The 56,880-nt window shown below is 68.4% G+C and carries 50 protein-coding genes and 2 pseudogenes (3 of these 52 cut by a window edge); 28 read left to right on the top strand and 24 right to left on the bottom strand.

Annotated features, from left to right (window positions below):
* Nucleotides 1-23: the 3' portion of a GNAT family N-acetyltransferase gene (locus tag WS92_RS23325; RefSeq protein ID WP_015600531.1), read on the top strand. The gene continues 481 nt to the left of window position 1, outside the view; the window shows 23 of its 504 coding nt (coding positions 482-504); its start codon lies off the left edge, out of view; the stop codon is at nt 21-23.
* Here the strand turns inward: WS92_RS23325 and WS92_RS23320 are convergent.
* The 3 genes in view from WS92_RS23320 to WS92_RS23310 are tightly spaced (at most 26 nt apart) and all read right to left on the bottom strand, a layout consistent with a single transcriptional unit that may run on beyond the window.
* Nucleotides 1-859, bottom strand: the 5' portion of a protein-coding gene (locus WS92_RS23320; protein WP_006025826.1) for a cytochrome c oxidase assembly protein. 62 nt of this gene lie to the left of the window's left edge; the window shows 859 of its 921 coding nt (coding positions 1-859); its start codon is at nt 857-859; the stop codon falls past the left edge of the window. The two genes, WS92_RS23325 and WS92_RS23320, sit on opposite strands and share 85 nt — an antisense overlap.
* A gap of 10 nt (nt 860-869) precedes the next feature.
* The gene (locus WS92_RS23315; protein WP_059933961.1) at nt 870-1,316 is read right to left on the bottom strand and encodes a copper chaperone PCu(A)C; all 447 of its coding nucleotides are present in this window, start codon (nt 1,314-1,316) and stop codon (nt 870-872) included.
* 26 nt (nt 1,317-1,342) lie between these two features.
* Nucleotides 1,343-2,002, bottom strand: coding sequence for an SCO family protein (locus WS92_RS23310; protein WP_059934125.1), 660 nt, complete (start codon nt 2,000-2,002; stop codon nt 1,343-1,345).
* Nucleotides 2,003-2,421: 419 nt separating this feature from the next.
* On the opposite strand from WS92_RS23310, the gene otsB reads away from it, so the two are divergent.
* Both otsB and otsA read left to right on the top strand, forming a co-directional pair.
* A complete protein-coding gene (gene otsB, locus WS92_RS23305) occupies nt 2,422-3,231 on the top strand; it encodes a trehalose-phosphatase (RefSeq protein ID WP_082743903.1) in 810 nt (269 codons plus the stop codon).
* Nucleotides 3,228-4,604, top strand: coding sequence for an alpha,alpha-trehalose-phosphate synthase (UDP-forming) (otsA, locus tag WS92_RS23300; protein WP_006025830.1), 1,377 nt, complete (start codon nt 3,228-3,230; stop codon nt 4,602-4,604). The genes otsB and otsA overlap by 4 nt, the downstream gene beginning before the upstream one ends.
* Nucleotides 4,605-4,651: 47 nt before the next feature.
* On the opposite strand, the gene WS92_RS23295 is transcribed toward otsA, so the two are convergent.
* A complete protein-coding gene (locus WS92_RS23295; protein ID WP_015602293.1) occupies nt 4,652-6,517 on the bottom strand; it encodes an ABC transporter ATP-binding protein in 1,866 nt (621 codons plus the stop codon).
* Nucleotides 6,518-7,075: 558 nt separating this feature from the next.
* Between WS92_RS23295 and WS92_RS23290 the strand changes: the two genes are divergently transcribed.
* From WS92_RS23290 to WS92_RS23280, 3 genes are all read left to right on the top strand, one after another.
* Nucleotides 7,076-8,140, top strand: coding sequence for a glycosyltransferase family 4 protein (locus tag WS92_RS23290; RefSeq protein ID WP_009913136.1), 1,065 nt, complete (start codon nt 7,076-7,078; stop codon nt 8,138-8,140).
* A 296-nt stretch (nt 8,141-8,436) separates the two neighbouring features.
* Nucleotides 8,437-9,339, top strand: coding sequence for a hypothetical protein (locus WS92_RS23285; RefSeq protein WP_015600968.1), 903 nt, complete (start codon nt 8,437-8,439; stop codon nt 9,337-9,339).
* A gap of 55 nt (nt 9,340-9,394) precedes the next feature.
* Nucleotides 9,395-9,856: a DUF2214 family protein gene (locus WS92_RS23280; protein WP_006025834.1), complete on the top strand. Its 462-nt coding sequence runs from the start codon at nt 9,395-9,397 to the stop codon at nt 9,854-9,856.
* 33 nt (nt 9,857-9,889) lie between these two features.
* Here WS92_RS23280 and WS92_RS23275 read toward each other — a convergent pair whose 3' ends face one another.
* The 4 genes from WS92_RS23275 to pdxY all read right to left on the bottom strand — a co-directional run bounded on the left by WS92_RS23275 (nt 9,890) and on the right by pdxY (nt 16,353).
* The gene (locus WS92_RS23275) at nt 9,890-11,062 is read right to left on the bottom strand and encodes an NAD(P)/FAD-dependent oxidoreductase (protein ID WP_059933958.1); all 1,173 of its coding nucleotides are present in this window, start codon (nt 11,060-11,062) and stop codon (nt 9,890-9,892) included.
* A 98-nt stretch (nt 11,063-11,160) separates the two neighbouring features.
* Nucleotides 11,161-12,309: a branched-chain amino acid ABC transporter substrate-binding protein gene (locus tag WS92_RS23270; RefSeq protein ID WP_059933955.1), complete on the bottom strand. Its 1,149-nt coding sequence runs from the start codon at nt 12,307-12,309 to the stop codon at nt 11,161-11,163.
* A 615-nt stretch (nt 12,310-12,924) separates the two neighbouring features.
* Nucleotides 12,925-15,027, bottom strand: a complete 2,103-nt coding sequence (locus WS92_RS23265; RefSeq protein WP_015600326.1) for a phosphocholine-specific phospholipase C — start codon at nt 15,025-15,027, stop codon at nt 12,925-12,927.
* 462 nt (nt 15,028-15,489) lie between these two features.
* Nucleotides 15,490-16,353, bottom strand: coding sequence for a pyridoxal kinase PdxY (pdxY, locus tag WS92_RS23260; RefSeq protein ID WP_006025838.1), 864 nt, complete (start codon nt 16,351-16,353; stop codon nt 15,490-15,492).
* A 207-nt stretch (nt 16,354-16,560) separates the two neighbouring features.
* On the opposite strand from pdxY, the gene WS92_RS23255 reads away from it, so the two are divergent.
* Complete coding sequence (locus WS92_RS23255) at nt 16,561-17,697, top strand: alpha/beta fold hydrolase (protein ID WP_059933953.1); 1,137 nt, start codon at nt 16,561-16,563, stop codon at nt 17,695-17,697.
* Nucleotides 17,698-17,798: 101 nt separating this feature from the next.
* Here the strand turns inward: WS92_RS23255 and WS92_RS23250 are convergent, their stop codons facing one another.
* The gene (locus tag WS92_RS23250; protein ID WP_059933950.1) at nt 17,799-18,809 is read right to left on the bottom strand and encodes an LLM class flavin-dependent oxidoreductase; all 1,011 of its coding nucleotides are present in this window, start codon (nt 18,807-18,809) and stop codon (nt 17,799-17,801) included.
* Between the two features lie 676 nt (nt 18,810-19,485).
* On the opposite strand from WS92_RS23250, the gene hpnI reads away from it, so the two are divergent.
* The 15 genes and pseudogenes from hpnI (at nt 19,486) to astE (ending at nt 36,473) form a co-directional block, all read left to right on the top strand.
* Entirely contained in the window at nt 19,486-20,664 is a 1,179-nt protein-coding gene (hpnI, locus tag WS92_RS23245; RefSeq protein WP_006025841.1) for a bacteriohopanetetrol glucosamine biosynthesis glycosyltransferase HpnI, read from the top strand.
* 113 nt (nt 20,665-20,777) lie between these two features.
* Nucleotides 20,778-22,199, top strand: a complete 1,422-nt coding sequence (gene hpnJ, locus WS92_RS23240; protein ID WP_015600896.1) for a hopanoid biosynthesis associated radical SAM protein HpnJ — start codon at nt 20,778-20,780, stop codon at nt 22,197-22,199.
* 3 nt (nt 22,200-22,202) lie between these two features.
* A pseudogene (gene hpnK / locus WS92_RS23235) lies at nt 22,203-23,092 on the top strand (hopanoid biosynthesis-associated protein HpnK).
* Nucleotides 23,089-24,135 carry a lysylphosphatidylglycerol synthase domain-containing protein gene (locus WS92_RS23230; RefSeq protein ID WP_006025844.1) on the top strand — a complete coding sequence of 349 codons (1,047 nt, stop codon included), beginning with the start codon at nt 23,089-23,091 and terminating at the stop codon, nt 24,133-24,135. The pseudogene hpnK and the gene WS92_RS23230 overlap by 4 nt, the downstream one beginning before the upstream one ends.
* Nucleotides 24,136-24,409: 274 nt before the next feature.
* Nucleotides 24,410-25,000, top strand: coding sequence for a hypothetical protein (locus WS92_RS23225; RefSeq protein ID WP_006025845.1), 591 nt, complete (start codon nt 24,410-24,412; stop codon nt 24,998-25,000).
* A 278-nt stretch (nt 25,001-25,278) separates the two neighbouring features.
* Entirely contained in the window at nt 25,279-25,968 is a 690-nt protein-coding gene (gene hisQ / locus WS92_RS23220; RefSeq protein WP_059933946.1) for an ABC transporter permease, read from the top strand.
* Nucleotides 25,965-26,678, top strand: coding sequence for an ABC transporter permease (locus WS92_RS23215; protein WP_015600859.1), 714 nt, complete (start codon nt 25,965-25,967; stop codon nt 26,676-26,678). The genes hisQ and WS92_RS23215 overlap by 4 nt, the downstream gene beginning before the upstream one ends.
* 21 nt (nt 26,679-26,699) lie before the next feature.
* Nucleotides 26,700-27,494 (top strand): ABC transporter ATP-binding protein, encoded by a 795-nt coding sequence (locus tag WS92_RS23210; RefSeq protein WP_059933943.1) that lies wholly within the window; start codon nt 26,700-26,702, stop codon nt 27,492-27,494.
* 27 nt (nt 27,495-27,521) lie between these two features.
* Nucleotides 27,522-28,559, top strand: coding sequence for a GlxA family transcriptional regulator (locus WS92_RS23205; protein WP_009913099.1), 1,038 nt, complete (start codon nt 27,522-27,524; stop codon nt 28,557-28,559).
* Nucleotides 28,560-29,210: 651 nt separating this feature from the next.
* Nucleotides 29,211-30,446, top strand: coding sequence for an aspartate aminotransferase family protein (locus WS92_RS23200; RefSeq protein ID WP_006025851.1), 1,236 nt, complete (start codon nt 29,211-29,213; stop codon nt 30,444-30,446).
* A gap of 55 nt (nt 30,447-30,501) precedes the next feature.
* Complete coding sequence (aruF, locus tag WS92_RS23195; RefSeq protein ID WP_006025852.1) at nt 30,502-31,572, top strand: arginine/ornithine succinyltransferase subunit alpha; 1,071 nt, start codon at nt 30,502-30,504, stop codon at nt 31,570-31,572.
* A complete protein-coding gene (gene astA / locus WS92_RS23190) occupies nt 31,569-32,618 on the top strand; it encodes an arginine N-succinyltransferase (protein ID WP_059933939.1) in 1,050 nt (349 codons plus the stop codon). Before aruF ends, astA begins: the two co-directional genes overlap by 4 nt.
* 4 nt (nt 32,619-32,622) lie before the next feature.
* Nucleotides 32,623-34,086, top strand: coding sequence for a succinylglutamate-semialdehyde dehydrogenase (astD, locus tag WS92_RS23185; protein WP_059933936.1), 1,464 nt, complete (start codon nt 32,623-32,625; stop codon nt 34,084-34,086).
* 13 nt (nt 34,087-34,099) lie between these two features.
* Nucleotides 34,100-35,440, top strand: coding sequence for an N-succinylarginine dihydrolase (astB, locus tag WS92_RS23180; protein ID WP_015602093.1), 1,341 nt, complete (start codon nt 34,100-34,102; stop codon nt 35,438-35,440).
* On the top strand, nt 35,424-36,473 hold the full coding sequence (gene astE / locus WS92_RS23175) for a succinylglutamate desuccinylase (RefSeq protein WP_015600221.1): 1,050 nt from the start codon (nt 35,424-35,426) through the stop codon (nt 36,471-36,473). The genes astB and astE overlap by 17 nt, the downstream gene beginning before the upstream one ends.
* Before the next feature lie 51 nt (nt 36,474-36,524).
* Here astE and WS92_RS23170 read toward each other — a convergent pair whose 3' ends face one another.
* Nucleotides 36,525-37,136 carry a glutathione binding-like protein gene (locus WS92_RS23170; RefSeq protein WP_015600175.1) on the bottom strand — a complete coding sequence of 204 codons (612 nt, stop codon included), beginning with the start codon at nt 37,134-37,136 and terminating at the stop codon, nt 36,525-36,527.
* Nucleotides 37,137-37,256: 120 nt separating this feature from the next.
* On the opposite strand from WS92_RS23170, the gene WS92_RS23165 reads away from it, so the two are divergent.
* Both WS92_RS23165 and WS92_RS23155 read left to right on the top strand, forming a co-directional pair.
* The gene (locus WS92_RS23165; RefSeq protein ID WP_015602333.1) at nt 37,257-38,165 is read left to right on the top strand and encodes a LysR family transcriptional regulator; all 909 of its coding nucleotides are present in this window, start codon (nt 37,257-37,259) and stop codon (nt 38,163-38,165) included.
* 265 nt (nt 38,166-38,430) lie between these two features.
* Nucleotides 38,431-39,225 carry an ABC transporter substrate-binding protein gene (locus WS92_RS23155; RefSeq protein ID WP_015601439.1) on the top strand — a complete coding sequence of 265 codons (795 nt, stop codon included), beginning with the start codon at nt 38,431-38,433 and terminating at the stop codon, nt 39,223-39,225.
* Nucleotides 39,226-39,404: 179 nt separating this feature from the next.
* Here WS92_RS23155 and WS92_RS23150 read toward each other — a convergent pair whose 3' ends face one another.
* The 6 genes from WS92_RS23150 to WS92_RS37270 all read right to left on the bottom strand — a co-directional run bounded on the left by WS92_RS23150 (nt 39,405) and on the right by WS92_RS37270 (nt 44,736).
* A complete protein-coding gene (locus WS92_RS23150) occupies nt 39,405-40,568 on the bottom strand; it encodes a fatty acid desaturase (RefSeq protein WP_231755982.1) in 1,164 nt (387 codons plus the stop codon).
* A 189-nt stretch (nt 40,569-40,757) separates the two neighbouring features.
* A complete protein-coding gene (gene cyoD, locus WS92_RS23145; protein ID WP_006025861.1) occupies nt 40,758-41,090 on the bottom strand; it encodes a cytochrome o ubiquinol oxidase subunit IV in 333 nt (110 codons plus the stop codon).
* The gene (gene cyoC / locus WS92_RS23140; RefSeq protein ID WP_059933927.1) at nt 41,091-41,696 is read right to left on the bottom strand and encodes a cytochrome o ubiquinol oxidase subunit III; all 606 of its coding nucleotides are present in this window, start codon (nt 41,694-41,696) and stop codon (nt 41,091-41,093) included.
* A complete protein-coding gene (gene cyoB / locus WS92_RS23135; protein ID WP_059933924.1) occupies nt 41,696-43,708 on the bottom strand; it encodes a cytochrome o ubiquinol oxidase subunit I in 2,013 nt (670 codons plus the stop codon). The genes cyoC and cyoB overlap by 1 nt, the downstream gene beginning before the upstream one ends.
* Before the next feature lie 3 nt (nt 43,709-43,711).
* Entirely contained in the window at nt 43,712-44,602 is an 891-nt protein-coding gene (cyoA, locus tag WS92_RS23130; RefSeq protein ID WP_015600109.1) for a ubiquinol oxidase subunit II, read from the bottom strand.
* Nucleotides 44,587-44,736: a ubiquinol oxidase gene (locus WS92_RS37270; protein ID WP_308411141.1), complete on the bottom strand. Its 150-nt coding sequence runs from the start codon at nt 44,734-44,736 to the stop codon at nt 44,587-44,589. The genes cyoA and WS92_RS37270 overlap by 16 nt, the downstream gene beginning before the upstream one ends.
* A 253-nt stretch (nt 44,737-44,989) precedes the next feature.
* Here WS92_RS37270 and WS92_RS23125 point away from each other — a divergent pair, with 253 nt between their 5' ends.
* Nucleotides 44,990-45,427, top strand: coding sequence for a bacteriohemerythrin (locus WS92_RS23125; RefSeq protein WP_059934121.1), 438 nt, complete (start codon nt 44,990-44,992; stop codon nt 45,425-45,427).
* Between the two features lie 119 nt (nt 45,428-45,546).
* Here WS92_RS23125 and WS92_RS23120 read toward each other — a convergent pair whose 3' ends face one another.
* A complete protein-coding gene (locus WS92_RS23120; protein ID WP_059933922.1) occupies nt 45,547-46,032 on the bottom strand; it encodes an RrF2 family transcriptional regulator in 486 nt (161 codons plus the stop codon).
* A gap of 91 nt (nt 46,033-46,123) precedes the next feature.
* Between WS92_RS23120 and WS92_RS33060 the strand changes: the two are divergent.
* Nucleotides 46,124-46,368, top strand: a pseudogene (locus WS92_RS33060) (hypothetical protein).
* Between the two features lie 49 nt (nt 46,369-46,417).
* Here the strand turns inward: WS92_RS33060 and sufT are convergent.
* From sufT to WS92_RS23080, 7 genes are all read right to left on the bottom strand, one after another.
* Complete coding sequence (gene sufT, locus WS92_RS23110; RefSeq protein ID WP_059933915.1) at nt 46,418-46,966, bottom strand: putative Fe-S cluster assembly protein SufT; 549 nt, start codon at nt 46,964-46,966, stop codon at nt 46,418-46,420.
* Nucleotides 46,963-47,454, bottom strand: coding sequence for a Fe-S cluster assembly sulfur transfer protein SufU (gene sufU / locus WS92_RS23105; RefSeq protein WP_059933912.1), 492 nt, complete (start codon nt 47,452-47,454; stop codon nt 46,963-46,965). Before sufU ends, sufT begins: the two co-directional genes overlap by 4 nt.
* On the bottom strand, nt 47,451-48,689 hold the full coding sequence (locus WS92_RS23100) for an aminotransferase class V-fold PLP-dependent enzyme (RefSeq protein WP_059933909.1): 1,239 nt from the start codon (nt 48,687-48,689) through the stop codon (nt 47,451-47,453). The genes sufU and WS92_RS23100 overlap by 4 nt, the downstream gene beginning before the upstream one ends.
* On the bottom strand, nt 48,682-49,920 hold the full coding sequence (locus WS92_RS23095; protein WP_059933906.1) for a SufD family Fe-S cluster assembly protein: 1,239 nt from the start codon (nt 49,918-49,920) through the stop codon (nt 48,682-48,684). Before WS92_RS23095 ends, WS92_RS23100 begins: the two co-directional genes overlap by 8 nt.
* Before the next feature lie 4 nt (nt 49,921-49,924).
* Nucleotides 49,925-50,704, bottom strand: a complete 780-nt coding sequence (gene sufC / locus WS92_RS23090) for a Fe-S cluster assembly ATPase SufC (RefSeq protein WP_059934119.1) — start codon at nt 50,702-50,704, stop codon at nt 49,925-49,927.
* A 30-nt stretch (nt 50,705-50,734) separates the two neighbouring features.
* Complete coding sequence (gene sufB / locus WS92_RS23085) at nt 50,735-52,189, bottom strand: Fe-S cluster assembly protein SufB (RefSeq protein WP_059933903.1); 1,455 nt, start codon at nt 52,187-52,189, stop codon at nt 50,735-50,737.
* Nucleotides 52,190-52,545: 356 nt separating this feature from the next.
* Nucleotides 52,546-53,742, bottom strand: a complete 1,197-nt coding sequence (locus tag WS92_RS23080; protein ID WP_059933900.1) for an NnrS family protein — start codon at nt 53,740-53,742, stop codon at nt 52,546-52,548.
* A 436-nt stretch (nt 53,743-54,178) separates the two neighbouring features.
* Between WS92_RS23080 and WS92_RS23075 the strand changes: the two genes are divergently transcribed.
* Nucleotides 54,179-56,101: a methyl-accepting chemotaxis protein gene (locus tag WS92_RS23075; protein WP_059933897.1), complete on the top strand. Its 1,923-nt coding sequence runs from the start codon at nt 54,179-54,181 to the stop codon at nt 56,099-56,101.
* Between the two features lie 159 nt (nt 56,102-56,260).
* Nucleotides 56,261-56,880: the beginning of an oxygen-independent coproporphyrinogen III oxidase gene (gene hemN / locus WS92_RS23070; protein WP_059933894.1), read on the top strand. Its footprint extends 832 nt past the window's final position; the window shows 620 of its 1,452 coding nt (coding positions 1-620); the start codon lies at nt 56,261-56,263; its stop codon lies off the right edge, out of view.

Here is a 56,880-nt window from a genome sequence, read left to right as displayed (position 1 = left end):
TGTGGATGCGTTCGCCCGCGTGAGCGGCGCGCGCCGCGCGCTCGTCGGACAGCCGGCCGCGCGCGGACAGCCGCATCCAGTGCCGCAGCGCGATCAGCGCGCCGATCACGCTCATCATCGAGCCGGGAATCCACAGCAGCAGCCCGCCGATCTGCTGGTCGCGCAGCGGGCTCAACCACGTGAACGCGCGCCCGCAGATCGAATAGATCGGATAGAGCTCGTGCGGCGTGAAGAAGATCAGCGCGCCGAGCATGATCTGCGGCGGAATCGCCGCGACGACCATCAGGATGCGCCGCCCCGGCGCGAGCCGGGCGGGCGGCGCGGGCCGTGGATCGACGACGAGCCACCAGAATAGCAGCCCGTCGATCACCATGCTCCAGTTCATCACGCGATAGAGCCGCCAGTCGAGCATCGCGACGAAGTGGATCGGCGACAGCAGCCAGAAATAGATCAGTCCGACGAACAGCACGACCGCGACGACCGGATTGAACAGCACGTCGAGCGTCGCGCGCACGAACGGCTGCGCGAGCGCGGGGCGCACGAAGCGCTGCCGCCACGCGAACGGGATGCCGGCGCGGATCGCCGCGCCCGGATACGACAGCGCGATGAAGAACGGCCCGAGGTGGTGCAGCACCAGGTGCTGCGCGCGATGCATGAAGAACTCGTGCTCGAAGAAATAATCGAGCCGCGTGTGCAGCGCGACGTACAGCGCGACAAGTCCGAGCCAGAACGCGACGCGCCGCGGCGCCGACACCTTCGCCTTGCGCGCGCCGCGCGCGAACAGCACGCCGGCCACGAGCACGGCGATCACGACGGTGGGCGACGGCTCCCACGGCTCGAGCCAGTACAGCAGGTTCATCGCGCGGAGCTTACTTGGCGGCCGCGGGCGACTTCACGGCGAACGGCGCGTCGAGCTGCTCGCCGTCGGAGAACTGCATCCGCAGGTGCACGGTGTCGCCCGGCTTGATCGCGCGCTTCGGCTCTTCGAGCATGAAGTGATAGCCGCCCGGCGCGATGTCGACCTTGCCGCGCGCGGGGATCGTCAGCTTGTCGACCATCTCCATCTTCTGCGTCGAGCCGTTCGACACGGTCTGGTGCAGCATCGTCATCCCGTACTCGGGGCTGTCGACGTCGACGAGATCGATCGGCTTGTCGCTCGCGTTGACGAGCGTCACGTAGCCGGCGGCGGGCAGTTTGTTCGGCAGCCAGCGCACCCACGCGTTCTGCGCGCTGATCGAAGCGGCGCCGGCCGCGTGTGCGTTCAGGCTGAGCGAAAGGGCGGCGAGCGCGGCGAGGAGGGGCGGTTTGAGCGTCATCGGCTTGGCGGTAAGTGGGTTCCGGTTCAGGAACGGTTGGCGATGATCCGGCGCAGATCGGCGGCGATCGCGTCGGGGGAATCCTGGTCGGTCGCGAGCAGGCGCGCGCGGCCTTGCGCATCGAACACGTAGACGGCCGAGCTGTGCGTGACTTCGTAGCTGCCGTTCGGGTCGCGCTTTTCCATCTGATACGCGACGCGATAGCGCTTCGCGAGCGACTCGATTTGCCGCTCGCTGCCCGTGAGCCCGTACGCGTGCTCGGCGTCGAACGCGCCGACGTAGTCGCGCATCGCGGCGGGCGTGTCGCGCGCCGGGTCGACCGACACGAACAGGATGCGCACGTCGCTACGCGCGTCGGGGCCGAGCAGCGCGAGCACCCGCATCAGGCGCGTCATCGTTTCGGGGCACACGTCCGGGCAGTGCGTGTAGCCGAAGTAGACGAGCGCGGCGCGGCCGCGGAACGCGGACGCGTCGATCGGCTTGCCGTCCTCGCCCGTGAGCGAGAACGTCAGGTCGGGCAGGTGGCCTGTCACGTTCGTCAAGCGCCACGGCTCGCCGCGCGGCGTGCAGCCGGCGAGCGCGGCCGCCGCCGCGCAGGCGGCGGCGAAGCGGAGAAGGCGCATGCGGCGTGCGCCAGCCGGCGGTGAGGCGGCCTGCGCGCGCGCCGCGAAAAAAGGAAACGGCATCGGCGAATTCGGTTCGAAGCAATCGTGCGCGACGGCCACGCGCGGCGTCGGGTGCCGCGGCACGGGGCTTGCGGCGCCGGCTGCGGTCGAGGGCGCATCGATCGCGCCGCGCTTTCGGCGCATCGCCCATCGCGGCGCGCGCGTCAGGCCCGGCCACGGGCACCGGCACCGGCACCGGCACCGGCACCGGCACCGGCACCGGCACCGGCACCGGCACCGGCACCGGCACCGGCGGATCGGCGTCGCGCCGTGTCGCGCTATATCGGTTGGCGATTGCGACTGTAGCGCAATTTGATCCGGATCGTCTTTTCGAAACGCGCGCGGCGCACCGAACCGGGGCAAAATGTCGCAGCGGCGCGGCATGCCGGCCGCGCGCCACGGGCCCGCGCTTTTGTTCATCGCGCACGAGGCGCGGTAAGATGCGCACATTCGCCCGGCGGGCGCGCCCGCCGGCAGCCATTCTCTTCAGCGAATCGATGCAATCCATCCCGCTTTCCCTTCCGCTCGCCCGCACCGCGTTCTTCTTCGACTTCGACGGCACGCTCGTCGATCTCGCGCCGACGCCCGACGCGATCCGGGTGCCGCCCGACGTGCCCGCGCTCGTCGACGCGCTGCGGCGGCTGTCGCACGGCGCGGTCGCGATCGTGTCGGGGCGCGGCATCGACAGCATCGACGCGTACCTCAACCTGCCGGATCTGCCGGTGGCGGGCCTGCACGGCGCCGAACGGCGCGACGCGAACGGCGACACGCAGCGGATCGGCTTCGACGATCCGCGTCTGTTGCGCATCGAGCGCGAGCTCGCGGCGGTCGTCGATCGCCATCCGGGCATGCTGCTCGAGATCAAGGGCGCGGCGCTCGCGCTGCACTTTCGCAACGCGCCCGAACGCGAAGGCGTTGCGCGCGCGGCGGCCGAGCGGCTCGTCGCCGACTATCCGGACGCGTACGTGCTGCAGCCGGGCAAGATGGTGTTCGAGATCAAGCCGAGGGGCGTCGACAAGGGGCGCGCGGTCGCCGCGTTCCTGAACGAGCCGCCGTTCGCCGGCCGCATGCCTGTCTTCGCCGGCGACGATCTGACCGACGAGCAGGGCTTCGCCGTCGTCAACGCGAACGGCGGGCTGTCGATCAAGGTCGGCGCGGGCGACACGACGGCGCGCGCGCGCATCGATTCGGTCGCCGCGTTCCGCGAGCAGCTCGCGCGCTGGATCGACGCGGGGCGCGCGCCCGCATGAGCCGTCTCATCATCGTCTCGAATCGGGTCGCGCCGATTTCGGAAGGGGAGCCCGCCGCGGGCGGTCTCGCGATCGGCGTCTACGACGCGCTGAAGGAAACGGGCGGCATGTGGTTCGGCTGGAGCGGCGAGGTCGTCGCGTCGGGCGCGCCGCAGATTCGCGTCGAGGAGCACGGCCCCGTCACGTTCGCGACGATCGGGCTGTCGCGCCGCGACTACGATCAGTACTACCGGGGCTTCTCGAATGCGACGCTGTGGCCCGCGTTCCATTACCGCGCGGACCTGATCCAGTTCGACCGCCACGAGTTCGAGGGCTATTCGCGCGTGAACGTGTGGCTCGCGCAGCAGCTCGTGCCGCTCTTGCGCGACGACGACGTGATCTGGGTGCACGACTATCATCTGATCCCGTTCGCGCAGGCGTTGCGCGCGGCCGGCGTGAAGAACCGGATCGGCTTCTTCCTGCACATTCCGTTTCCGGCCGCGCAGGTGCTCGTCAACGTGCCGCCGCATCGCGAGCTCGTCGAGGCGCTGTGCTCGTTCGATCTGCTCGGCTTCCAGACCGACACCGATCTGCGCGCGTTCTTCGAGTACGTCGAATGCGAGGCGGGCGGCGCGGTCGACCGCGCCGCGCATCCGGCGCGCGTCGAGGCGTTCGGGCGCACGCTGCGCGCGGCCGCGTATCCGATCGGCGTCTATCCGGACGAGATCGCCGCGCTCGCGAAGGCGGGCGAGAACGGCCGCGCGGTGAAGTCGCTCGCGGCGTCGCTGCGCGGGCGGCAGCTCGTGATGAGCGTCGACCGGCTCGATTACTCGAAGGGGCTCGTCGAGCGCTTTCGCGCGTTCGAGAAACTGCTCGAGCACGAGACGTCGTTTCGCAACCACGTGTCGTTCCTGCAGATCGCGCCGTCGACGCGCGCCGACCTGCGCGCGTACCAGGACATCCGCCGGCAGCTCGAGGGCGAATCGGGACGCATCAACGGCCGCTTCGCCGAGCTCGACTGGGCACCGATCCTCTATATCCACCGGCAGTACGAGCGGCCGGTGCTCGCCGCGCTGTACCGGCTCGCGCGCGTCGGGTACGTGACGCCGCTGCGCGACGGGATGAATCTCGTCGCGAAGGAGTACGTGTCGGCGCAGGACCCGGACGATCCCGGCGTGCTCGTGCTGTCGCGCTTCGCGGGCGCCGCGTGCGAACTGACGGGCGCGCTGATCGTCAATCCGATCGATATCGGCGGGATGGCCGATGCGTTGTCGCGCGCGCTGTCGATGCCGCTCGCCGAGCGGCGCGCGCGTCACGCCGACATGCTCGCGCGGCTGCGCGAGAACAACGTGTCGGTGTGGCGCGACAACTTCTTGCGGGATCTCGGGCGGTAGCGCACGGCGACGGGCGACGGCCCGGGTCCTCTGCGGCGCGCGCGGCGCTACGCGACGCGTTCGTCGTCCGACGCAGACGAATCGTCGCCGCCGTTGCCGTTGTCTTCGGCGGGCGCCGGCGCGGCCTGGTGCCGGCCGTGCTGCTTCGCGAGCAGATCGCGGTACAGGCCCGGGCGCTCGCGCAGCACGTCGGGGCTGCCGTCGTCGATCACCTTGCCCGCGCTCATCACGATGATCCGGTCGAAGTTGCGCAGCGTCGACAGCCGGTGGGCGATCGCGATCACTGTGCGGCCCGTCATCAGCCGGTCGAGGGCGGCCTGGATCGCTTCCTCGGACGCGCTGTCGAGCGCCGACGTCGCCTCGTCGAGCAGCAGGATCGGCGCGTCCTTCAGGATTGCGCGCGCGATCGCGATCCGCTGCCGCTGGCCGCCCGACAGCTTCACGCCGCGATCGCCGACGATCGTCTCGAAGCCCTCGGGCATCGCCTCGATGAACTCGGTGCAGCGCGCGTCGCGCGCGGCGGCGAGCACTTCCTCGCGCGTCGCGTCGGGCCGGCCGTACGCGATGTTCTCGTAGATCGACCGGTGAAAGAGGGAGATGTCCTGCGGCACGAGCGCGATCGATTGGCGCAGGCTCTCCTGCGTGATCGAGCCGAGGTCCTGGCCGTCGACCCGGATCGCGCCATGCTGGATGTCGTAGAAGCGCTGCAGCAGCGCGAGCACGGTCGATTTGCCCGCGCCCGACTTGCCGATCAGGCCGACGCGCTGGCCGGGCTCGATGTGCAGGTCGAAGTGGTCGAGGATCGGCCGGCGGTGCGGATACGCGAACGTCACGCGCTCGAAGTCGACGCGGCCGCCGCGCGGCGCAAGCGCGATCGCGTCCGAGCGGTCGGGCATCCCGTGCGGCTCGAGGAGCGTCTTCACCGCCTCGGCGAGACGCGCGACGTGTTGCGTGACGTCGACGAGCGCGACGGCGAGGTCGCGCGTGCCGTGCAGGATCGTGAAGCCGAGCGAGCTGACGAGCACGATGTCGCCCGACGTCGCCCGGCCCTGGTCCCAGAGCCACAGCGCCCAGCCGAGAAGGCCCGCCGACAGCATCGCGGTGATCACCGCGTGCAAGAGGCGCAGCTTCTCGAGGTAGAGCAGGCTCTGCTGGCGCGCGTCCATCTCGGCCTTCACGGTCGCGGAAAAGCGCTTCTGCTCGCGCAGCGTCATCCCGAACGCGCGCACGAGCCCCATGTTGCCGATCACGTCGACGAGCTCGCCGTCGACAGCCGCCGCCTTCGCCGCGAAGCGGTGGTGGCGCATCGAGCCGCGCTTGGCGAGCTTGAACAGCACGATCGCGAGCACGCCCGAGCACGACAGCAGGCCGAGCGCCATCAGCGGATTGACGACGATGATCATCAGGATCGCGCCCATCACCGCGATGCACGGCGGCAGTACGTTCCACGCCATCGTGTTCTCCGACGTGTAGATCGCGTTCGACGTCGCGGTGATCCGGCTCGCGAGCGTGCCGGGCTGCTTCTCCGCGTAGTAGGTCTGCGAGTGCCCGCTCAAATACTGGAACAGATCGCGGCGCAGATCGCCCGTCACCGCGACGAACGTATGCGCGGCGACCCAGCCGCCGACGCGCCAGAGCAGGTTGTCCGCGGCGATCAGGCCGACGAGGAGCGCGAACGCGCCCCAGAGCGCGCCCGGATGATGGCGGCCGGCCGCGAGCACGTCGATCAGGTGCTTGATCGCGTACTGCGAGCCGAGCGCGCAGCCGACCGCCGCGAGCACGCTGACGAGCACGACGACATGTGCGACCGGGTGCATCCGGATGTAGCGGAACAGGAACGCGAGCGGCCGGGCGGCGTAGCTCGCGAGCTTCGCGTTGTGGGCGTTGCGCTGGGCAGGGGTGAGAGCTTCCAAAATCAGTGCGTGTGGTGAAACGAGGGTTGAACGCCGCGTCCGAACGTCGCGCCGAGAAGCAGGCGAAAGCCGGCATTGTAATCAAGCCGGTGTGTCGCGCTGCACCCGAGTTGCATCGCGCCAGGGTATGCGACTTATTTTGGGATAAAATTTTACGTCTTGTGGCGCGTTCCTCTCGTCGACGGACGAAAACCGCCGCGCGCACGGCCTGTTGCCGCAGGGAGCGGGGCAGACGCAACTACTCTAAAACGGTCTTCACGTCGGAAGATTGGCAAAGTGTTGCGTCTTTGTAACAACGTAAAGACTTTGAAATGTTGTGCGCCGCACTGTTCGCGACCCCCGATAATCGACTCCGGGTTTGCCCCAGGTCCTTTACTGGAACCTGTCAACGGATTTCCCGCTGAAACGTTGATTGCCCGTGCGACGCGGCCTGCGAGGCAACGCAGCTTCAGTGTCGCGAGCCGGCTCGCCCGACGTCCAACCGACGTCGCGGCGGCGTTCGGCAGGCGGGCGATCGACCCGCTGTTTTACTTTTTGCCGATTTTTTAGGAGTTGCACATGCGAATCGCTCAAATCGCTCCGTTGCACGAAGCGGTTCCCCCGAAACTGTACGGCGGTACCGAACGGGTGGTGTCCTATCTGACCGAGGCGCTCGTCGAGATGGGGCATGACGTCACGCTCTTCGCGAGCGGCGATTCGCAAACCTCCGCGAAGCTCGCGGCCGTGTGGCCGCAGGCGCTGCGCCTCGATCCGACGATCCGCGACGTGATGGCGCCGCACATGCTGCTGCTCGAGGAAGTGCGCCGCCGCGCGGACGAGTTCGACGTGCTGCACTTCCACATCGACTACTACCCGTTCCCGCTGTTCTCGCGCCAGCCGGTGCCGCATCTGACGACGCTGCACGGCCGCCTCGACTTGCCGGAGCTGCAGCCGATCTTCAACACGTTCAGCGACGTGCCCGTCGTGTCGATCTCCGACAACCAGCGCATTCCGCTGCCGCAGGCGAACTGGCTGCAGACGACCTACCACGGTCTGCCCGAGAACCTGCTGAAGCCGATTCCGGACGTGAAGCCGAGCTACCTCGCGTTCCTCGGCCGCATCTCGCCGGAAAAGCGCGTCGACACCGCGATCCGGATCGCCGAGCAGGCCGGCATGCCGATCAAGATCGCCGCGAAGCTCGACAAGGCCGACCGCGCGTACTACGAAGAGAAGATCAAGCCGCTCTTCTCGCTGCCGCACGTCGAATATATCGGCGAGATCAGCGAAGCCGAGAAGGCCGAATTCCTCGGCAACGCGCACGCGCTGCTGTTCCCGATCGACTGGCCGGAGCCGTTCGGCCTCGTGATGATCGAGGCGATGGCGTGCGGCACGCCGGTGATCGCGTTCAAGCGCGGCTCGGTGCCCGAGGTGATCGAGAACGGCGTGTCGGGCTTCGTCGTCGAAGACGAGCTGTCGGCCGTCGCCGCCGTCAAGCGCCTGAACACGCTGCCGCGCGAGCGGGTGCGCGCCGCGTTCGATGCGCGCTTCACGTCGAAGGTGATGGCGCGGAACTACGTGTCGGGCTACGAAGAGCTGCTGCGCCAGAAGCGCCGCACGGTGCTGCGCGAAGTCAACGCAGGCTGACGCGCCGCGTCTTCGCCGCACGCGGCGAAGCGCCGCGCCGCGCTTTCGGACGCCGCATGTTCGAGCGATGCCCCGCCCGGGTCGACCCGGGCGGGGCATTTTGCATTCGGCGACGGGGTAGGCCGGCCGCCCTGGCGCGCCGCCCGCGATCTGTTGTATTCGCGCCGCGCCGCCGGGGCAGGAAACGACGCAATCCGGCGATTTGCGCCGCGCGGGCATCAGCCGGCCGAGTAATGTCCCTATAATGGCCGTGCCGTAAAATCAGGCCCCGGCAAGGCCGTCAAGAGGAGAGAGCTTTGGCGAGAACGAAACCCACGCGCGCGAACCCGGCTCCCGGCTCGGGCGTCATTTTCGCGTTGCGAGCCATCGGTCTCGTGCTGCTCGCCCGCTGGCTGTTCTCGATGTCGCTGATGGGCTATCGCGCGTCGCTGTCGGCGATGGCGTCCTCGCCGTGGGCGTGCATCAACGTCGTCCTCATCTTCCTGCTGCTCGTCTTGCCCGGCGCGCAGGCGCGCGCCGAGCGCCCGTTTCATCCGCTTCCGCAGTGGCTGCGCCAGGCGCTGCGCTTCTTCGCGCTGCTCGGCTTTCTGTTCGCCGTATGGTCGGTCGGCGTGTTCGCGGCGGCGGCCGGCTGGCGCCGCTCGCTGCACGCGCTGACGGTCAGCAACGGCTGGCTGCTCGCCGCGCCCGCGCTCTATGCGGCCGTCGTCTGGATGTGCCGGCCGCGCGCGCTGTGGCGTACCAATGTCGCTGCGCGCCGCTACGCGATCGGCCGCTACGCGATCTCGCTCGATGTGCTGACGCGCACCGTCGTCGTCTGGATGGAGAGCCGCAAGGTCGGGCAATACGATGCGCGCGAGCTGTCCGTGCGCTGGCCGAAGGGGGCCGCGCCGCAATCCTCGGCCGTCGAAGCCGGCGCGCCGGCGCAACCGGATATTGCCGCGCAACCCGTTGCGCAACCGGATGCCGCCGCATCGGCGGCATCGGCCGCATCGCGTGCTTCGGCGAAACAGCCGACGTCGGCGCGTCCCGCACCGCGCAACGGAGGGTGGCTCGCGCGGCCGAAGATCGAGCTGCTGTGGGATTCGCCCGCCGCGGTCGGCCACAACCGCCAGATCGTGATGCGCGCGCCGCTCGCGACGGAAGGGGACCGCGTCGCGGCGCGCGCGCTCGACGCGTCGCTCAGGCAGATCGCGTGACGCCGGCGGGCCGGCTCGCGCCGCCGCGCCCGCTTCGCCGACACAAGGAGGAACGATGCTGACCGTTCGATGGCTGCTCGCCGCCGTTCATTTGCTCGCGTTCGGTTTCGCGTTCGCGTCGATCGCCGCGCGCAACCGCGCGCTCAAGCGCGTCGCCGCGTCGCGGCAGTCCGCCGATCTGCCCGACGTGTTCAGGGCCGACGCGATCTGGGGCGTGTCCGCGCTCGTGCTGATCACGACGGGCATCGTCCGCGCGTTCGGCGGCTTCGAGAAAGGCGGCGACTATTATCTGCACGCGCCGCTCTTTCATCTGAAGATGGGCGCGCTCGCGCTGATCCTCGTGCTCGAGCTGATGCCGATGATGGGCCTCATCCGCTGGCGCGTGACCGCGCGGCGCGGGATGCTGCCCGACCTCGCGCGCGCGCCCGCGTACGCGCGGATCGGCCACGTGCAGGCGATGCTCGTCGCCGTGATCATGCTCGCGGCAACCGGAATGGCGCGCGGCGTCGGGCTCTGAGCGCTGGCCGTTCCCGCCGCCGCGCATTCTCCGTCAAACCACGTTCTTCTCGACGATCGGCCGGCCTTCGAGCACGCGCGCGAAGCCGAGCGGCGAAAGATCGAGCGACGTGTACCGCCCGTGCACGATCAGCTCCGCAACGCCGCGCCCCGTCGCCGGCCCCTGCTGCAGCCCATGCCCCGAGAAGCCGTTCGCGAAGAGGCAATTGTCGAGGTCCGGGTGCGGCCCGATGATCGCGTTCTGGTCGAGCACGTTGTACTCGTAGTAGCCGGACCAGCTCCGCACGACCCGCAGCGCCTCGAACTGCGGCACGCGGTGCGCGAGCGTCGGCCAGATCAGGTCGTCGAAGAGCGCATGGTCGACGTCGTCGAGCGGCAGGTCGTCGAAATCGCGCTCGGGCGGCGGCGCCGCGCCGCAAATGAACGATGCGCCTTCCGGCCGGAAGTAGACGCCGCTCGGATCGACGACGAGCGGGCAGCGCGGCAGCACGGCGGGCGAGCTCACGTTGAAGATGCTGCGGCGGCGCGCGCGCACCGGCAGATCGACGCCGACGAAAGCCGCGACCGTGCGCGCCCACGGCCCCGCCGCGTTGACGAGCGCGTCGCAGTCGAACGTGCGGCCGTCGGCCGTCAGCAGTTGCGTGACGCGCCGCCCGTCGACGCGCGCGCCCGTCACATCCGCGCTCACGTATTGCGCGCCGAGCGCGCGCGCCTTGCGGCGCAGCGCCTGCACGAGCCCGTAGCCGTCGAACCAGCCTTCGCCGCGCTCGCCGTAGCAGCCGGCCGCGAGGTCATCGGCGGCGAGCCACGGGAACGCCGCGGCGAGCGCATCGCGCGGCAGATAGCGGATCTGCGCGCCGAGCGACGTCTGCAGCGCGTGGTTCTCGCGCAGCGTCGCGTCGCCCGCCGGCGTCGCGAGAAAGAGGTAGCCGCCTTCGTGCAGATCGATCGACGCTCGTTCGCCGTCGACCGCGAGCCGCTCGCCGAGCGAGCGCAGGAACTCGATCCCGAAGAGCGACATCCGGATCGACAGCGGCGTCGAGAACTGCTGGCGGATCGACGCCGCGGACAGCGCGGACGACGCGCGCGCATAAGTCGGATCGCGCTCGATCACGGTCACGGCGATGCCCGGATCGAGCGTGCGCAGGAAGTAGGCGGTCGCGCTGCCGATGACGCCGCCGCCGACGATGACGACTTTCGAATGCATCGAAACTCCGTGGGTTGGGCGCGATGCGCGCCGTTCGGGAAAAGGGCCGCGCGCATGCAGCGCGGTGCACGCGGCCCGCTCGAATCACGGGCGGCCGATCAGCCCCCCTTCGTGACGATTGTCTGCCACGCGCCGTTCTTCACCTGATAGAGCGTGGACATCCCGCTCTTGAGCGAGCCGTCGCCGCCAAACGAGATGCGGCCGGTGATGCCCTCGAAGTCGATCTTCTTCAGCGCGGGCCGACAGCCGTTCGGATCGGTCGAGCCCGCCGCCTGCATCGCCTTGATCGCGGCCCACGTCGCGTCGTAGCCGAACTGCGCGTACGACAGCACGTCGACGCCGAAGCGCTTCTTGAAGCGCGCCTCGAAATCCTTGCCTTGCGGCAACTGGTCGAGCGGCCGGCCGTATTCCCACGCCATCGCGCCTTCCGCGGCGGGGCCGGCGATCTTGATGAACTCGGCGTCCTTCACGCCGCCGCCGCCGACGAACTGCGCATTCAGGCCGAGCTGCTTCATCTGCCTGGTGAAGTTCGCCGCGAGCGAATCGAGGCCGCCGAAGAACACCAGATCGACGTTCTTGCTCTTGAGGCTCGTGATCTGCGCGCGGAAGTCGACGGCCTGGTTGCTCGTGTATTCGCGCGCGACGATCGCGCCGCCCGCGGCCTTGACCGCCTTGTCGAACTCGTCGGCCTCGCCCTGGCCGAACGCGGTGCGGTCGTCGACGATCGCGATGCGCTTCGCCTTCGTCACGCCGACCGCGTAGCGGCCCGCGTTGCCGGCGTTCTGGCCGTCGGTGGCGATCACCATGAACACGTTCGCGAGCCCGCGCGAGGTGATGACGGGGTTCGTCGCGGCCGGATCGATGACGGGGATGCTCGCCTTGTCGTAGACGACCGATGCGGGAATCGTCGTCCCGGAATTGAAGTGGCCGACCACGACCGACACCTTCTTGTCGACGAGGCTTTGCGCGGCCTGCACGCCGATCCGCGGGTCGGCCTGGTCGTCCTCGACGACGAGCTCGAAGCGCGCGGGCTTGCCGGCGATCTTGACGTCCTGCGCGCGGGCGTCGTCGAGCGCGAGCTGCACGCCGTTTTGCAGATCCTTGCCGTAGCCCGCGTTGACGCCCGTGAGCGGCGCGGCGAAGCCGATCCTCACGGGCGTGTCGTCGGCGGCGCGCGCGGCGCCGGTTGCGCCGCACGCGAATGCCGCGGCGAGGGCGAGGGAGGACAGTGACGAGCGGAGTCTCATGTTCTTTCCTTGTAGCGATGCACGAACGGGACGCGAGTAGCGCGGATGCTCAGGGCCGACGCCGCGGCCCGCGTCGCGGGCTGCCGGAGCGGCGCCGGCTAACCGATTTATAGAAGGCCAAATTGGGCGAGTCTTGTCGATTTGCGGCGCATCGGGTGCGGATTTGTGCATAGTCGCGCGATGGCGGGAGCGGGCGCGAAACGGCGGGGGCGCCTGGATTCTGCAGACTGTTGGCGAAGTGCGCCGTGCGTGCATCGGCGGGGGCTCGCGGCGCATTGCGGCAGAACGCGGGGAATCGGGTTCGAGCGGGGAAAGCGTGCGCGGGAGACCGCGGGAGACCGCGGGAGACATATGGCGGGCGGGATGCGCTCCGCCGCTTTCAGGACGATTTCGTACGACGGATCGCCGGCGCGTGATCGATCGATCGCGGCATGACGCGGCGAGACGCGTCGCGCTGCGTGCGTCTCGCCGCGTGTTCGCCGGACGCGCGGGGCGATCGCCGCCCGAGCGCTCCGTCGTGCGCTCGCCCGCCGCACGACGGGCGACAGCCCGCGCCCGTCCCGTCGGCCGCGTGCGCCGCCGAAGCGACGCACGCGGCGTCGCTCGGACCGCCGCTCAGACCGTCGCGATCAGCGGATCGCTCGTGCTCGGCCGGCCTGTCTCGACGTGCCCCGCGAAGCGGCGCAGGAAGCCGTTCGGCGCGCCGTCGGAGACGGTCAGGTCGTACCAGTTGTAGCTGTCGCGCAGATCCCAGTAGTCGTTGATCCGCTGACCGGGCTTCAGCTCGTAGACGCGCGGGCTTTCCTTGCCGTACGCGTTCGCGACCGTGAGCCGCACCGCCGCGCGGCCGCGGTTCGACAGGCGCAGCGTGATGTTGCCGTTCGCGACGTCGTAACCGTAGATCACTTCCGGGTTCGCGGTGAGGCCGAGCGCGGCCGCGGTCGAGCCGCGGAACTGGCAGAGGAAGCCGTTCGGGCCGTAGACGGTCAGATCGTAGAGGCTCAGCGTGAGCGCCGTGCTCCACTCGTCGGACAGGCGCTTGCGCGCTTCGACCGTGTACGCCCACGGGCCGTCGAGCCGATTGCCGGCCGTCACCTGGAACGCCGCGCCCGCGCGGCCCGTGTTCGCGAAGGTCAGCTTGAACTTGCCGGTCGACTGGTCGATGCGGCCGAGCACGAAGAGCTCGTACGGCAGCGCGCGCGCGGCGCGCAGGCCCGCCTCCTGTTTCGGCATCGACTGCACGACGGGCGGCACCGGCACGTAGCTCGGGTGGCGGTTGCGATCGGGCGGCGCGTAGCCGCTCGTGTCGGGCAGTTGCGGCCAATTGCCGTCCGGGCTCGCGAAGTCGAATGCGGACGTGAGATCGCCGCACACCGCGCGGCGCCACGGCGTCACGTTCGGCGCGCGCACCGGGTAGCGATCGTTGAAGCGCGCCTCGATGAATTGCAGCAGCGACGTGTGATCGAACGTCTGCGAGCAGACCCAGCCGCCCTTCGTCCACGGCGACACGACGAGCATCGGCACGCGCGGCCCGAGCCCGTAAGGTCCGGCCATGTGCGTCGCGTCGCCCGCGAAGATCTCGCCCGCGGTCGACACCGTCGACAGCCCGTTGTCGCGCGACTGCGGCGCGAACGGCGGCGCGACGTGATCGAAGAAGCCGTCGTTCTCGTCGTACGTGATGAAGAGCGCGGTCTTGCTCCACACGTCCGGGTTCGACGTCAGCGCCTTCAGCACCTGCTCGACGTACCACGCGCCGTAGTTCGCCGGCCAGTTCGGGTGCTCGGAATACGCTTCCGGCGCGCAGATCCACGACACCTGCGGCAGCGTGCCGTTCTTCACGTCCTGCAGCAGCACGTCGAAAAGCGTGCCGCCCGCGCTCACGTTCGTGCCCGTGCGCGCCTTGTCGTACAGCGCGCTGCCCGGCTGCGCGTTGCGGTACTGGTTGAAGTAGAGGAGCGAATTGTCGCCGTAGTTGCCGATGTACGGATTCTGCGTCCAGCCCCACGAGCCCGCCGCGTCGAGGCCCGTGCCGACGTCCTGATAGATCTTCCACGACACGCCCGCCTGCTCGAGCGTCTCCGGATACGTGCTCCAGCCGTAGCCGGCTTCCTCGTTGCCGAGCACCGGGCCGCCGCCCGCGCCGTCGTTGCCGACGTAGCCCGTCCACATGTAGTAGCGGTTCGGATCGGTCGAGCTCGGGATCGAGCAGTGGTACGCGTCGCAGATCGTGAACGCGTCGGCGAGCTGGTAGTGGAACGGGATGTCGCCGCGCTCGAGATGCGCCATCGTCGTCGTGCCCTTGTTCGCGATCCAGCGGTCGTAGCGCCCCTTGTTCCATGCGCCGTGCGTGTCCTGCCAGCCGTGAGGCAGATCCTGCAGGAACTGCATGCCGAGGTTCGACGCGTCCGGATGGAACGGCAGCAACTCGGCCGGGCCGAGGAGCACCGGCTGATGGAACACCGACTTGCCGTTCTGCATCACGAGCGGGCGCGGATCGCCGAAGCCGCGCACGCCGCGCAGCTTGCCGAAGTAATGGTCGAACGAGCGGTTTTCCTGCATCAGGATCACGATGTGTTCGATGTCGCGAATCGTGCCGGTGCGGCGGTTCGCGGGAATCGCGAGCGCTTCGCGGATCACGGGCGGAAAGAGCTGCAGCGCGGCCGCGCCCGCCGTGCCGGCGGCGAGGCGCAGAAAGTCCCGGCGATTCTGATTCGTCATGTTGTCGCTTCCTTGTCTGGAGTGGGGCGAGACCGCCGGAGCGGCGGCGGCCGAAGGGAAGATGGTCGCGATGCGTGATGCCGTCTTGCGCGGCAGCGCCGCCGCGCAACGCCGCCGGGAGGATATCGGGGAAACGGTGTCATCCGGATGAACGTGCGCGGGCGTGCGCGTGGATGCCGGCGCGTGCGTTCGGGCGCGATGGCGCGCGCCGTGTCGATGCGGCGTGCGCGGCGGCGCGGCGGATGCGGTTCGGCGCGAGGACGCGAGTGGGCGGGCGATGGGCGCGGCCGCGGCTGTGGCCGTGAGGCGGGTGACGGCGGCTGTGATGACTGCGGCGATGGCGAGGACGGCGAGGAAAGCGGAAGCGGCGAGAACCGCGACGACGCTTTGCGCCGGGGCGGCCGAAACGCAAGCGCGCGATGGAGCGTGCGGATCAACACGCGGGCCGGCGCGCGCCGCGCATCAATCCGCGCCCGTGATCCACGCGCCGAACCACTCGCTCGGCTGCGCGATCTCGTCCTGCGCGGCGACGAGCTCGAGTTCGTAGCGCCGCGCGTCGTAGGTCGCCTTGACGACCGCGTGCACGGCGGCGAGCGTGTGCTCGAACGCGGCGCGCACGCTGTCGCCGCGCAGCCGGCGTGCGACGAAGATCGCGCTCGTCAGGTCGCCGACGCCGACCGGATGCCGCGGGAACGCATACAGCGGCCGCTGGCCGATCCACGCTTCGGTCTCGGTGACGACGAGCATGTTGAAACGGTCGGCGGGGCTGTTGCGGTCGTGCAGATGCTTGACAAGGATCACCTGCGGACCGCGGCGGATGATCGAGCGGCATGCGTCGACCGCCTCGGCGACCGTTTCGATCCGCTGTCCGGCAAGCTTTTGCAGCTCGCTGTGATTGGGCGCCATGCCGTCCGCGAGCTCGGGCAGCTCGGCGACGATGAACTCCTCGACGCCGGGCTCCGGCCGGATGCCGCCCGTCTGGCCCATCGCCGGATCGCAGAAGTACCACGCGTTCGGATTCGTCGCCTTCACGGTGCGCACGATCTCGACCGCCGCGCGCGCCTGCGCGGGCGAGCCGAGGAAGCCCGAGAGAACCGCGTCGCAGCGCTTGAGCGCGCCGATCGCGGCGATGCCGTCGACGAGCTGCTCCATCTTCGCCGCGTCGATCGCGCTGCCCGCCCAGTGACCATACTGCATGTGGTTCGACAATTGCACGGTGTTGAGCGGCCAGACGTTGACGCCGAGCCGTTGCATCGGAAACACTGCGGCGCTGTTGCCCGCATGCCCGTAGATGACGTGCGACTGGATGCTGAGGACGTTTTTCATGATCGAGTGTGCCGGCGCGCGGCGGGCCCGTCGGACTACGTCGAACGATACATGACTTTCCCGCATTCGCGGAAACATCCAGTAATACAGTGCCGGGGAGGCGTCAGCCCGTCGAAAGTAAAATGGCGCGCGGCTTGCACGGATGTCGGCGAGCCGCTTTCTTCATCGCTTCCTTTATCGCTTCATTCACTCTTCCCGGCTTCGACGATGCTCCAGATTCGCATAGTGTGGTTCACGCGGCTCGCCGCGATGTTCGCGGCCGCTGCGGCGGCCGCGGCGATGCCGCAGGCGCCGGCGTTCGCCGCTTTGCCGGTTGCCGCGAGCGCGCCTGCCGTGGGTGCGGCGAGCGCCGCCGCGCGCGCGAAGGCCGACGGCCCCGAGTACGGCGCCCAGTTGGAAGGCTTCGCGTACGCGTATCCGGTGCATCGCTACGCATTCACGTCGCAGCGCGAGACGCTGCAGATGGCGTATCTCGACGTGCGCCCCGAGCATCCGAACGGCCGCGCCGTCGTGCTGCTGCATGGGAAGAACTTCTGCGCGGGGACGTGGGAGCAGACGATCGACGTGCTCGCGAAGGCGGGCTACCGCGTCGTCGCGCCCGACCAGATCGGCTTTTGCAAGTCGACGAAGCCCGTGCGCTATCAATACAGCTTCCAGCAGCTCGCGCACAACACGCACGCGCTGCTCGAATCGATCGGCGTGAGGGAGGCGACGATCGTCGGCCATTCGACGGGGGGCATGCTCGCGGCGCGCTACGCGCTGATGTACCCGAAGGACACGCAGCAGCTCGTGCTCGTCAATCCGATCGGCCTCGAGGACTGGAAGGCGCTCGGCGTGCCGCCGCTGTCGGTCGACTACTGGTATGCGCGCGAGCTGAAGACGACCGCGGACAGCATTCGCCGCTACGAGCAGCGCACGTACTACGCGGGCGAGTGGTCGCCCGCGTACGAGCGCTGGGTGCAGATGCTGGCCGGCATGTATCGCGGACCGGGGCGCGACGTCGTCGCGTGGAATTCGGCGCTCGTCTACGACATGATCTTCACGCAGCCGGTGCTCTACGAGTTCGGCGCGATCAGGGTGCCGACGCTGCTCCTCATCGGCGACAAGGACACGACCGCGATCGGCAAGGACGTCGCGCCGCCCGACGTGCATGCGAGGCTCGGCCGCTATCCGGCGCTCGCTAAGCGAACGCAGGCGGCGATTCCGGGCGCGGTGCTATACGAATTCCCGGCGCTCGGCCACGCGCCGCAGATCCAGGACCCGGCGACGTTCCACAAGGCGCTGCTCGACGGGCTCGCGGACGTGAAGCCCGCCGCGCGCGCGGCGAGTTCGGCGAACGAGTAGGCGTTCGTGGCGGGGGCGGGGCCCGGACATTTGGACTTGGACTCCGCGCATCACCCCCATGCGGCCATCGCCATCGCGCCGCCCCCGCCGTCTTCCCCCCATCACCCCCCGGCTTCGTCGCGAAGCTCGTCGCGCACCTGCGCGGCGAGCTGGTACGACCGCACCCGCGCGCCGTGATCGAAGATCTGCGCGGCGACGATCAGTTCGTCCGCGCCCGTCTGCGCGATCATCCGCCGCAGCCGCTCGCGCACGGTGTCGCGCGAGCCGACCGCCGCGAACGACAGCGCGTGCGCGACGCTCGCGAGCTCCTGCTCGGTCGCGCCGAGCGCGTCGAGCGATTCGACGGGCGGCGGCAGTTGCCCGGGCGTGCCGCGCCGCAGATTCAGGAACTGCTGCTGCAGCGACGTGAAGAGGCGGCGCGCGTCGTCGTCGGTGTCGGCGGCGAACACGTTCACGCCGACCATCGCATACGGTTTCGCGAGCGCGGCGGACGGCCGGAATTGCGCGCGGTACACGTCGAGCGCGCGCATCAGATAGTCCGGCGCGAAATGTGACGCGAACGCGAACGGCAGCCCGAGCATCGCGGCGAGCTGCGCGCTGAAGAGGCTCGAGCCGAGCAGCCAGACCGGCACGTCGAGCCCCGCGCCCGGCACCGCGCGCACGCGCTGGCCGGGGGCGGGCGCGGCGAAGTAGCGCTGCAGCTCGACGACGTCGTCCGGGAACGAATCGGCGCTGCCGATCAGGTCGCGGCGCAGCGCGCGGGCCGTCGTCTGATCGGTGCCGGGCGCGCGCCCGAGACCTAGATCGATGCGGCCCGGATACAGCGACGCGAGCGTGCCGAACTGCTCGGCAATCACGAGCGGCGCGTGGTTCGGCAGCATCACGCCGCCCGAGCCGACGCGGATCGTCTGCGTCGCGCCCGCGACGTGGCCGATCACGACGGCGGTCGCCGCGCTCGCGATGCCGGGCATGTTGTGGTGCTCGGCGAGCCAGTAGCGGCGATAGCCGAGACGCTCGGCATGCCGAGCGAGATCGGCGGAGTGGCGAAACGCCTGGGCGGCGTCGGCGCCGGCGGGAATCGGCGCGAGGTCGAGAACGGAAAACGGGATCATGGCGACGGCGGAACGAATGGCATGGGGACGGAACGCGGGCCGGCGCATGCGCCGCTGCCCGGCGATGATGCGCGCACGCAACAGATGGCGTCGATTGTGCCAAGGCGTTCCGGATCGCGTCGGAGGCCGGAAAGATATCCCTGACGGCGGCAGGGGCGAAAGAGGGTGTCGACGTGACGCGGCGCCTCGCGAAAGATTGTTCTGTAATAGACTGTAATCGTAAGAAACCCGACGAAATAAGCGAGGATTTGACTCGAATATTTCATCTGGTACAAAAAATCACAGAAACCCTTACGTTTTGGACAGCGCGCGTCCTGCAAAGCGCTTACGCTAACAATGGAGCAATTGCGCGGAAATTGACCGTATCTGCGTGGATCTGCCGTTCAGAAACAGTGCTTTTCAACATGCGCGGCAAGCGTTGCCGGCTTGTCGCTGCTAAAATTCGCGGCCTACGCACCAATCGCGCTCACGGATTCCGTTCTATTCTCCCTGCGCTTGCAGCGAAAAGCCGCACGAGGAGCCTCGGGATAGCGGCCGCCAGGCCGGTTCCGGTGCGTTGCGCGTCGTTGAAAGTGCAAGCCAGTCAGAAAGGAGTTGGGATCGTGTTCGAAATCGTCCCCGCCGCAGCATCGCATCCCCGTTTCGCCCGCCGCCCGATCGTCCGGAGGCGCGCGGCATGACGGAATCGCTTTCCATCGTCGGTTGGGTGTTGCTCGCGCTCGTTTGCGCATCGTGCGGCTATGCGGCGCTCGCCGCGTTCGCGCCCGCGCCGCGCGTGCCCCGTACGGCCGCGCGCGACGGCTTCGAGCCCGTGAGCGTGCTCAAGCCGCTGTGCGGATCGGAGCCGCATCTCTATGAAAACCTCGCGACCTTCTGCGAGCAGCGGCATCCGCGCTATCAGTTGCTGTTCGGCGTCGCGTCGGCCGCCGATCCGGCCGCAGCCGTCGTGCGCCGGCTGCAGGCCGACTATCCCGATAGCGATATCGAGCTCGTGATCGACGCGCGCGTGTACGGCTCGAACCTGAAGGTCAGCAATCTCGTCAATCTCGCCGAGCGCGCGCGCCACGGCCGCATCGTGATCGCCGACAGCGACATCGCGGTCGAGCCCGACTATCTGACGCGCGTGAGCGCGCCGCTCGCCGATCCGTCGGTCGGCGTCGTCACTTGCCTGTATCATGCGCGCAGCGTCGGCGGCTTCTGGACGCGGATCGGTGCGCAGTTCGTCGATGCGTGGTTCGCGCCGTCGGTCCGGATCACCCATCTCGGCGGGTCGAGCCGGTTCGGGTTCGGCGCGACGCTCGCGTTGACGCGCGCGACGCTCGACGCGATCGGCGGCTTCAAGGCGCTGAAGGACGAGCTCGCGGACGACTACTGGCTCGCCGAGCTGCCGCGCCGCCTCGGGCGGCGCACGGTGCTCTCCGAGGTGAACGTGGCGACCGACGTCGCGGAGCCGTCGTTCGCGCCGCTGTGGCTGCGCGAGACGCGCTGGCTGCGCACGATCCGCTCGCTGAATCCGGCGGGCTTCGCCTTCCTGTTCATCACGTTCACCGCGCCGTGGCTCGCGATCGGCGCGGCGCTCGCGGCGTGGCTCGGCCCGGCGTCGGCGGCGGGCGCGACGGCCGCCGCGGCGGCCGCGATCGGCGCGCTCGCGCGGCTTGCGCTGCACGCGCGCGGCTCGGCCGGATGGCGCGCGTTCTGGCGGGACTTGCCGCTCGTGCCGGTGCGCGACGCGCTGCTCGCGCTCGAATGGCTCGTCGCGGCGTTCGGCACGCAGGTCGTGTGGCGGGGCGCGCGGATGACGGTCGTCGGCGGCGACGCGCGCGCGACGGTCGTGGAAGCGGGCGACGGGCGCTGACGGGCGCCGGGCACTCATGCCGGATGCGCGGGCGGCGGCGGGCCGTCCGCGGTTTTTCGAAACATTTGTACTGGAACGAATTGATATCTATGCAGCAGGCTACCGGAGCATTCATGAAAACGCTGTTCTTGCAGGCACCGTCGTACGACGGCTTCGACGGCGGCGCGGGCTCCCGCTACCAGGCGAAGCGCGAGATCCGATCCTTCTGGTATCCGACCTGGCTCGCGCAGCCGGCTGCGCTCGTGCCGGGCAGCCGCGTCCTCGACGCGCCCGCCGACGGCCTGTCGGTCGAGGAGACGCTCAAGATCGCGCAGGACTACGATCTCGTGATCATCCACACGAGCACGCCGTCGTTCCCGACCGACGCGATGTTCGCGGAAGACCTGAAGAAGATGAAGCCGTCGATGCTCGTCGGCATGGTCGGCGCGAAGGTCGCGGTCGATCCGCACAACTCGCTCGCCGCGACGGAAGCGATCGATTTCGTGTGCCGCGAGGAATTCGACTACACGTGCAAGGACATCGCGGCAGGCTTGCCGTTCGCCGAGATCCTCGGGATGAGCTACCGCGCGAAGGACGGCTCGATCGAGCACAACGGAGCGCGCCCGATGATCGAGAACATGGACGAGCTGCCGTTCGTCGCGCCCGTCTACAAGCGCGACCTGAAGATCGACAACTACTTCATCGGCTATCTGAACTACCCGTACGTGTCGATCTACACGGGCCGCGGCTGCCGCTCGAAGTGCACGTTCTGCCTGTGGCCGCAGACGGTCGGCGGCCATCGCTACCGCACGCGCTCGGTCGAGAGCGTGCTCGCGGAAGTGAAGTGGATTCGCGACAACATGCCGGAAGTCAAGGAGATCATGTTCGACGACGACACGTTCACCGACTTCAAGCCGCGCGTCGAGGAAATCGCACGCGGGCTCGGCAAGCTCGGCGTCACGTGGTCGTGCAACGCGAAGGCGAACGTCCCGTATTCGACGCTGAAGATCATGAAGGAGAACGGCCTGAGGCTGCTGCTCGTCGGCTACGAGTCGGGCGACGACCAGATCCTGCTGAACATCAAGAAGGGCCTGCGCACCGACATCGCGCGCCGCTTCAATGAAGATTGCAGGAAGCTCGGCATCAAGATCCACGGCACCTTCATCCTCGGCCTGCCGGGCGAGACGAAGGAAACGATCAAGAAGACGATCGAGTACGCGAAGGAAATCAATCCGCACACGATCCAGGTGTCGCTCGCCGCGCCGTATCCTGGCACGCGCCTGTACAACCAGGCGATCGAGAACGGCTGGATGGAAGAGAACAAGACGATCAACCTCGTCAGCAAGGAAGGCGTGCAGCTCGCCGCGATCGGCTATCCGCACCTGCCGAAGGAGGAGATCTATCACGAGCTCGAGCACTTCTATCGCGAGTTCTACTTCCGCCCGTCGAAGATCTGGGAAATCCTCCGCGAAATGCTGACGAGCTGGGAGATGATGAAGCGCCGTTTGCGCGAGGGCGTCGAGTTCTTCCGTTTCCTGCGCGCGCATGAGGCGTGATCGGTGGCGGCTTCCGGCGCGGCGCCGCGTGCGCTGATCTTCACGGCGGACGACTTCGGCCTGCATGAGCGGGTCAATGCGGCCGTCGAGCGCGCGCACCGCGACGGCGTGCTCTCGGCCGCGAGCCTGATGGTCGGCGCGCCGGCCGCGCGCGACGCGGTCGAGCGCGCGAAGCGCCTGCCGTCGCTCGCCGTCGGCCTGCACGTCGTGCTTGCCGACGGGCCCGCGACGCTGCCCGCGCGCGAGATCCCCGCGCTCGTCGGTCCCGACGGGCGCTTTCGCGACGCGATGGCGAAGGACGGTTGCCGCTTCTTCTTCCTGCCGCATGTGCGGGCGCAACTGCGCCGCGAGATCCGCGCGCAGTTCGACGCGTTCGCGGCGACCGGGCTCGCGCTCGATCACGTGAACACGCACAAGCATTTCCATCTGCATCCGACCGTGCTGTCGATGATCGTCGACATCGGCCGCGAGTTCGGGCTCTCCGCGATGCGGCTGCCGTGCGAGCCGTCGACGCCGTTCTGGCTGAAGCCGTGGATCGCGCTCGTGCGCGCGCGGCTCGACCGCGCGGGCATCGCGCACAACGATTACGTCGTCGGCATCGAGCACTCGGGCGCGATGGACGAGGCGGCGCTGCTCGCCGCGCTCGCGAAGCTGCCCGCGGGCGTCGGCGAGATCTATTCCCATCCGGCCGAGGCGGGCGACGGCCCGATCACGCCGTCGATGCGCGACTACCGGCCGGCCGACGAGCTCGCCGCGCTGCTGTCGCCGCGCGTCGCGGCCGCGGTGCAGGCGGCGGGCGTCGCGTGCGGCGGCTTCGCCGACGTGTTCGACGGCGGCGCGCGCGCACGGATGCCGCGCGCGGCGCGCGGATGAGCGGAGCGCAGCCGTCATGACCCGCTGGATCAAATGGCTCGGCTGGCCGATCGGGATTGCGATCCTGCTCGCGCTCGTCGTGCGCGAGGGCGTCGGCGACGTCGGCCGCGTGATCGGCCAGGCCGGCTTCGCGCTGCTGTGGCTCGTGCCGTTCCACGGGCTGCCGCTGCTGCTCGACGCGCACGCGTGGCGTCTGCTGCTCGACAAGCGCGCGTCGCTGCCGTTCCTCTGGTGGATCGCGACCGTGCGCGAGGCGGTGAACCGGCTGTTGCCCGTCGTCGGCGTCGGCGGCGAGATCGTCGGCATCCGGCTCGCGCGCTGGCGCGTGCCCGATGCGAGCCGCGTGACGGCGTCGGTGATCGTCGAGGTGCTCGTGACGATCGCCGTCCAGTACGCGTTCGCCGCGCTCGGGCTCGTGCTGCTGCTCGCCGCGACGCAGGAGAGCGTCGGCGCGAGGACGATCGGCGTCGGGCTCGTGCTGTCGCTGCCGATCCCCGTGCTCGGATTCGTGCTGATGCGGCGCGGCGGCGTCTTCCATGCGATCGAGCGCTTCGCGAGCCGGCTGCTCGGCGATTCGCACCGGCTGTTGCAGGGCGTCGACGGCAAGCGCCTCGACGCCGACATCGATGCGCTGATGTCGCGCGCGGGCCTGCTGTTCCGCGCGTTCTTCTGGCAGCTCGCGGGTTATGTCGCCGGCGCGCTCGAGATCTATTGGGCGCTCGCGCTGCTCGGCCATCCGGTGTCGATCGGCGGCGCGATCGCGATCGAGGCGATGACGCAGGCGGTGCGGCATGCGGCGTTCATGGTGCCGGGCGGTCTCGGCGTGCAGGAGGCGACCGTCGTGCTGCTCGCGCAGATGTTCGGCGTCGGCCGCGAGGCGGCGCTGTCGCTCGCGCTCGTCAAGCGCGTGCGCGAGCTGCTGTTCGGCGCGCTTGCGCTCGGGTCGTGGCAATTCGTCGAGCTGTCGCGCACGCGGCGGCGGATTCGCAGCCATGCGCGGCGCGCGGCGCGCGTCGCGGCCGCCGAGGCGCGGCGCGAGCGGCAGGCCGAGCCCATGCTGTGAGCGCGCGGCCGAGCGGCGGGGCGCTTTCGTTCGGGCGTTGACTCGCGGGCGCGGCGGATCGATGCTCCGGTGGCTCAAAGCCTCAAAGGCGCGGGCCTCGTGCGCGCCCAGTGCTTCCGTCGGTGGCGATCCCCCGGCCATGCGGTCGACGGGTTTCCGATTTTCCTCCTTTCCCGCCCCGGCCCCCGGGGGGGAATCGCCCGCCCGCTCGCCGCGCCGAATTGCGCTTTCCGTGTGCGACGGCCGCGGTGCGGTATGCTTGCGCGCGTGTTCGATGTCACGCGCGAAGACGCGCCGTTTCCCGATGACGATGTTCCGATTCCGTATCCTCCCTGTCGCGATGCTCGGCGCGGCGCTCGCGCTCGCCGGTTGCGACGATCAGCAAAGCGAGCAGACCGTGCAGCGATTCAAGGATTTCTTCAACGCGATCAAGCCCGCGCCGCTGTTCCTCAAGGGGCTCACGCCCGGCGTGACGACCGAGGCCGAGATCCGCAGCCAGATGGGGCGGCCCGAGACGGAGCGCGCCTACACCGACGGCTCGAAGCGGCTCGAATACCCGCGCGGCCCGATGGGCAACGAGACGTACATGGTCGACATCGACGCGAACGGCCGCTTCGTCGCCGCGACGCAGGTGCTGACGGCCGCGAACTTCGCGAAGATCCGCTCGGGCATGACGCAGGACGAGGTGCGGCGTCTGCTTGGCAAGCCGACCGAGGTCGCGCGCTACCCGCTCAAGCCGGAGACGGTGTGGAGCTGGCGCTGGCTCGAGGACGGCGTCAATCAGGACGCGTTCTTCAACGTCCATTTCGGGCCGGATGGGCTCGTCTACACGACTTCGCGCTCCGACATCCTGAAGGGGCACTGAGCGCCGCTCGCCCGCCGACCCCGTCGGCTCTATCGCAAAAGCGACCCGAAACTTGCAAAAAAGCCGCAGACGGCGCGCGGCCGGCAACGCACGGAACCGACGTTTACCCCGCTAAAACAGTGCTGTGCGCGCCGCGCGCGGCGGCGTCGGTGCGATGTTGCAACGCAGCATCGCGCGTCACCGCCATTTGAGCGGTTTTTTTTCGCTTGCGACTATCCGCGTCAAACCGGCGCAGTCATCCGCGCGCCGTTCCCCCCCTCACGATCACGGAGACAAGCGTGTTCCTATACGGCTTTGGTCCGCTCATCTGGGCGGGCACCGTGCAGACGATCGAGCTGTCGGTGCTGTCGCTCGCGGCGGCGGTGCTGCTCGGCCTCGCCGGCGCGATCGCGAAGCTCTCGCACAATCGCGTGCTGCGCGCGATCGCGACGGGCTACACGACGCTCATCCGCTCGGTGCCCGATCTCGTGCTGATGCTGCTGCTGTTCTACAGCATCCAGATCTGGCTCAACAAGTTCACCGATCTGATGAACTGGGATCAGATCGACATCGATCCGTTCGTCGCCGGCGTGCTGACGCTCGGGTTCATCTACGGCGCGTATTTCACCGAGACGTTCCGCGGCGCGTTCCTCGCGGTGCCGCGCGGTCAGCTCGAGGCGGGCAGCGCGTACGGGATGGGCGGGATGCGCGTGTTCGTGCGGATCATGTTTCCGCAGATGATGCGCTTCGCGCTGCCCGGCATCGGCAACAACTGGCAGGTGCTCGTGAAGGCGACCGCGCTCGTGTCGATCATCGGTCTCGCCGACATCGTGAAAGCCGCGCAGGACGCGGGCAAGAGCACGTTCAACATGTTCTTCTTCATTCTCGTCGCGGCGCTCGTCTATCTGGCGATCACGACGGCCTCCAATCTCGTGCTCAAGCAGCTCGAGAAGCGTTATTCCATCGGCGTGAGGCACGCGGAACTATGATCGAGATTCTCCAGGAATTCGGGCGCGCGTTCCTCTACTGGGACGGCCAGCGCGTGTCGGGGCTCGCCGTCACGCTGTGGCTGCTCGTCGCGTCGATCGCGATCGGCTTCGTCTGCGCGGTGCCGCTCGCGGTTGCGCGGGTGTCGAAGAAGCGCTGGCTGTCGACGCCCGTGCGCTTCTACACGTACGTGTTCCGCGGCACGCCGCTCTACGTGCAGTTGCTCCTCATCTACACGGGGATGTACAGCCTCGCGTTCGTTCGCGATCACGCGTTCCTCGACGCGTTCTTCAGGAGCGGCTTCAACTGCGCGATTCTCGCGTTCGCGCTGAACACCTGCGCGTACACGACCGAAATCTTCGCGGGCGCGATCCGCGCGATTGCGCACGGCGAGGTGGAGGCGGCGCGCGCGTACGGAATGGGCCCGTTCACGATGTATCGCCGGGTGATCCTGCCGTCTTCGCTGCGCCGCGCATTGCCGCTCTACAGCAACGAGGTGATCCTGATGCTGCACGCGACGACGGTTGCGTTCACGGCGACCGTGCCCGATATCCTGAAGGTCGCGCGCGACGCGAATTCGGCGACGTACATGGCGTTCCAGTCGTTCGGAATCGCCGCGCTGATCTATCTTGCGGTATCGTTCGCACTCGTCGCGGCCTTTCGTCGGGCCGAGCGCCACTGGCTCGCGTATCTCGCGGCCGGCCGTCATTGATTTCACTCCAGGGAGAGCCAGTTGGCAGAGACCACGACCACGAATGCCGCGTGCAAGCTCGAGGCACGGGACATCCACAAGCGCTACGGCGACAACGAGGTGCTCAAGGGCGTGTCGCTGAACGCGAAGGCGGGCGACGTGATCAGCATCATCGGCGCGAGCGGCTCGGGCAAGAGCACGTTCCTGCGCTGCATCAACTTCCTCGAGCGGCCGAACGCGGGTCAGATCGTCGTCGACGGCGAGACGGTGCGCACGAAGACCGATCGCGCGGGCAATCTCGAAGTCGCCGATCACAAGCAACTGCAGCGGATTCGCACGAAGCTCGCGATGGTGTTCCAGCACTTCAATCTGTGGTCGCACATGAACGTGCTGGAGAACGTGATGGAAGCGCCCGTGCACGTGCTGGGGATTTCGAGGCGGGAGGCGGAGGGGCGCGCGCGCGAATATCTGGAGAAGGTCGGTCTCGCGCCGCGGGTGGAGAAGCAGTATCCGTCGCATTTGTCGGGCGGCCAGCAGCAGCGCGTCGCGATTGCGCGCGCGCTGGCGATGCACCCGGACGTGATGCTGTTCGACGAGCCGACGTCGGCGCTCGATCCGGAGCTGGTCGGCGAAGTGCTGAAGGTGATGCAGAAGCTCGCGGAGGAAGGGCGGACGATGATCGTCGTCACGCACGAGATGGGCTTTGCGCGCAACGTGTCGAATCACGTGATGTTTCTGCACCAGGGTCGCGTCGAGGAGGAAGGCGCGCCTGCCGAGGTGTTCGGCGGCACGAAGAGCGAGCGCCTGAAGCAGTTCCTGTCGGGCAGCCTCAAGTAACGGCCGACGCGGCAGGTCGTGACGTCCGTGAATCGCCCAGGCAGCCCCGCGCGCACGATACAGGTGGCGATCGTTGCATTGCCGCCCGTGTCGATGTCGGGTGTCGGGCCGATCGTCGACGCGCTGAATCTCGCGAACGAGATCGACGGGCGTTTGCTGTACCGCTGGCGGGTGTGCTCGTGGGACGGACGTGCGGTGCCGCTTGCGGGCGGCGCGCAATGGCACGCGGACGCGGCGTTCAACGATGCGATCGTCTGCGACTGGCTGATCGTCGTGAGCGAGCGGTTCCAGCAGTTCGCCGACTATCGGCTTTTTCTCGCGAGCCTCGCGCGGGTCGGCCAGCGCACGCCGCTCGTGACGGGCATCCATCACGGCGTATGGTGGCTCGCGATGGCGGGGCAACTGTCGGGCTACCGGGTCAGCGTGAACTGGGAGACGTACCAGCAGTTCGCCGAACAGTTCGAGCGCTCGATCGTCACGCAGCAGATCTTCGAGATCGACCGCGATCGCGCGACATGCGCGGGCGGCCAGGCGAGCGTCGACTTCATGCTGGCGATGATCGGCCGCGACCAGGGGCCGGAGCTGGCGGAGCGGATTGCGGATGCGCTCGGCACGGGGCCGCTCAGAAGCGGCGAGGCGCGCCAGCGGATTCCATTCGTGACGGCGCCGGGCGAGCGGCACCCGCGGTTGAACGATGCGTTGCTGCTGATGGAGGCGAACATCGAGGACCCGCTCGCGACCGACGAGATTGCGGGGCTCGTCGGCGTGTCGCGCAGGCAGCTCGAGCGGCTCTTCAGACAATATCTCGGCGCGATGCCGTCCAAGTATTACCTCAATTTGCGGCTCCTGAAGGCCCGCACGCAGTTGCAGCGCACGAGCAAGTCCGTCGTGCAGGTGAGTCTTGCTTGTGGGTTTTCTTCTGCTGCGCATTTCTCCAATGCTTATCGGGAGCGGTTCGGGGTGACGCCGCGTGAAGATCGGCGGGCCTGGCTCGAGAAGCAGCATGGGGGCGTCGAGCCGCCTCGGGCGGGGGCGCTGGTCGAGCGGCCCAGCGATGGGGATTGAGTGGTCGTCGGGGCGTTTTTTTGTGGCAGTTTTTGGCGTTGCTTTTGGGGGGCGTGAATGGCCTGTGATGTTTTCGGTCTATTGGCGTTGCCCCTCCCCGGGGCGGGGGTCACTTTTCTTTGTCTTGCCAAAGAAAAGTAACCAAAAGAAAGGCGCTTTTTCGGCCCCGGCCTACGTTGCCAGGCTCCAGCAAACTGGCACAGCCCCTAACGAGTCGCGTCAGACAAGAACGCCAAGGGGATCGCGCAGGATCGGTGTCGTCGAACCGTTCACCAGAGCGGTATACCTCCCGCCGCTCCATCCTCGCTGCGCTCGGACGATGGGTACAGCGAATCGAGCGGGAAAGCTGGCGGGAAGAGGAAGCGTAGCTCCCTTTGCTGTCCGCCCAAGGACGCGCCTTTCTTTTGGTTACTTTTCTTTGGCAAGACAAAGAAAAGTGACCCCCGCCCCGGGGAGGGGCAACGCCAATGGACCGAAAACATCACAGGCCATTCACGCAACACACACAAATGACCGACCAAGAAACCATCCCCCACCGAAAAAGGTGGCAAAAGCCCCCTCCGATAAATCCCGTCGCAATTGCGCAAGACGCATCCCGCGACGTTGCCTAAACTTGAATCTGTTACCTCTTACGAAACGAAAGGAATCGTCATGAAGAGCCCGAACGTGTCCCGTCAGACTTTCGATGAAGTGATGGTGCCGGTGTTCTCGCCCGCGCCGTTCGTCCCCGATCGCGGCGAGGGCTCGCGCGTCTGGGACACGGAAGGCCGCGATTATGTCGATTTCGCCGGCGGCATCGCCGTCACCGCGCTCGGCCACGGTCATCCGGAACTCCTCAAGGTGCTCGACGAGCAAAGCCGCAAGCTCTGGCACATCGGCAACGGCTACACGAACGAGCCCGTCCTGCGCCTCGCGAAGCGTCTCGAATCGCTCACGTTCGCCGACCGCGCATTCTTCGCAAACTCCGGCGCCGAAGCCAACGAGGCCGCCCTCAAGCTCGCGCGTCGCGTCGCGTTCGAACGCCACGGCGCCGACAAGTACGAAATCGTGTCGTTTCTCCAGTCGTTCCACGGCCGCACATTCTTCACCGTCAGCGTCGGCGGCCAGTCGAAGTACTCCGAAGGCTTCGGCCCCGTGCCGGAAGGCATCAAGCATCTGCCGTTCAACGACATCGCCGCCGCCCAGGCCGCGATCGGCCCGAGGACCTGCGCGGTCATCGTCGAGCCGATCCAGGGCGAGGGCGGCGTCATTCCCGCCGATCCCGCCTTCCTCGAGGCGCTGCGCGAAGCGTGCGACGCGCACGGCGCACTCCTCATCTTCGACGAAGTGCAAACGGGCGTCGGCCGCACCGGCCACTTCTACGCGTACATGGACACGGGCGTCACACCCGACATCCTGACCACCGCGAAGGCGCTCGGCAACGGCTTCCCGATCGGCGCGATGCTCACCACCGAAGCGCTCGCCGCGCACTTCAAGGTCGGCGTGCACGGCACGACATACGGCGGCAATCCGCTCGCGTCGGCGATCGCCGACAAGGTCGTCGAGCTCGTCAGCGATCCCGCGCTCCTCGAAGGCGTCAACGAACGCAGCGCGCGCCTCACGGCCACGCTCGAAAAAATCAACGCGCGCTTCAAGCTCTTCAAGGAGGTTCGCGGCAAGGGCCTCCTGATCGGCGCCGAGCTCGTCGACGCACTCGACGGCCGCGCGAAGGACTTCGTGTCGGCCGCGGCCGAGCACGGCGTCATCATGCTGATCGCCGGCCCGAACGTGCTGCGCTTCGCGCCGTCGCTCGTGATTCCGCTCGACGTGCTCGACGAAGGCCTCGCGCGCTTCGGGAAGGCCGTCGAGCAGGTGCTCGCCGCGCAAGCCGAAACCGCGTCGCGCTAAGCCGACCCTGAGCCGCCCCCAAGCAGCCCAATCGCTGACGTAGACAGGAACGACGATGCTCTTCGTACGCCCCGGCAAACTCGCCGATCTCGACGCGCTCGCGCAGATGGCGCGCACCGCGCAACCCGTGCTGCACTCGCTGCCGCACGACCGCGCGGCGCTCGAAGCGCGCGTCGCGCTTTCCGAGGACTCGTTTCGCGCGGAAGTCGACTTCCCCGGCGAGGAGTTCTATCTGTTCGTGCTCGAGGACAGCGCCACAGGCAAGCTGCTCGGCACCGCGAGCGTCGTCGCCGCGGCCGGCTACTCGGAGCCGTTCTACGCGTTTCGCAACGACGCGCTGATCCACGCGTCGCGCGAGCTGCACGTGAACCGCAAGATCCACGCGCTCACGATGTCGCACGAATTGACGGGCAAGAGCCGGCTCGCCGGCTTCTATGTCGATCCGTCGCTGCGCGGCGACGCCGCCGCGCACCTGCTCTCGCGCGCACGGATGATGTACATCGCCGCGAATCGCAACCGCTTCACGCCCGAGGTGTTCTCGCTGCTGCTCGGCGTCACCGACGAGACGGGCGCGTCGCCGTTCTGGGAAGCGGTGGGCCGCAAGTTCTTCGGGCGCGACTTCGCGGCGGTCGAGATCGAATCGGGCGGCCGCAGCCGCACGTTCATCGCCGAAGTGATGCCGACCTATCCGCTCTATGTGCCGCTCTTGCCCGAAGCTGCGCAACGCGTGCTCGGCGAGCCGAACGAGCATGCGCTCCTCGCGTACGACATCCATCTCGAAGAAGGCTTCGAGCCGGACCGCTATGTCGACATCTTCGACGCCGGCCCCGTGCTGACCGCGCAGGTCGACCGCACCGCGTGCGTGACGAAGCACGCCGATCGCACGGTGCGCGAGGCGGCGCGCGCGCACGGCGGCGCCACGTATCTGCTGTCGAGCGGGCGCGGCGACGCGTTCCGCTGCGTGCTCGCGGACTTGCCCGCCGACAGCGCCGACGCGCCGCTGCCCGCCGATGCGCGCACGGCGCTCGGCGTCGCCGACGGCGACACGGTGCGCTGCGTGCCGCTGCATCAGCGCGACGGCCAACCGGTGGACCAACCGACGGACCAACCAGGAGACGCAGCATGATCGTCGTTCGGGTCGTACAAACGGGCGACGTGGACGCGCTCGTCGCGCTCGCGCAGGAAACCGGACCGGGCCTCACCACGTTCAAGCCGGACCGCGACGCGCTCGCCGCGCGCATCGAGCGCACGCGCCGCACGCTCGGCAATCTCGCGACGCCCGCCGAAGCCGGCTACTTCTTCGTGATGGAGGATTCGCAGTCGGGCGACATCGCCGGCGTATGCGGCATCGAAACCGAAGTCGGCCTCGCGCAGCCGTTCTACAACTACCGCGTGAGCACCGTCGTCCACGCGAGCCAGGATCTCGGCGTGTGGACGAAGATGTCGCTGCTGAACATCTCGCACGACCTGACGGGCTACGCGGAAGTGTGCTCGCTGTTCCTGAGCCCGCGCTACCGCACGGGCGGCGTCGGCGGCCTCCTGTCGCGCTCGCGCTTCATGTTCATCGCGCAGTTTCGCGAACGCTTTCCGGAGCGCATCTGCGCGGAGCTGCGCGGGCACTTCGACGACGACGGCACGTCGCCGTTCTGGCGCGCGGTCGGTTCGCATTTCTATCAGATCGACTTCAACGCCGCCGACTATCTGAGCTCGCACGGCCGCAAGTCGTTCCTCGCGGAGCTGATGCCGCGCTTTCCGGTGTACGTCGACCTGCTGCCGCAGGACGCGCAGGACGTGATCGGCGTCACGCACCGCGACACGCTGCCCGCGCGCAAGATGCTCGAAGCGGAAGGGCTGCGCTATCAGAACCATGTCGACATCTTCGACGCGGGCCCCGTGCTCGAATGCCACGTGTCGGATCTGCGCACGGTGCGCGAGAGCGTCGTCGTGCCGGTCGCGATCGGCTCGCGCGAAGGGCACGAAGGGCGCGAAGGGCAAGACAACGCGCCGCGCTCGCTCGTGTCGAACACGTCGCTCACCGATTTTCGCGTCGGCATCGCGCCGGGGCTCGTCGACGAAGGCGCGTTCACGCTGTCGGCCGAGGACGCCGCCGCGCTGCGCGTGAGCGCGGGCGATCCCGTGCGCGTGCTGCCGCTCAAACCGAAACAGGGATAACGAAATGACTGAACTCTTCATCGACGGCGCCTGGCGCGACGGCGCGGGCCCCGTCTTCGCTTCGCGCAACCCCGGCACGAACGAGCGCGTGTGGGAAGGCGCGAGCGCGTCGGCGGAAGACGTCGAGCGCGCGGTCGCGAGCGCGCGCCGCGCGTTCGCCGCGTGGTCCGCGCTCGATCTCGACGCGCGCTGCGCGATCGTCAAGCGCTTCGCCGCGCTCCTCGTCGAGCGCAAGGAAGCGCTCGCGACGATGATCGGCCGCGAGACCGGCAAGCCGCTGTGGGAGGCGCGCACCGAGGTTGCGTCGATGGCCGCGAAGGTCGACATCTCGATCGCCGCATATCACGAGCGCACCGGCGAGAAGCGCACGCCGATGGCGGACGGCGTCGCGGTGCTGCGGCACCGTCCGCACGGCGTCGTCGCGGTGTTCGGTCCGTACAACTTTCCGGGCCACCTGCCGAACGGGCACATCGTGCCCGCGCTCATCGCGGGGAACACTGTCGTGTTCAAGCCGTCGGAGCTCGCGCCCGGCGTTGCGCGCGCCACCGTCGAGACCTGGCGCGACGCGGGGCTGCCCGCGGGCGTGCTGAACCTCGTGCAGGGCGAGAAGGACACGGGCGTCGCACTCGCGAACCATCGGCAGATCGACGGCCTCTTCTTCACCGGCAGCTCGGACACGGGCACGCTGCTGCACCGGCAGTTCGGCGGCCGGCCCGAGATCGTGCTCGCGCTCGAGATGGGCGGCAACAATCCGCTCGTCGTCGCCGACGTCGAGGACATCGACGCGGCCGTTCACCACGCGATCCAGTCGGCGTTCCTGTCGGCGGGGCAGCGCTGCACGTGCGCGCGCCGGATCCTCGTGCCGCACGGCGCGTTCGGCGAGCGCTTCCTCGCGCGCTTCGCGGACGTCGCATCGAAGATCACGGCCGACGTCTACGACGCCGATCCGCAGCCGTTCATGGGCGCGGTGATCTCCGCGCGCGCGGCGTCGCGCCTCGTCGCCGCGCAGGCGAAGCTCGTCGGGCTGGGCGCCGCGCCCATCATCGAGATGAGGCAGCGCGATCCGGCGCTCGGCTTCGTCAACGCGTCGATCCTCGACGTCACGCCCGTGCGCGAGCTGCCCGACGAGGAGCACTTCGGCCCGCTTGCGCAGATCGTTCGCTACACCGATCTCGACGATGCGATCGCGCGCGCGAACGACACCGCGTTCGGCCTGTCGGCGGGCCTGCTCGCCGACGACGAAAAAGCCTGGGACACGTTCCGCCGCGCGATCCGCGCCGGCATCGTGAACTGGAACCGGCCGACCAACGGCGCGTCGTCGGCGGCGCCGTTCGGCGGCGCGGGCCGCTCGGGCAACCATCGCCCGAGCGCGTACTACGCGGCCGATTACTGCGCGTATCCGATGGCGTCGGTCGAGAGCGCGCAATTGCAGATGCCCGCGAGCCTGTCGCCGGGCCTTCATTTCTGAGCAGGATGCGACGATGAACGCTAAGGAAGCCAATTTCGACGGGCTCGTCGGCCCGACCCATAACTACGCGGGGCTGTCGTTCGGCAACGTCGCGTCGCTGTCGAACGAGAAGTCCGACGCGAACCCGAAGGCGGCCGCCAAGCAGGGGCTGCGCAAGATGAAGCAGCTCGCCGACCTCGGCTTCGCGCAGGGCGTGCTGCCGCCGCAGGAGCGGCCGTCGCTGCGCCTGTTGCGCGAGCTCGGCTTCTCCGGCAAGGACGCCGACGTGATCGCGAAGGCCGCGAAGCAGGCGCCCGAGCTGCTCGCCGCCGCGAGCTCCGCGTCGGCGATGTGGACCGCGAACGCGGCGACGGTGAGCCCGTCCGCCGACACGAGCGACGGCCGCGTGCACTTCACGCCGGCCAACCTGTGCAGCAAGCTGCATCGCGCGATCGAGCATGAAGCGACACGCCGCACGCTCGCCGCGATCTTCGCGGACGAAACGCGCTTCGCGGTGCACGACGCGTTGCCCGGCACGCCGGCGCTCGGCGACGAGGGCGCCGCGAACCACACGCGCTTTTGCGCGGAATACGGCGCGCCCGGCGTCGAGTTCTTCGTGTATGGCCGCGCCGAATATCGCCGTGGGCCGGAGCCGACACGCTTCCCGGCGCGCCAGACCTTCGAGGCGAGCCGCGCGGTCGCGCATCGCCACGGCCTGCGCGAGGCGGCGACGATCTACGCGCAGCAGAGCCCGGACGTGATCGACGCGGGCGTGTTCCACAACGACGTGATCGCGGTCGGCAACCGCGACACGCTGTTCTGCCACGAGCGCGCGTTCGTCGACAAAGCGGCCGTGTACGACGCGCTCACCGCGTCGCTCGGCGCGCTCGGCGCGCGGCTGAACGTGATCGAGGTGCCGGATCGCGCGGTGAGCGTCGCCGACGCGGTGGGCTCGTACCTGTTCAACAGCCAGTTGCTCACGCGCGAGGACGGCCAGCAACTGCTCGTCGTGCCGCAGGAGTGCCGCGAGAACGCGAACGTAGCCGCGTATCTCGACGCGCTCGCCGCCGGCAACGGGCCGATTCGCGACGTGCGCGTGTTCGATCTGCGCGAGAGCATGAAGAACGGCGGCGGGCCCGCGTGCCTGCGGCTGCGCGTCGTGCTGAGCGACGACGAGCGCGCGGCGGTGAAGCCGAACGTGTGGATCGGCGACACGTTGTTCGCGTCGCTCGACGCATGGATCGACAAGCACTACCGCGACCGGCTGTCGCCCGCCGATCTCGCCGATCCCGCGCTCCTCGACGAATCGCGCACCGCGCTCGACGAACTGACGCACATTCTCGGCCTCGGCTCGCTCTATGACTTCCAGCGCTGATCCCGGCCGCGACGCCGCCTGGCTCGACGATTTCCTCGCGCTGACGCTCGCGGGCGAAGCGCCGCGCGCGGATGCGGGCGAGTGCGCGGCGCACGCGGTGCGCTGGCGCTGGCTCGGCGACGGCCTGCTGCAGCTCGAGCCTGTCGACGCGGCGCAGCGCATGCAGAGCGTGCTCGTTTCGGCGGGCGTGCACGGCGACGAGACCGCGCCGATCGAGCTGCTGTCGATGCTCGTGCGCGACATCGCGCGCGGCGCGCTGCCGCTGCGCTGCCGGCTCCTCGTCGCGCTCGGCAATCCGGGGGCGATGCGCGCGGGCGAGCGCTATCTCGACGACGATCTGAACCGGCTGTTCGGCGGCCGGCACGCGTCGCTCGCGACGAGTCGCGAAGCGCCGCGCGCCGCGCAACTGGAGGCGGCCGCGTCGGCGTTTTTCGCGACGGCGGGCCGCGCGCGCGGCGCGCGCTGGCACATCGACATGCACACGGCGATCCGCGCGTCGGTCTTCGAGCAGTTCGCGCTGCTGCCGCACACGGGCGAGCCGCCGACGCGCACGATGTTCGAGTGGCTAGGCGAAGCGAAGATCGCGGCGGTGCTGCTGCATACCACGCGGGGCAGCACGTTCTCGCACTTCAGCGCGCAGACGTGCGGCGCGCTCGCGTGCACGCTCGAGCTCGGCAAGGTGATGCCGTTCGGCGCGAACGATCTGTCGCGCTTCGCGCCTGCCGACGCGGCGGTGCGCAATCTCGTGTCCGGCCGCCGCGAAGCGGCGCGCGGGGTGCTGCCGCGCGTGTTCACGGTCGTCGACCAGATCACGAAGCGAAGCGATGCGCTCGAACTGTTCGTCGCGAAGGACGTGCCGAATTTCACGCCGTTTGAGCAGGGCACGCTGCTCGCGCGCGACGGCGATTACCGCTACGCGGTGCGGCACGCGCAGGAGCGCATCGTGTTTCCGAATCCGTCGGTGAAGCCCGGCCTGCGCGCGGGGCTGCTCGTCGTCGAGACGACGCGCGACACATACGCGGCGCTCGCGTGAAGCGCGGGACACACCGGGCCCGGCCCGATCCGGCCCGGCGTGTCTCGCGCGTCAGCGGCCGAGACCTTCGGCCGCGAGCGCCTCCTTGACCTTCGGCCGCGCGGCCACCCGCTCCATGAACGCGACGAGATGCGGGTACGGCGCGAGCGGGATGCGCAGGAGATTCGACCAGTTCGCGACCGCGAACAGATAGGCATCCGCGACCGTGAAGCCGCCCGTCAGATAGTCGCGCGTCGCGAGATGCGCGTCGACTTCCTTCAGGCGACGGTCGAGCTTGTCGAGACATTGCTGCCGCGTCGAGTCGGCGGTGTCGGCGCGAAAGAGCCACGGGCTGTACGTCTTGCCCAGCTCGGAGCTGACGAACGTCAGCCATTCGATCACCTCGTAGCGCGCCGCCGTGCCGTGCGCGGGAATCAGCGCGCCGGCGCCCGCGAGGTCGCCGACGCGCTGCAGCAGCGCGGCCGCCTCGGTATGGCGCGTGCCGTCGTCGAGCTCGACGAGCGGCACGTAGCCGCGCGGCGACACCGCGTAGTAGTCGCTGCCGTCGGACGCGATGCGATGCTTCGACAGATCGACCTTGACGCTTTCGAACGGCAGGCCGGCTTCGGTGAGCGCGATGCGGATGGCGAGCGAGCATGCGCCGGGCGAGTAATAGAGCTTCATGAGTGAGCGTTTCCTTGTCGTGACGATTGAGCCGGGGAGGGCGGCCGCGACGGCGCGCCCGGAATACGCCGTTAAAATAGCAGCGACCGACTCCGGCGATAACCGGCAAGACGCCAAACGATGCATGCAGAAACGCAATACGAACTGACGGCCATCGACATGCAGACCGTGCTCGCGCTCGTGCGCGCGGGCACGCTCGCGGAGGCGGCGCGACGAATGAATCTCGATGCGTCGACCGTGTTCCGCACGGTGCAGCGCATCGAGCGCGGCCTCGGGCAGCGGCTCTTCGAGCGCTCGAAGCGTGGCTACCGGCCGACGCCGCTCGGCAGCCGGCTCGCGCAGCACGGCGAGCGGATCGAGGCGGAGCTCGACGCCGCGCGCGTCGCGGCGGGCACGGATACGGCCGCGCTGACGGGCACGGTCCACGTGACGACGACGGACAGCGTGCTGTCCGGGCCGCTGCTGAACGCGCTCGGCGGGCTTGCCGCGCGGCATCCGGCGCTGCGCTTCGATCTCGACACGAGCAACGGCCTCGCGAGCCTCACGCGGCGCGACGCGGACATCGCGGTGCGCGCGACGAAGCGCGCGCCCGGGCATCTGATCGGCCGCGCGGTCGGCCCGTTGCGCATCGCGGTGTTCGCGCACGCGTCGAGCCCGCTGCGCGCCGGCGATTTCGACGCGCTCGCGCAATGCGATTGGGCGGCGCCCGACCTCGCGCTGTCGAACCATCCGTCGGTGGGCTGGCGCCGCCGCCGCTATCCGGACGTCGAGCCGCGCTATCGCGTGAACAGCGTCGTGTCGGTGTGCGAGCTCGTCGCGGCGGGCCTGGCGATCGGCGTGCTGCCGATTTTTCTCGCGAAGGCGTACCCAGGCATCCGGCGGCTCAGCCCGCCGCTCGACGACGCGCAATCGCAGCTCTGGGTGCTCGCGCATCCGGACGCGCGTCATCTGCCGCACGTGTCGGCCGTCTACTCGCATCTGTGCGCGGCGCTTGCCGACGCGCTCGCCGACGACGGCGGCGACGCATAGCCGGGCGAGCGCGGCGCATGCACGCCTTGCGCGATTGCGACATCCTCTTGCGACTTCCGCCCGGGCCGCGCGGCGCATGCGTCGCGGCGGCGCTCGAGCGAGGGTTCGACGGCTCGGCCCGCGCGAGACGGTACAATCGCGACCTTGCGGCTGTTGCGCCGCATCACGGCCGCCCCGCGCGTTTGTCCGGAAATTTCGGCGCTGCAATGATGCGGCGGTCCGGTCGTTGACTGACATTGTTCGTTCAAAGCGAGGAGAACACCTGATGAAGTTGAACTGGCGGAAGATGGCCGCGCACGCGGTGGTGACGGCCACGGCCCTGGCGGCAGGCAGCGCGTTCGCCGCCGACCTGAAGGAAATCCGCTTCGGCGTCGAGGCGTCGTATGCGCCGTTCGAGTACAAGACGCCGGACGGCAAGCTGGCGGGCTTCGACATCGACATCGGCAACGCGGTGTGCACGAAGCTGAAGGTCAGGTGCGTGTGGGTGGAGAACGCGTTCGACGGCCTGATCCCGGCGCTGCAGGCGCGCAAGTTCGACGCGATCAACTCCGACATGACGATCACCGAGCAGCGTCGGAAGGCGATCGATTTCACCGATCCGATCTACACGATCCCGAACCAGTTGATCGCGAAGAAGGGCAGCGGCCTGCTGCCGACGGTGGCGTCGCTGAAGGGCAAGCGCATCGGCGTGCTGCAAGGCACGATCCAGGAAGCGTATGCGAAGAAGCGCTGGGCGCCGGCGGGCGTCGAAGTCGTGCCGTACCAGACGCAGGATCTCGCGTATGAAGACCTGAAGTCGGGCCGCCTCGACGCGACGTTCCAGGATTCGGAAGCCGGCGCGAAGGGCTTCCTGTCGAAGCCGCAGGGCGCGGGCTTCGCGTTCGCGGGCGATCACGTGAGCGATGCCGAGATCCTCGGCACGGGCGTCGGCTTCGGTCTGCGCAAGAACGACGCGCAACTGAAGAGCGCCGTCAATCAGGCGCTGAAGGAACTGAAAGCCGACGGCACGATCGACGGCCTCGCGAAGAAGTACTTCAGCGTGCCCGTGACGCTCAAGTAATGCGCCCGGCGGGCGGCTTGCCGCCGCGCGGCGATGGGCTCGAACCGGCCGGCCGCGCAAGCGGCCGGTCTTGTTTCAGGGGCGTGGTGCGGCAGCGTGGGGCGATCGCCGCGAGTGGGCGAGCGGCGAGCGAGCGACGGGCGCAGCCATGCGGCCGCGCAGCCACGTAGCCGCCGGCGTCACGCGCCGCTCAGCCCGTTCGGCGTGTCGATCGGCCGCTGCTCGGCCATCGGCGCATCCGCGCGCAGATGCGCGTCGCTCGTCGCGCGGCCGCGATAATCGGTCCAGCACTTGCGATCGGTATCGTAGAGCTTGCAGCGCCGCGCGGTGTCGAAGTACCAGCGCCAACTGAAGTGCTGCACGACGATGCGCCCCGGCAGCATCGCCTCGAGCTTCGCCTGCGCGTCCTTCAGCCCGTACAGCGGAATGCTCATGTCGACGTGGTGCGCGGTGTGCTCCATGATGTGATGCAGCAGGCCGCCGATGCCGTACGAGAACGTGAGGTGCAGCGTCGTCGACACGAACGGCGCGGCGCGCGACCACTCGGCGCGGTTCGCGTGCCACGAGATGCGCGGATCGGTGTGGTGAACGTAGACGACGAAGCCGATCATCGAGCACCAGAACAGGAACGGCACGGCAACGCCCGTGACGAGCAGCAGGAGCGTCGACTGCTGCGTCGCCGCGGCGATCCAGACCACCGCGCCGATCCACAGCGCGGCGAAGCCCGTGACGAGCAGGCAGTCGCGCCGGAAGATCGGCCGCGACGCGCCGAGGTAGACCTTCGTCGGAAAGTACATCCGCAGCCACCAGATTTCGACGAGATAGTAGAGCCCCGGCGCCCAGCCGCTGCGATAGATGCGATCGAGGAAGCGCTGCGTGGGCGACAGCGCCGCGTATTCGTCGGGCGTGCGCGGCGCCCATACGAAATCGAAACCTTTCAGGTTCGTGTAGCCGTGGTGGACGACGTTGTGGCCGACCTCCCACAGGCTGTACGGCGTGAGCGACGGCAGGAACGCGATGCGGCCGAGCCAGCGGTTGAGCCGGTGATTCGGCGTGAGGCTCTGGTGGCATGCATCGTGGCCGATGATGAAAAGACGCCCGGTGATGAAGCCGGCCGCCATCCCGCAGACGATCTTCACGATGCTCGACGCGGCGAGCAGCGCGCCCGCCAACGCGGCGAGGAGCAGCAGATAGTCGACGGCGAGCAGCACGATCGAGCGCGCGATCACGCGTTCGCCGAACGGCGTGATCCATGAGCGGATGACCTTGCGGTGCGGCATCGGCTCGTCGACGCGAATGGGGTTGGAAGAGTCGTTCATGGAATCGATCACACAAAGAGACATCGATGCGCCGTTTCCCCTTGCTCCGCGTTCCGCGGCGAAATCGCGGCGGCGGGCGAGGGCGGCGCGACGCGTCCGGCAAGCAAACAAGCGGCCGGCCCGCGCGGGAATCGAACCCCCGCGCGATCCGGCTGCAACAAAAGCAATGCCGTCCCGTGCGGGACGGCATCGGCGACAGGCAAAACGGCTCGCCTATCGGGACATCATGTTCATGCCGACGTTGTGCATGACCCAGACCGTGCCGAAGATCAGGATCAGCGCGGTCAGCACCGTGTAGCTGAACGCCATCACGTTCCAGCGCTGGCTCGATGACGTGTTCATGTGCAGGAAGTACACGAGGTGCACGACGATCTGCACGGCGGCGAGCACGGCGAGCGACACGAGCGCCTCGCGCGGCGGCAGCACGCCGCCCATCACGAGGCCGAACGACGCGGCCGTGAGCAGCACCGACAGCAGGAAGCCCGCGATATAGCCGCCGACGGTGCCGTGCGCTTCATCGCCGTGGGAAGGATGCGAATGGGCCATTTAGATCACGCTCGCAAGATAGACAAAGGAAAAGACGCAGATCCAGACGATGTCGAGGAAGTGCCAGAAGAGGCTGAGGCAGGTGAGCCGGCGGATGTCGCGCTCGGTCAGCTCGGGGCGGCGCAGCGCCTGCGCGGCGAGCACGACCATCCACAGGAGGCCCGCCGTCACGTGCAGCCCGTGCGTGCCGACGAGCGTGAAGAACGACGACAGGAACGCGCTGCGCTGCGGTCCCGCGCCCTCGGCGATCAGGTGCGAGAACTCGCGCAGTTCCATCGCGAGGAACGCCGCGCCGAGCACGAACGTCACCGCGAGCCAGCCGAACACCGCGCCGCGCTGCCGCTTGTGCGCGCCGATCATCGCGAAGCCGTACGTGATGCTCGAGAGCAGCAGCGCGGCGGTTTCGAGCGCGACGCCGGGAATGTCGAACAGATCCCGGCCGGTCGGGCCGCCCGCGAACTGGTTGCCGAGCACCGCGAACGTCGCGAACAGCGCGGCAAAGAGCACGCAGTCGGTCATCAGGTACAGCCAGAAGCCGAACACCGAATGCGACGGCGGATGATCGTGCGATGCCGCGTGGTCGAGCATCATCGTGTCGTGCGACATCAGTTGGCCTCCAGTTCGACTTCGGCCGGCTGCGCGGCAACGCGCGCGCCGGCGCGCTTTTCTTCGATCTTGCGGACGGTGTCGGCCGGGATGTAGTAGCCGTCGTTGTCGCCCGCGCTATACAGGACCACCGTCGCGACGATGCCGACGAGCGACGCGATCGCGAGCCACCAGATATGCCAGACGAGCGCGAAGCCGAGCACGAGGCTGAGCACGCCGATGACGAAGCCCGCACCCGTGTTCGACGGCATGTGGATGTCCTGGTAGACGACGTTCTTGCCGGCGCCGATGCCGATGCCGTGCTCCTTGCGGTATGCGAGCTCGTCGAGCGCGTGCACGGTCGGGATCACCGCGAAGTTGTAGACGGGGGGCGGCGACGACGTCGCCCATTCGAGCGTGCGGCCGCCCCACGGGTCGCCCGTCGTGTCGCGATAGCCGGGCTCATTGCGGTTGCGCACCGCAACCCACACCTGCGCAACCTGGTGCAGCACGCCGATCGCGATCAACGCGACGCCGCACGCGGCGACGATGAGCCACGGATGCCATGCGGGGTTGTCGTAGTGGTTCAGGCGGCGCGTCATGCCCATGAAGCCGAGCACGTAGAGCGGCACGAACGACACGTAGAAGCCGATGAACCAGCACCAGAACGCACGCTTGCCAAGCTTTTCGTCGAGCTTGAAGCCGAACGCCTTCGGGAACCAGTAGTGGAAGCCGGCGAGATAGCCGAACACGACGCCGCCGATGATCGCGTTGTGGAAGTGCGCGATCAGGAACAGGCTGTTGTGCAGCACGAAGTCCGCGCCCGGAATCGCCATCATCACGCCCGTCATCCCGCCGAGCGTGAACGTCACCATGAAGCCGATCGTCCACAGCACGGGCGCGGTGAACTCGATGCGGCCGCGGTACATCGTGAACAGCCAGTTGAAGATCTTCACGCCGGTGGGGATCGCGATCACCATCGTCATGATCCCGAAGAACGCGTTCACGTTCGCGCCCGAGCCCATCGTGAAGAAGTGGTGCAGCCACACGAGGAACGCGAGCACCATGATCACGCACGACGCGTAGACCATCGTCTTGTAGCCGAACAGCGGCTTCTTCGAGAACGTCGCGATCACTTCCGAATAGATGCCGAACGCGGGCAGCACGAGGATGTACACCTCCGGATGGCCCCACGCCCAGATCAGGTTCAGGTACACCATCGCGTTGCCGCCGGCGTCGTTCGTGAAGAAGTGCATGCCGAGGTAGCGGTCGAGCGCGAGGAGGGCGAGCGCAACCGTCAGGATCGGGAACGTCGCCATGATGAGGACGTTCGAGCAGAGCGCAGTCCACGTGAACACGGGCATCTTCATCATCGTCATGCCGGGCGCGCGCATCCGCAGGATCGTCACGAAGAAGTTGATCGCGGTGATCAGCGTGCCGACGCCGGATATCTGCAGCGCCCACAGGTAGTAGTCGACGCCCACGCCCGGGCTGAACTGCAACTCCGACAGCGGCGGATACGCGAGCCAGCCCGTCTGCGCGAACTCGCCGACGATGAGCGACACGTTCATCAGCAGCGCGGCGACGGCCGTCATCCAGAAGCTCAGCGAGTTCAGGAACGGGAACGCGACGTCGCGCGCGCCGATCTGCAGCGGCACGATCAGGTTGAAGAGCCCGACGAGCAGCGCCATCGCCATGAAGAAGATCATGATGACGCCGTGCGCGGTGAAGATCTGGTCGTAGTGGTGCGGCGGCAGATAGCCGGGGCCGTTGTACGCGAGCGCGAGCTGCAGGCGCATCATCACCGCGTCCGCGAAGCCGCGCAGCAGCATCAGCACTGCGACGATGATGTACATCACGCCGATCTTCTTGTGGTCGACCGACGTGAGCCACTCGGTCCATAGCCATTTCCAGCGCTTCGTGTAAGTCAGCGTGCCGACGACCGACAGCGCGACGAGCGCCATGAACGCGGCCGCGCCCATGACGATCGGCTGATCGAACGGGATGGCAGAAAGCGTCAATTTACCGAACATGCATTACCCCTTCGTCCGACAGGCGGCGTCCGTCAGGTCGAGGACGTGGCCGTTGTTGTACTTCGCGATGATGTTGTGAAAGAGCCGCGAATCGACCGTCGAGTAGTAGCGCACGGGCTGCTTCTCGCTCGGCTGCGCGAGCTGGCCGTATGCGGTCATGTCGAGCCGGTCGGCTGATGCGCGCACCTTCGCGACCCAAGCGTCGAACGCGCCGCGCGATGTCGCGAGCGTGCGGAACTTCATGTCCGAGAAGCCGCGGCCGCTGTAGTTCGCGGAAATGCCGGCGAAATCGCCCGGCTCGTCGGCGATCAGGTGCAGGCGCGTCTGCATGCCGGCCATCGCGTAGACCTGCGTGCCGAGCTGCGGAATGAAGAACGAGTTCATCACCGAATCGGACGTGATCCGGAAATTGATCGGCGTGCCGACGGGCACCGCCAGTTGGTTCACCGAAGCAATGCCGAGATCCGGATAGACGAAGAGCCACTTCCAGTCGAGCGCGACGACCTCGACGTTGATCGGCTTCACCGACGATTCGAGCGGCCGGTACGGGTCGAGCGCGTGCGTCGTCTTCCACGTGAGGATGCCGAGAAACAGGATGATCAGCGACGGAACCGTCCAGATCACGATCTCGATCGCGGTGGAATGCGCCCACTTCGGCGCGTAGGTCGCGTTGCGGTTCGATGCGCGGTAGCGCCACGCGAACAGCAGCGTGAGGAGGATCACCGGCACGACCACGATCAGCATCGCCCACGTCGACGTTGCGATCAGCGACTTCTCCGCGGCGCCCACTGCGCCTTTCGGATCGAGCACGTGCAGCTCGCTGCATCCGGAAAGTCCCGCGACGAGCCCTAATCGCAGGATCGCGGACGCTCTACTCGTTATTCTTCGGACCATTGAATTTGCCTAAGTTGTGATGAAGCGGGCCTACCGAGGCGCCGAAACGCATTCGGCGCATGCGATGCGACATCCAGTCGCTTTGGCGGCGGAATGTAGCGGAAATCCGCGGGACGCATGTTGACGATTCGCAAACAACAAGTAGGGCAAGGTCTTGATCTGCGTTCAGACGAACCCGATGCGAGACGAAAATGCGCATCGGAACGCGGTATCGGAGAAAATGCCGACGCGCCGGGCGCGCGCCGCGCACGCGCGCCCGCGGCCCGGCAATCTTGTGCTGAATCAACGGGAATGAAGATCGGCGAGCGAACGGCGGCCGCGGCATGTACCTTCGAAGAGGCGACCCGTCAGGCCGCGTCCCGAATCACGAACCATTCCGTCCTTCCGATGCAAGACCTTTCAACCGAGCTGAAACCCGAGCTGAAACCCGAGCTGAAGCTCGACGATCCGTTCGTCGACGCCGTTCACACGGAATTCGTCCAGTTGCTCGACGCGGCCGCGCGCGCGGACGACGCGCATTTCCTGCAGGCGTACGACGCCTGGATCGATCACTGCCGGCAGCACTTCGAGCGCGAAGAGCGCTGGATGGCGAACACGAAGTTCGGCCCGCAGTATTGCCATGCGGCCGATCACGACGAGGTGCTGAAGGTGGCGGCGGCCGTGCGCGACAAGGTTGCGCGCGACGCGCAATTCGAATTGGGCCGCCGGTTGCTGGCGGAGGTATCGGAATGGTTCGACCATCACGTCCGGACGATGGACTCGATGATGGTCTCCCACCTGAAGATGCTGAACTTCGTGATGGTCGACGCGCCGACCGAGGTCTGACGCGATTCCGCTTTCGTCGATCGCGACATCGCGAGGGCCAGGGCGAGGGCGCGGCGCTCGGCCGCCGCGTTCCGCGCGGGACGAACGCGCAGCGGCGATCGGCATTCGGGCGCGGGCCTTCAGCGCGCTCGCGCGATCGATTTCGACGGCATCGCGACCGTGAATTCATGCATCTTCTCGGCCGGGCTCAATCCGTTCTTCGGCGGCGGGCCGACGAGATCCGCGAGCGTCGCGCCGTCGAGTTCCTTGAAGTACGCGCGCAAGGCGCTGTCGAGCAGCCGCTCGAGCCGGCATTTCGTGGCGAGCATGCACGTGTTCGTGTTCCGGTCGAAGCACTCGACGAGGCGGAAGTCCGTTTCGGATGCGCGAATCACGTCGCCGATGCCGATGCGCGCGGGCGGCATCGCGAGGCGTACGCCGCCGCCCCGGCCGCGCGTCGTCTCGAGCGTGCCCTGGCGTGCGAGGCTGTTGACGATTTTCGTCAGGTGATTCTTCGACACGGCGTGGCGTTCGGCGAGCTCCGCGATCGTGATGAGCCGATCCGGATTCGCCGCGCAGTACATCAGCACGCGCAGCGTGTAGTCCGTGTATTCAGAGAGTCGCATACGTGGCAAAAAGATGCATGTCTTATGTTGCTGTCGAGGGTGGCGCGCTATAACATGCGTAATACATGCACTTTATATAGTGAACGGCTGCATGTTGCAAGCCGGGCGAACGCTGTGCGCGTCTTCCGGCGAATGGCGGGCGTTCCGCACCGGTCGCGCGCCGCGTCTTCCTCCCTTCAAGGACCATGGCTCGAAGAGCGCGCGGCCGATTCGTTCGAATGGACGTATCTGGAGGCGGGACCGTCGCAGTGGCGCGTGCAGATCGCGAAGCGCGACGGCGGGTTCGGACGCGATGCGGACGAAAGCCGCTGCCCGGGCGGCGGCTGCGGCGGTTAAGACGCACGTCGCGACGGGATGCGGCGCGGTGCCCGCGGGCGGCGCCGCGTCAGAGACCGAGCGTCAGCATCGCCGTCTCCGACATGCGCGACCGGTCCCACGGCGGATCGAACACCATGTCGACGTTGACTTCGCCGACGAACGGCAGCGCGAGCACCTTGTCGGCGACTTCGTCGGCGAGCGTTTCGCCCATTCCGCAGCCGGGCGCGGTCAGCGTCATCCTGATCGACACTTTCACGCGGTCGTGCTCGGCAGGCTCGATGGTGCAGCCGTAGATCAGCCCGAGCTCGACGATGTCGACCGGGATCTCCGGGTCGTAGCAGGTCTTCAGCGTCCGCCAGACGAATGCTTGCGCGTCGTCGGGCGACACGGGGCCGTCCGACGCGTCGGCCGGCTCGGGCGGCGGCCTGCCGATCGCGTCGGCGTCGTCACCGCGCAGCCGCACCATCTGGCCGCCGACGACGAGCGTGAAGTTCGTGCCGAGCGCCTGCGTGATGTCGGCGACGGTGCCCGCGGGCAAATCGAGCGGCGCGCCGGACGGCACGCATTCGACCCGCACCCGCCGCCGCAGGACGACTGCTTCTCTCGAATGTCTCATGATGCGCGCGGCTCCGCTTCGGAAGGGGCGGCCACGCGCGTGTCGAGCGCGTGCGCGAGCGCATGCCAGCCGAGCAGCGCGCATTTGATCCGGCTCGGGTAGCGTTGCACCGCGACGAGGCTCTCGAGCTTGCCGAGAGACGCTTCGTCGTGCACGGCCTGGCCGGTGAGCACCGCGCGGAAACGCTGCTGGAGTTCGCGCGCGGCTTCTACGTCACGCCCGATCACGGCCTCGGTCATCATCGACGCGGACGCGATGCAGATCGCGCAGCCGTGGCCGTCGAAGCGGATGTCGCTGATCCGGCCGCCTTCGATGCGCAACTGGACTTTCAGATCGTCGCCGCATTGCGGATTGTGTCCGCGCGCTTCGTGCGTCGGCTCGGCAAGCCTGCCGAAGTGGCGCGGCGCACGCTTGTGCTCGACGACGAGCTCCTGATAGAGCGTGCTTTGCGCATCATCGGGAACGGTGTGGGACGCAGCCGGATTCATCTCAGTACCTTCAGTGCTTGCGCGACGCCCGCGACGAGGCGCTCGACTTCGTCGTGCGTGTTGTACAGCGCGAACGACGCGCGCGTCGTCGGCCCGCAGCCGAGCCGGTCGAGGAGCGGCTGCGCGCAGTGAAAGCCCGTGCGCACGGCGATGCCGCGCTCGTCGAGCAACGTGCCGATGTCGTGCGGATGCGCGCCGTCGGCGACGAACGACACGATCGCCGACGGCGTGTGCGGCGCGAGTACGGTCACGCCGTCGAGCGCCGCGAGGCCCGCCGCCGCGTGCGCGCGCAGCGCGCGCACGTGGGCGTCGATGCGGGCGCGGCCGATCGCGTCGATATAGTCGGCGGCGGCCGCGATCCCGACCGCGCCGGCCACGTTCGGCGTGCCGCCTTCGAGCCGCGCGGGCAGCGCGTCGAACGTCGCGTCCGTCTCGCCGACCCAGCTCACCATGTCGCCGCCGAAGCGCAGCGGAACGAGCCGCTCGAGCGCGTCCCGGCGGCCGACGAGCGCGCCCGTTCCCATCGGCCCGTACATCTTGTGGCCGGAGAACGCGGCGAAGTCGCACGCGAGCGCCGACAAGTCCGGCACGTCGTGGCCGACCGCCTGTGCGGCGTCGAGCACCGTCAGCGCGCCGGCCGCTCGCGCGATGGCGAGCAGCGCTTCATAGGGCGGCCGCTCGCCCGTCGCGTTCGAGCACGCCGTGACCGCGAACACGCGCGTGCGCGGCGTCAGCAATCGTTCGAGATCCCGCACATGCAGGCGGCCTTGCGGATCGGGATGGAGGATTCGCAGTTGCGCGCCGCAACGGCGCGCGGCCATCTGCCACGGCACGAGATTCGCGTGATGCTCGAGCGCGCTGACGACGATCTCGTCGCCTTCCTGCAGCACGGCGCGCGCGTGGCCCGCGAGCGACAGCCCGTGCGCGACGAGATTCAGCGCATCGGTCGTGCCCGACGTGAAGACGAGCAGGTGATCGTCGCTCGCGCCGACGAAGCGCGCGAGCGTGTCGCGCGCGCGCTCGTAAGCGTCGGTGGCGCGCTGGCTGAGCGTGTGGACGCCGCGGTGAACGTTCGCGCGGTCGCGCTCGTCGAAGCCGCGGATCGCGGCGAGGACGGGCTGCGGCACGTGCGTCGTCGCCGCGTTGTCGAGGTAGGCGAGCGGCGCGCCGTTCACGCGCTGCGCGAGCGCCGGGAACGCGCTCGCCATCGTGGCCGAACGCAGCATGTCACCCATGATGCGTCTCCGCTTGTTCGGCGAGATGCCGGGCGACCTCGCGCGCGAGCAGCGCGTCGCCGCCGAGCGCCTCCAGCCTGCCCGGCGTGTCGATGCCGCGCGCGAGCGCCGCGTGCGCGATGCCCGCGACGATCATCGCCAGCGCGTCGCGGCGAGCGAGGCCGCGCTGGCACGCGTAGAAGAGCGCGTCGCCGGGCAGCGCGCCCCACGTCGCGCCATGCGCGGCCTGCACGTCGTCGTGATGAATGTCGAGATGCGGCCGCAGCACGACGCGCGGCTCGCCGCCCGTCGGAATGCCGCTCAGGCGTTGCCGGAGGTCGGCGCCCGACGCGCCGGCGGCGATCGACGAGAACGCGTTCGCGACGATCTGCGCATGGCCGCTCGCGAGCGCGAGCGTATCGATCGCGCTTTGCGTATTCGGCGACGCATGCATGGCGCGCACCTGCTGTTCGAGCTTCGCATGCGCGGACGCGAACAGCGCGCCGGATGCGCGGCCCAGCGTGCGCTCGCCGCGCAGATCGAGCACCGTGCGTTGCAGGTGGTACTCGCTGCCCGACGCGAGCAGCGATTGCCGGTATTGCGCGTCGCGCTCGAGCCGCACGTGCACATGATGCGAGATCCGGTCGCGTGCGCCGGGCGTCGCAACGCGCAGATGGTCGAGCGACGCGCCGGCGCCGAGCCGCACGTATGCATGCAGGTTCTGCGTGATCGGGCCGTCGCGGCCGGCGGCATCGTGCTCGTGCGATTCGACGAGCACGCAATGCCCGCCGGGCAGCACGTCGATCACGACAAGCGGCGCTTCGACGCTCGCCTGCGGCAGCAGCCGCAATTGCAGCATCACGGGCGCGCGATGCGCTGGGTCGCTGCCGACGCGCAGACGCAAGCCTGCTTCGCACAGCGCGCGATGTGCCCAGAAAAACGGTGCGGCGTCGTCTTCGGACGACGTCGGCAAGTCTGCGAACAATGCGGCGCGCTCGGCGCAATCCGCGGCGCTGAGCCAGCATGCGTCGACCTGTTCGAGCGAGCCGGAGCCGACGGGCGCGAGCAGCCAGCCGGCGTGCGCGGCGGCGCGCGGCGGTTGGGCCGCGCGCGCGTGGCCGGCTTCGCCGCCGAGCCATGCGTCGGCCGCGGGCGGCGGCAGATGGCGGAACGATTCGTTGCGGCGCGAGATCCAGCCGTGTTCCGCGAGCCGCGTTCGCGCGGCGATCCGTTCGGTGTCTGTCGTCGTCATCGTGTCAGGCCTGCGCGAGCGCGTCCGTGCGAACGAAGCCCTTTGCCGCGATGTCGCGGGCGAGGGCGAGGTCGCCGGATTCGGCGATGCGCCCGCGATCGAGCAGCAATACCGCATCGGGCGCGAGCGATTCGATCATCTGCAGATAATGCGACACGATCACGAACGCGGTGCCTTGCTCGCGCAGCCGGCCGATCAGGTCGACCGCCGCGCGCACGCCGTCGACGTCCATCCCCGAGTCGATCTCGTCGAGCATCGCGAGCCGCGGGCGCAGCAGCGCGAGCTGCAACAGCTCGTTGCGCTTGCGCTCGCCGCCCGAGAAACCTTCGTTCATCGAACGGTTGAGCATCGCGTCCGGCAGCCCGACGCGCGCGGCGGCCGCGCGCGCGTCGCCGAGAAAGTCGAGCGCGTCGAGCGCGTCGAGCGCGGTGTCGCCGCGCGCCTCGCGCACGGCGTTGAGCGCCGTGCGAATGAAGAGATTGTTTTTCACGCCGGGAATGTCGGGCGGCGCCTGGAACGACAGGAACAGGCCGGCGCGCGCGCGCTCCTGCACGCTCATCGCGAGCAGGTCCTGCCCGCCGAACCGCACGTGGCCGTGCGTCACGCGATACGCGGGATGGCCCGCGAGCGTCATGCCGAGCGTGCTCTTGCCGCTGCCGTTCGCGCCCATCAGCACGACGAGCGCGCCTGCCGGCACGGCGAGCGACACCGATTGCAGCACGCGGCGCTTCGCGACGTCCACGCTCAGGTCGAATGCCTGCAGCAAGGGTTCGGATCGATTCATGGTGATTCCTTCGTTCGTCATGGGTGGGGATCAGCCGACGGCGCCTTCGAGCGACACCGCGAGCAACGCCTTCGCCTCGAGCGCGAATTCCATCGGCAGCGCTTCGAGCACCGCCTGGCAGAAGCCGCCGACGATGAGCGCCGCCGCTTCCTGCGGATCGATGCCGCGCTGCTGGCAATAGAAGAGGCGATCTTCGGAGATGCGCGTCGTCGTCGCCTCGTGCTCGACGACGGCGTCGCCGCGCGCGCTCTCGACATACGGGAACGTGTGCGCGCCGCATCGCGGGCCGATCAGCAGCGAGTCGCACTGCGTATGGTTGCGCGCGCCTTCGGCCGTGCGCGCGACGCGCACGAGCCCCCGGTAGCTGTTCTGCGCGCGGCCCGCGCTGATGCCTTTCGAGACGATCCGGCTGCGCGTGTTGCGGCCGAGATGGATCATCTTCGTGCCGGTGTCGGCCTGCTGGCAGTGGTTCGATACGGCGATCGAATGGAACTCGCCGCTCGATTCGTCGCCGCGCAGCACGACGCTCGGATACTTCCACGTAATCGCGGAGCCCGTCTCGATCTGCGTCCATGCGATCCGCGAGCGCGCGCCCGCGCAGAGCCCGCGCTTCGTCACGAAGTTGTAGATGCCGCCGACGCCGTTCGCATCGCCCGGATACCAGTTCTGCACGGTCGAGTACTTGATGTGCGCGTCGTCGTGCGCGACGAGCTCGACGACGGCCGCGTGCAGTTGGTGCTCGTCGCGCTGCGGCGCCGTGCAGCCTTCGAGGTAGCTGACGTGACTGCCGGGCTCGGCGATGATCAGCGTGCGTTCGAACTGGCCGGTGTTCTGCGCGTTGATCCGGAAGTACGACGACAGCTCCATCGGGCAGCGCACGCCTTCCGGCACGTAGACGAACGAGCCGTCGGAGAACACGGCCGAGTTCAGCGCCGCGTAGAAATTGTCGGCGGTCGGCACGACGGTGCCGAGATAGCGCTCGATCAGCTCGGGGTGATGCTCGACCGCGTGCGAGAACGAACAGAAGATCACGCCCGCTTCGGCGAGCTGCTCGCGAAACGTCGTGCCGACCGACACCGAATCGAACACCGCGTCGACAGCGACGCCCGCGAGCCGGGCGCGCTCGTGCAGCGGCACGTTCAGCTTCTCGTAGGTTTCGAGCAGCTTCGGGTCGACGTCGTCGAGGTTCTTCGGGCGGTCCTTCAGCGATTTCGGCGCCGAATAGTACGACTGCGCCTGGAAATCGATCGGCGCGATGCGCAGCTTGCCCCAATCGGGCGGCGACATCGCAAGCCAGCGCTCGAATGCGGAGAGCCGCCATTTCAGCAGGAACGCCGGTTCGCGCTTGCGGCGCGAGATCTCGCGAACGACGTCTTCGTCGAGGCCGGGCGGCAGCGAGTCGGATTCGATGTCGGTCACGAATCCGTGCCGATACGTTTGTTCGAGCGCTCTCGCGAGCGGCGTGGGTTGATCGACGTTGAGCATGGGCGAATCCGTGTAGAGCAGGGCGGCCGCCTCCGTGCGATTCGATGTGCAACGCGCGGCGCGACTCGGTTCGGTCTGTAGCCTTAATTGTGGTATATATTATGCATCTATTTGGCAGGCCGCAAGCTGCGGGATGGAGACCCTGCTTCGAGTCGTGTCTTTATCGCCGGGAAGCGGCTGAGAAGCGGCTGAGAAGCGGCCGGAAAGTGATCGGAAAACGAAGCGGCGCGGCCTCTTGACGCCATGCACGGGGAATGCGTATCCGGGCGACGCGGTTTCTCGCCGGACGTCGCGACGAAAACGGCCGAGCCGGAACAACTTCGGAGTCCGTCTCGATCGAGCGGCGCTCCGGCGGTTCAACCGGCCTTGCCGTCGATGCGCGGCGACGTCAGATAGCCGGTGTAGCGCAGCGCATACACGGCGAATGCCGCTATCCAGCACGCGCCGGCGATGTCGATCCAGACACGCGTCGCGCCGGGCGTGATCCACGGTGCGAACACGCGCACGAGCGCGGCCGCGATCAGCAGCCAGTAACACGCGATTTCGGCCGGCCCCGCGCGCAGCGGCCGGCCCGTATGGCCGAGCGCGGTGCGCGTGATCATCGCGACGATCGCGCCGCCGATCACGCCAACCGTCAGCGCATGGATCGCGAGCGAATGCGGCGCAACGCCGAGCGCGGCGAGCGCGAGCATCGCGAAACCCACCGGCACCCATGCGTACGCAACGTGCAGGATCCACAGGATCGGGCGCGCGCCGACGCGCCACGAACGCCAGCCAACGATGCGCGTTGCGTGCAGCGCCGCCGCGGCAAACGCGACGGCCGCGACGATCGCACCCGGCAATCGGGACGCGTCCGCGCAGAGCGCGAGCACCGTGACCGGGGCGGCGAGCGTCTCGACGAATTTCCAGCGCTTCGCGGTGAAGCCGGGAATCGCGTTCATCGTGAACGTCGGCACGATGCGGCCCGCAATCACGACGACGAACAGCATGACGAAGCCGACGGCCGCATACGCGGCCTGCAGCGCGAGATCGAGGCGCCCCTGCGCGGCCCACCAGTGGAAGAGCGCGTTGAGCGCGCCGAACAGAAAGAGCGCGACGGTCAGGAACACGTTGCGATGATTGCGCGCGGCGAGCAGCACGCGCAGCAGGATGATCGCGGTGATCGGCAGGAACGCGGAGTCGACGACGGCGGCGAGCGGCTCCGGTCCCGCCCAGACGAGCAGGCGGCCGGCCGCCCACAGCAGCCATAGTGCGGCGAGCTGCGCGCCGTGCGGCGTATCGCGCGAGGTCCACGCGCGGATTGCCGTGAGCAGGAAGCCGACGATGATCGCCGCGGAGAATCCGAACACCATTTCATGGACGTGCCACGCGAGGCCGCTCATCGTGGGCGACAGGCCGGCAACCGGATGGCCGCGCAGCGACGCGAGCCAGAGCGCGATCGAAACGATCCCGAAATAGGCGCCGCCGAGATAGAACGGCCTGAAGCCGAGCCGCAGCACCGGCAGGCCGGTGGGTTGTCGAGACGGTTGCGGGGGCGCGAGCGGAATCTTCAAGTTGGTTCTCCAGTAAGATGTATTTATTATGTATCTTAATGCGTGAATCGATACGGGTCCAATGCTCGCGCGCATGGAGATGCCAGCGGCGAAGACGCCGTCGATATCCGGCATTGCGGCAATTTTGATCCGCATCAAACGATGGTCAGGAAAACGGATCATGGCGCACGTGCGGCACAGCGCCACATGAATGCGAAAGCGCCGCACGGACTCGAACAAATGGCACAACGCGCGCGAGTCGCGCCATAGGCGTTTGCAGGCGACGTGCATCGCGCGTGGTTGCGATAGCGCGCGCGGGCGTCGCGCAATTTGTGCGGCGTGGGGAAGATTTCGATGTCGTGGTTGACGATTGATCTCGCTTAAGTATCGGGCCGAACGATCCGTATACAGAAACGAGACCGGAACGGTCGTCTTATCACATCGAAAAGGGGCAAGAATGAGCAAGCAAGTATTTGGACCTGGAATGCGCCTGATGGCGCGCATGAAGCTGCCCAGGAAGCTCGCGATTCTCGCCGTGCTGTTCATCGCGCCGCTCGTCGCCGCACTCTACGCGACGCTCGCCGTCGCTCTGCACGCCTATGCGACGACGCAGGGCGAGCGCGACGGCATCTCGATCCTCGAAACGACGCAGGATCTGTTGAAGGCGGTGCAGGTGCGGCGCGGCGCGGGCGCCTCGGTGCTCGCGGGCAACGAGGCGATGCGCGCGAAGTTCGATGCGGCGAGCGCGAGCGCCGATCGTCTCGTCGCGACGCTCGAGCAGCAGGTGCGCGGCACCGGCCGGTTCGACGTCGTCGCGCCCGTGGGCGCGCTCGCGAGCCGGTACGGACACGCGGCGACGGGCGGGCTCGGCACGTCCGCCGCCGCGCTGTTCGATTCGCACACCGACGTGATCCACGCGATCTTCCTGTTCGAGAAGGACCTGGCGGTCGCGTCGCAGCTCGGCGCCGATCCGGATGCGTCGAACTATCACCTGATCGACTCGGTGTTGTTCGTGCTGCCGGGCACGGCCGAGACGGTCGGCGTGCTGCGCGGCAAGGGAGCGGCCGCGCTGAGCGGCGGCTCGCTCGGCGACGCGGACAGGCGCGAGCTCGCCGTGCGCGCGGGCGGCCTCGCCGAGCAGATGAGCATGATTCGCCATCATCTCGAGCGCGTGAAGAACGTGCTCGGCGCAAACACGCTGGATGGCGTCGATCTCGGCGCGGTTGCGGCATTTCAGCGCGCGGCGGCGTCGCTCGCGGGCGGCGGTGCGTCGATCGACGCGAAGAGCTATTTCCAGCAGGGCAGCGATGCGATCGACGCGCTGTATCGCGTGCACGGCGCGCTCGCGCAGCAGCTACGCGAGCGCCTCGCGGCGCGCGCGCACGCCGAGCAGATGAAGGTGGCCGCGATCATGACGCTGAGCGTCGTGCTGGTTGCATGCGCGCTCTATCTTTTCGTCGCTTTCGCGATGTCGACGCACGAGGACGTCGCGCAGTTGTCCGGCTGCATGCGCGCGGCGGGCGACGGCGATTTGCGCGCGCGCCTCGCGGTGCGCGGCGGCGACGAATTCGCTTTCATCAAGCGCGGTTTCAACGCGCTGCTCGACGTCTGGGCGCAGACGCTGACCGAGACGCGGCGCGTTGCCGATTCGGTGATGGTCGGCAGCCAGCAGATCGCAGCCGGCAATCTCGATCTGTCGGGCCGCACCGAGACGCAGGCGGCGTCGCTCGAGCAGACGGCGGCGAGCATGGAGGAGCTGACGTCGACCGTGCGCCACAACGCATCGAACGCATCGCATGCGAGCACACTGAGCGCCGAGGCGTTCGAGCGCGCGGCGGACACCGGGCGGATCGTGACGCACGCGGTGGCGCTGATGACGAAGATCCACGACAGTTCGAGCCGGATGGCGGAGATCGTATCGGTGATCGAAGGCATCGCGTTCCAGACCAACATCCTCGCGCTGAACGCGGCCGTCGAGGCGGCGCGCGCGGGCGAGCAGGGCAAGGGCTTCGCGGTGGTCGCGGGCGAGGTGCGCGCGCTTGCGCACCGCAGCGCGACCGCCGCCAAGGACGTGAAGGAGCTGATTCACGAATCGATTCGTCACGTGACGGACGGCGCGTCGCTGTTCACGCGCGCGGACGATGCGATCCGCAGCGTGAACGCCTCGATCAGGAGCGTCGACACCGTCGTCAGCGAAATCGCGAAGGCGTCCGAGCAGCAAAGCGACGGGATCGAGCAGGTCAACGCGGCGATCACGCAGATGGACGAAGTGACGCAGCGCAATGCGGCGCTCGTCGAGGAATCGGCGGCCGCGAGCGCGTCGCTGCGCGAACAGGCCGAGCACATGGGAAAACTCGTCGGGCGCTTCGTGCTCGCGTAGCGGGCGGACAGCTCGTCAGCGTATACGTGTGCCGCCCCGTCGGCGGCACGCGCGCGACATCGGAGGTTGATTTGCGTCAAGTCCGTCCGAGCCGCGCGCCCGACAATGGAACGCCGGCGTTTCGCGCGGCATGCCAGGGTATAGCCAGGGTACAAGCAGATGGACATGACAACGCATTCGAATGACGGCGCGGATACGATCGCGCCCGCTCTCCACCACGACGTGTCCGCGTTCGCGGACGTTCAGATCTCCGAAGCGCTGATCCGGCGCTTCGACCGGCAAGGGCCGCGCTATACGTCCTATCCGACGGCCGACCGGTTTTCCGACGCATTCGACGAACACGCTTACCGCGAGCATCTGTCGCGCCGGGCGTCGGCCGAGCGCAACCCGCCGTTGTCGGTCTACCTGCATCTGCCGTTTTGCGAGTCGCTCTGTTACTTCTGCGCGTGCAACAAGATCATCACGCAGGATCACACCCGGACGAGCGCGTACGTCGACTACCTGATCCGTGAAATGGAGCTCGTCGCGCCGGACCTCGGCCGCGACCGTCTGACGACGCAACTGCATCTGGGCGGCGGCTCGCCGACGTTCTTCGCGATCGACGAGCTCGCGCGCCTGATGCGCGCGCTGCGTGGCCATTTCGAATTCGCGCCGCATGCGGAGCTCGGCGTCGAGATCGATCCGCGCACGGTCGACGAGCGCACGCTGCAGTCGCTCGCGGCGCTCGGCTTCAACCGGACGAGCTTCGGCGTGCAGGACTTCGATCCGTCGGTGCAGGA

Source organism: Burkholderia sp. MSMB1588 (assembly GCF_001546925.1).
GTDB classification, from domain to species: domain Bacteria; phylum Pseudomonadota; class Gammaproteobacteria; order Burkholderiales; family Burkholderiaceae; genus Burkholderia; species Burkholderia humptydooensis.
The sequence above is the reverse complement of the archived record's forward strand: the minus strand, read 5'-3'. Positions and strand labels throughout refer to the sequence as shown.

Excerpts from the sequence above, each read along its gene's own strand:
- WS92_RS23315 (WP_059933961.1), bottom strand. The coding sequence starts at position 1,316 with ATGACGCTCAAACCGCCCCTCCTCGCCGCGCTCGCCGCCCTTTCGCTC.
- WS92_RS23310 (WP_059934125.1), bottom strand. The coding sequence starts at position 2,002 with ATGCCGTTTCCTTTTTTCGCGGCGCGCGCGCAGGCCGCCTCACCGCCG.
- otsB (WP_082743903.1), top strand. The coding sequence starts at position 2,422 with ATGCGCACATTCGCCCGGCGGGCGCGCCCGCCGGCAGCCATTCTCTTC.
- otsA (WP_006025830.1), top strand. The coding sequence starts at position 3,228 with ATGAGCCGTCTCATCATCGTCTCGAATCGGGTCGCGCCGATTTCGGAA.
- WS92_RS23290 (WP_009913136.1), top strand. The coding sequence starts at position 7,076 with ATGCGAATCGCTCAAATCGCTCCGTTGCACGAAGCGGTTCCCCCGAAA.
- WS92_RS23280 (WP_006025834.1), top strand. The coding sequence starts at position 9,395 with ATGCTGACCGTTCGATGGCTGCTCGCCGCCGTTCATTTGCTCGCGTTC.
- WS92_RS23275 (WP_059933958.1), bottom strand. The coding sequence starts at position 11,062 with ATGCATTCGAAAGTCGTCATCGTCGGCGGCGGCGTCATCGGCAGCGCG.
- WS92_RS23270 (WP_059933955.1), bottom strand. The coding sequence starts at position 12,309 with ATGAGACTCCGCTCGTCACTGTCCTCCCTCGCCCTCGCCGCGGCATTC.
- WS92_RS23265 (WP_015600326.1), bottom strand. The coding sequence starts at position 15,027 with ATGACGAATCAGAATCGCCGGGACTTTCTGCGCCTCGCCGCCGGCACG.
- pdxY (WP_006025838.1), bottom strand. The coding sequence starts at position 16,353 with ATGAAAAACGTCCTCAGCATCCAGTCGCACGTCATCTACGGGCATGCG.
- WS92_RS23255 (WP_059933953.1), top strand. The coding sequence starts at position 16,561 with ATGCTCCAGATTCGCATAGTGTGGTTCACGCGGCTCGCCGCGATGTTC.
- WS92_RS23250 (WP_059933950.1), bottom strand. The coding sequence starts at position 18,809 with ATGATCCCGTTTTCCGTTCTCGACCTCGCGCCGATTCCCGCCGGCGCC.
- hpnI (WP_006025841.1), top strand. The coding sequence starts at position 19,486 with ATGACGGAATCGCTTTCCATCGTCGGTTGGGTGTTGCTCGCGCTCGTT.
- hpnJ (WP_015600896.1), top strand. The coding sequence starts at position 20,778 with ATGAAAACGCTGTTCTTGCAGGCACCGTCGTACGACGGCTTCGACGGC.
- WS92_RS23230 (WP_006025844.1), top strand. The coding sequence starts at position 23,089 with ATGACCCGCTGGATCAAATGGCTCGGCTGGCCGATCGGGATTGCGATC.
- WS92_RS23225 (WP_006025845.1), top strand. The coding sequence starts at position 24,410 with ATGTCACGCGCGAAGACGCGCCGTTTCCCGATGACGATGTTCCGATTC.
- WS92_RS23215 (WP_015600859.1), top strand. The coding sequence starts at position 25,965 with ATGATCGAGATTCTCCAGGAATTCGGGCGCGCGTTCCTCTACTGGGAC.
- WS92_RS23200 (WP_006025851.1), top strand. The coding sequence starts at position 29,211 with ATGAAGAGCCCGAACGTGTCCCGTCAGACTTTCGATGAAGTGATGGTG.
- aruF (WP_006025852.1), top strand. The coding sequence starts at position 30,502 with ATGCTCTTCGTACGCCCCGGCAAACTCGCCGATCTCGACGCGCTCGCG.
- astA (WP_059933939.1), top strand. The coding sequence starts at position 31,569 with ATGATCGTCGTTCGGGTCGTACAAACGGGCGACGTGGACGCGCTCGTC.
- astD (WP_059933936.1), top strand. The coding sequence starts at position 32,623 with ATGACTGAACTCTTCATCGACGGCGCCTGGCGCGACGGCGCGGGCCCC.
- astB (WP_015602093.1), top strand. The coding sequence starts at position 34,100 with ATGAACGCTAAGGAAGCCAATTTCGACGGGCTCGTCGGCCCGACCCAT.
- astE (WP_015600221.1), top strand. The coding sequence starts at position 35,424 with ATGACTTCCAGCGCTGATCCCGGCCGCGACGCCGCCTGGCTCGACGAT.
- WS92_RS23170 (WP_015600175.1), bottom strand. The coding sequence starts at position 37,136 with ATGAAGCTCTATTACTCGCCCGGCGCATGCTCGCTCGCCATCCGCATC.
- WS92_RS23165 (WP_015602333.1), top strand. The coding sequence starts at position 37,257 with ATGCATGCAGAAACGCAATACGAACTGACGGCCATCGACATGCAGACC.
- WS92_RS23155 (WP_015601439.1), top strand. The coding sequence starts at position 38,431 with ATGAAGTTGAACTGGCGGAAGATGGCCGCGCACGCGGTGGTGACGGCC.
- WS92_RS23150 (WP_231755982.1), bottom strand. The coding sequence starts at position 40,568 with ATGTCTCTTTGTGTGATCGATTCCATGAACGACTCTTCCAACCCCATT.
- cyoD (WP_006025861.1), bottom strand. The coding sequence starts at position 41,090 with ATGGCCCATTCGCATCCTTCCCACGGCGATGAAGCGCACGGCACCGTC.
- cyoC (WP_059933927.1), bottom strand. The coding sequence starts at position 41,696 with ATGTCGCACGACACGATGATGCTCGACCACGCGGCATCGCACGATCAT.
- cyoB (WP_059933924.1), bottom strand. The coding sequence starts at position 43,708 with ATGTTCGGTAAATTGACGCTTTCTGCCATCCCGTTCGATCAGCCGATC.
- cyoA (WP_015600109.1), bottom strand. The coding sequence starts at position 44,602 with ATGGTCCGAAGAATAACGAGTAGAGCGTCCGCGATCCTGCGATTAGGG.
- WS92_RS23125 (WP_059934121.1), top strand. The coding sequence starts at position 44,990 with ATGCAAGACCTTTCAACCGAGCTGAAACCCGAGCTGAAACCCGAGCTG.
- WS92_RS23120 (WP_059933922.1), bottom strand. The coding sequence starts at position 46,032 with ATGCGACTCTCTGAATACACGGACTACACGCTGCGCGTGCTGATGTAC.
- sufT (WP_059933915.1), bottom strand. The coding sequence starts at position 46,966 with ATGAGACATTCGAGAGAAGCAGTCGTCCTGCGGCGGCGGGTGCGGGTC.
- sufU (WP_059933912.1), bottom strand. The coding sequence starts at position 47,454 with ATGAATCCGGCTGCGTCCCACACCGTTCCCGATGATGCGCAAAGCACG.
- WS92_RS23100 (WP_059933909.1), bottom strand. The coding sequence starts at position 48,689 with ATGGGTGACATGCTGCGTTCGGCCACGATGGCGAGCGCGTTCCCGGCG.
- WS92_RS23095 (WP_059933906.1), bottom strand. The coding sequence starts at position 49,920 with ATGACGACGACAGACACCGAACGGATCGCCGCGCGAACGCGGCTCGCG.
- sufC (WP_059934119.1), bottom strand. The coding sequence starts at position 50,704 with ATGAATCGATCCGAACCCTTGCTGCAGGCATTCGACCTGAGCGTGGAC.
- sufB (WP_059933903.1), bottom strand. The coding sequence starts at position 52,189 with ATGCTCAACGTCGATCAACCCACGCCGCTCGCGAGAGCGCTCGAACAA.
- WS92_RS23075 (WP_059933897.1), top strand. The coding sequence starts at position 54,179 with ATGAGCAAGCAAGTATTTGGACCTGGAATGCGCCTGATGGCGCGCATG.